Origin of the sequence: Lysinibacillus sp. A1 (assembly GCF_000801965.1) — a bacterium.
In the GTDB taxonomy this organism is placed as follows: domain Bacteria; phylum Bacillota; class Bacilli; order Bacillales_A; family Planococcaceae; genus Lysinibacillus; species Lysinibacillus fusiformis.
This window is the reverse complement of record NZ_JSZM01000023.1, coordinates 1-57,671: the sequence shown is the minus strand read 5'-3', so window position 1 is coordinate 57,671 and position 57,671 is coordinate 1. Positions and strand designations below refer to the sequence as shown.

The 57,671-nt window shown below is 38.7% G+C and carries 47 protein-coding genes, 1 rRNA gene and 2 riboswitches (1 of these 50 running past the window's edge); of the genes, 4 read left to right on the top strand and 44 right to left on the bottom strand.

Annotated elements, in window-relative coordinates:
- Positions 1 to 1,639, bottom strand: the 5' portion of a protein-coding gene (locus tag PI85_RS17845; RefSeq protein WP_036127370.1) for a PrkA family serine protein kinase. It extends 257 nt beyond the left edge of the window; the window shows 1,639 of its 1,896 coding nt (coding positions 1-1,639); its start codon is at positions 1,637 to 1,639; the stop codon falls past the left edge of the window.
- A gap of 215 nt (positions 1,640 to 1,854) precedes the next feature.
- Between PI85_RS17845 and PI85_RS17840 the strand changes: the two genes are divergently transcribed.
- Positions 1,855 to 2,850 carry a M23 family metallopeptidase gene (locus PI85_RS17840; RefSeq protein WP_036120633.1) on the top strand — a complete coding sequence of 332 codons (996 nt, stop codon included), beginning with the start codon at positions 1,855 to 1,857 and terminating at the stop codon, positions 2,848 to 2,850.
- 261 nt (positions 2,851 to 3,111) lie between these two features.
- Complete coding sequence (locus PI85_RS17835) at positions 3,112 to 4,806, top strand: methyl-accepting chemotaxis protein (RefSeq protein ID WP_036120636.1); 1,695 nt, start codon at positions 3,112 to 3,114, stop codon at positions 4,804 to 4,806.
- Between the two features lie 61 nt (positions 4,807 to 4,867).
- Here PI85_RS17835 and PI85_RS17830 read toward each other — a convergent pair whose 3' ends face one another.
- From PI85_RS17830 to PI85_RS17805, 6 genes are all read right to left on the bottom strand, one after another.
- Positions 4,868 to 5,548, bottom strand: coding sequence for a hypothetical protein (locus PI85_RS17830; protein ID WP_036120639.1), 681 nt, complete (start codon positions 5,546 to 5,548; stop codon positions 4,868 to 4,870).
- 143 nt (positions 5,549 to 5,691) lie between these two features.
- A complete protein-coding gene (locus tag PI85_RS17825) occupies positions 5,692 to 7,182 on the bottom strand; it encodes a sodium:solute symporter (protein ID WP_036120643.1) in 1,491 nt (496 codons plus the stop codon).
- A 21-nt stretch (positions 7,183 to 7,203) separates the two neighbouring features.
- On the bottom strand, positions 7,204 to 7,956 hold the full coding sequence (locus PI85_RS17820; RefSeq protein WP_036120645.1) for an SDR family NAD(P)-dependent oxidoreductase: 753 nt from the start codon (positions 7,954 to 7,956) through the stop codon (positions 7,204 to 7,206).
- Positions 7,946 to 9,697: a methyl-accepting chemotaxis protein gene (locus PI85_RS17815; RefSeq protein ID WP_036120648.1), complete on the bottom strand. Its 1,752-nt coding sequence runs from the start codon at positions 9,695 to 9,697 to the stop codon at positions 7,946 to 7,948. The genes PI85_RS17820 and PI85_RS17815 overlap by 11 nt, the downstream gene beginning before the upstream one ends.
- A 105-nt stretch (positions 9,698 to 9,802) precedes the next feature.
- A riboswitch (cyclic di-GMP riboswitch) is annotated at positions 9,803 to 9,888 on the bottom strand.
- A gap of 175 nt (positions 9,889 to 10,063) precedes the next feature.
- Complete coding sequence (locus PI85_RS17810; protein ID WP_036120651.1) at positions 10,064 to 10,258, bottom strand: hypothetical protein; 195 nt, start codon at positions 10,256 to 10,258, stop codon at positions 10,064 to 10,066.
- Positions 10,259 to 10,405: 147 nt separating this feature from the next.
- Entirely contained in the window at positions 10,406 to 10,900 is a 495-nt protein-coding gene (locus PI85_RS17805) for a DUF1456 family protein (protein ID WP_036120652.1), read from the bottom strand.
- Positions 10,901 to 11,087: 187 nt separating this feature from the next.
- On the opposite strand from PI85_RS17805, the gene PI85_RS17800 reads away from it, so the two are divergent.
- The gene (locus PI85_RS17800) at positions 11,088 to 11,291 is read left to right on the top strand and encodes an alpha/beta-type small acid-soluble spore protein (protein WP_008173624.1); all 204 of its coding nucleotides are present in this window, start codon (positions 11,088 to 11,090) and stop codon (positions 11,289 to 11,291) included.
- Between the two features lie 72 nt (positions 11,292 to 11,363).
- Here PI85_RS17800 and PI85_RS17795 read toward each other — a convergent pair whose 3' ends face one another.
- The 23 genes from PI85_RS17795 to PI85_RS17685 all read right to left on the bottom strand — a co-directional run bounded on the left by PI85_RS17795 (position 11,364) and on the right by PI85_RS17685 (position 42,498).
- Positions 11,364 to 12,560: an MFS transporter gene (locus PI85_RS17795; RefSeq protein WP_036120654.1), complete on the bottom strand. Its 1,197-nt coding sequence runs from the start codon at positions 12,558 to 12,560 to the stop codon at positions 11,364 to 11,366.
- Between the two features lie 313 nt (positions 12,561 to 12,873).
- Complete coding sequence (locus PI85_RS17790; protein WP_036120657.1) at positions 12,874 to 14,235, bottom strand: trypsin-like peptidase domain-containing protein; 1,362 nt, start codon at positions 14,233 to 14,235, stop codon at positions 12,874 to 12,876.
- 461 nt (positions 14,236 to 14,696) lie between these two features.
- A complete protein-coding gene (glpK, locus tag PI85_RS17785) occupies positions 14,697 to 16,193 on the bottom strand; it encodes a glycerol kinase GlpK (protein WP_036120660.1) in 1,497 nt (498 codons plus the stop codon).
- A 19-nt stretch (positions 16,194 to 16,212) separates the two neighbouring features.
- Entirely contained in the window at positions 16,213 to 17,016 is an 804-nt protein-coding gene (locus tag PI85_RS17780) for an MIP/aquaporin family protein (RefSeq protein ID WP_008173629.1), read from the bottom strand.
- A 162-nt stretch (positions 17,017 to 17,178) separates the two neighbouring features.
- Complete coding sequence (locus PI85_RS17775; protein WP_016992235.1) at positions 17,179 to 17,736, bottom strand: glycerol-3-phosphate responsive antiterminator; 558 nt, start codon at positions 17,734 to 17,736, stop codon at positions 17,179 to 17,181.
- 71 nt (positions 17,737 to 17,807) lie between these two features.
- Positions 17,808 to 19,451 (bottom strand): glycerol-3-phosphate dehydrogenase/oxidase, encoded by a 1,644-nt coding sequence (locus PI85_RS17770; RefSeq protein WP_036127372.1) that lies wholly within the window; start codon positions 19,449 to 19,451, stop codon positions 17,808 to 17,810.
- 207 nt (positions 19,452 to 19,658) lie between these two features.
- The gene (locus PI85_RS17765; protein ID WP_036127373.1) at positions 19,659 to 20,627 is read right to left on the bottom strand and encodes a tRNA-dihydrouridine synthase; all 969 of its coding nucleotides are present in this window, start codon (positions 20,625 to 20,627) and stop codon (positions 19,659 to 19,661) included.
- Positions 20,628 to 21,256: 629 nt separating this feature from the next.
- Entirely contained in the window at positions 21,257 to 23,242 is a 1,986-nt protein-coding gene (locus PI85_RS17760) for an AraC family transcriptional regulator (RefSeq protein WP_235318509.1), read from the bottom strand.
- A gap of 163 nt (positions 23,243 to 23,405) precedes the next feature.
- On the bottom strand, positions 23,406 to 24,770 hold the full coding sequence (gene rlmD, locus PI85_RS17755) for a 23S rRNA (uracil(1939)-C(5))-methyltransferase RlmD (RefSeq protein WP_036127377.1): 1,365 nt from the start codon (positions 24,768 to 24,770) through the stop codon (positions 23,406 to 23,408).
- 246 nt (positions 24,771 to 25,016) lie between these two features.
- A complete protein-coding gene (locus PI85_RS17750) occupies positions 25,017 to 26,042 on the bottom strand; it encodes a cytochrome d ubiquinol oxidase subunit II (protein WP_036120662.1) in 1,026 nt (341 codons plus the stop codon).
- Complete coding sequence (locus PI85_RS17745) at positions 26,039 to 27,385, bottom strand: cytochrome ubiquinol oxidase subunit I (RefSeq protein WP_036120665.1); 1,347 nt, start codon at positions 27,383 to 27,385, stop codon at positions 26,039 to 26,041. The genes PI85_RS17750 and PI85_RS17745 overlap by 4 nt, the downstream gene beginning before the upstream one ends.
- A 447-nt stretch (positions 27,386 to 27,832) precedes the next feature.
- Positions 27,833 to 28,747 (bottom strand): diacylglycerol kinase, encoded by a 915-nt coding sequence (locus PI85_RS17740; RefSeq protein WP_036120668.1) that lies wholly within the window; start codon positions 28,745 to 28,747, stop codon positions 27,833 to 27,835.
- A gap of 63 nt (positions 28,748 to 28,810) precedes the next feature.
- Positions 28,811 to 29,377 carry a thioredoxin family protein gene (locus tag PI85_RS17735; RefSeq protein WP_036120671.1) on the bottom strand — a complete coding sequence of 189 codons (567 nt, stop codon included), beginning with the start codon at positions 29,375 to 29,377 and terminating at the stop codon, positions 28,811 to 28,813.
- A 161-nt stretch (positions 29,378 to 29,538) separates the two neighbouring features.
- Positions 29,539 to 30,966, bottom strand: a complete 1,428-nt coding sequence (gatB, locus tag PI85_RS17730; RefSeq protein WP_036120675.1) for an Asp-tRNA(Asn)/Glu-tRNA(Gln) amidotransferase subunit GatB — start codon at positions 30,964 to 30,966, stop codon at positions 29,539 to 29,541.
- Between the two features lies 1 nt (position 30,967).
- Positions 30,968 to 32,431 (bottom strand): Asp-tRNA(Asn)/Glu-tRNA(Gln) amidotransferase subunit GatA, encoded by a 1,464-nt coding sequence (gene gatA / locus PI85_RS17725; protein ID WP_036120678.1) that lies wholly within the window; start codon positions 32,429 to 32,431, stop codon positions 30,968 to 30,970.
- A 24-nt stretch (positions 32,432 to 32,455) separates the two neighbouring features.
- On the bottom strand, positions 32,456 to 32,743 hold the full coding sequence (gatC, locus tag PI85_RS17720; RefSeq protein ID WP_008173651.1) for an Asp-tRNA(Asn)/Glu-tRNA(Gln) amidotransferase subunit GatC: 288 nt from the start codon (positions 32,741 to 32,743) through the stop codon (positions 32,456 to 32,458).
- A 234-nt stretch (positions 32,744 to 32,977) separates the two neighbouring features.
- Positions 32,978 to 34,117 (bottom strand): CamS family sex pheromone protein, encoded by a 1,140-nt coding sequence (locus tag PI85_RS17715; RefSeq protein ID WP_036120681.1) that lies wholly within the window; start codon positions 34,115 to 34,117, stop codon positions 32,978 to 32,980.
- Between the two features lie 106 nt (positions 34,118 to 34,223).
- Positions 34,224 to 36,227 (bottom strand): NAD-dependent DNA ligase LigA, encoded by a 2,004-nt coding sequence (ligA, locus tag PI85_RS17710; RefSeq protein ID WP_036120684.1) that lies wholly within the window; start codon positions 36,225 to 36,227, stop codon positions 34,224 to 34,226.
- Between the two features lie 14 nt (positions 36,228 to 36,241).
- The gene (gene pcrA, locus PI85_RS17705; protein WP_036120687.1) at positions 36,242 to 38,494 is read right to left on the bottom strand and encodes a DNA helicase PcrA; all 2,253 of its coding nucleotides are present in this window, start codon (positions 38,492 to 38,494) and stop codon (positions 36,242 to 36,244) included.
- Between the two features lie 32 nt (positions 38,495 to 38,526).
- Positions 38,527 to 39,216, bottom strand: a complete 690-nt coding sequence (locus PI85_RS17700) for a heptaprenylglyceryl phosphate synthase (protein WP_036120689.1) — start codon at positions 39,214 to 39,216, stop codon at positions 38,527 to 38,529.
- Between the two features lie 113 nt (positions 39,217 to 39,329).
- On the bottom strand, positions 39,330 to 39,647 hold the full coding sequence (locus PI85_RS17695; RefSeq protein ID WP_008173656.1) for a YerC/YecD family TrpR-related protein: 318 nt from the start codon (positions 39,645 to 39,647) through the stop codon (positions 39,330 to 39,332).
- Positions 39,648 to 39,662: 15 nt separating this feature from the next.
- Positions 39,663 to 40,718 carry a DUF3048 domain-containing protein gene (locus tag PI85_RS17690; protein ID WP_036120692.1) on the bottom strand — a complete coding sequence of 352 codons (1,056 nt, stop codon included), beginning with the start codon at positions 40,716 to 40,718 and terminating at the stop codon, positions 39,663 to 39,665.
- Between the two features lie 58 nt (positions 40,719 to 40,776).
- Complete coding sequence (locus PI85_RS17685; protein ID WP_036120695.1) at positions 40,777 to 42,498, bottom strand: adenine deaminase C-terminal domain-containing protein; 1,722 nt, start codon at positions 42,496 to 42,498, stop codon at positions 40,777 to 40,779.
- 199 nt (positions 42,499 to 42,697) lie between these two features.
- Here PI85_RS17685 and PI85_RS17680 point away from each other — a divergent pair, with 199 nt between their 5' ends.
- Entirely contained in the window at positions 42,698 to 43,123 is a 426-nt protein-coding gene (locus tag PI85_RS17680) for a YgaP-like transmembrane domain (RefSeq protein ID WP_052059900.1), read from the top strand.
- Positions 43,124 to 43,236: 113 nt separating this feature from the next.
- On the opposite strand, the gene purD is transcribed toward PI85_RS17680, so the two are convergent.
- From purD to rrf, 14 genes are all read right to left on the bottom strand, one after another.
- Positions 43,237 to 44,493 carry a phosphoribosylamine--glycine ligase gene (gene purD, locus PI85_RS17675; protein ID WP_036120698.1) on the bottom strand — a complete coding sequence of 419 codons (1,257 nt, stop codon included), beginning with the start codon at positions 44,491 to 44,493 and terminating at the stop codon, positions 43,237 to 43,239.
- Between the two features lie 73 nt (positions 44,494 to 44,566).
- Positions 44,567 to 46,093, bottom strand: coding sequence for a bifunctional phosphoribosylaminoimidazolecarboxamide formyltransferase/IMP cyclohydrolase (gene purH / locus PI85_RS17670; protein WP_036120701.1), 1,527 nt, complete (start codon positions 46,091 to 46,093; stop codon positions 44,567 to 44,569).
- Positions 46,094 to 46,207: 114 nt separating this feature from the next.
- Complete coding sequence (gene purN / locus PI85_RS17665; protein ID WP_036120704.1) at positions 46,208 to 46,777, bottom strand: phosphoribosylglycinamide formyltransferase; 570 nt, start codon at positions 46,775 to 46,777, stop codon at positions 46,208 to 46,210.
- Positions 46,777 to 47,832: a phosphoribosylformylglycinamidine cyclo-ligase gene (gene purM, locus PI85_RS17660; RefSeq protein WP_036120708.1), complete on the bottom strand. Its 1,056-nt coding sequence runs from the start codon at positions 47,830 to 47,832 to the stop codon at positions 46,777 to 46,779. The genes purN and purM overlap by 1 nt, the downstream gene beginning before the upstream one ends.
- 92 nt (positions 47,833 to 47,924) lie before the next feature.
- Positions 47,925 to 49,349, bottom strand: coding sequence for an amidophosphoribosyltransferase (purF, locus tag PI85_RS17655; RefSeq protein WP_008173665.1), 1,425 nt, complete (start codon positions 49,347 to 49,349; stop codon positions 47,925 to 47,927).
- Complete coding sequence (gene purL, locus PI85_RS17650) at positions 49,325 to 51,559, bottom strand: phosphoribosylformylglycinamidine synthase subunit PurL (RefSeq protein ID WP_036120711.1); 2,235 nt, start codon at positions 51,557 to 51,559, stop codon at positions 49,325 to 49,327. Before purL ends, purF begins: the two co-directional genes overlap by 25 nt.
- The gene (gene purQ / locus PI85_RS17645) at positions 51,546 to 52,229 is read right to left on the bottom strand and encodes a phosphoribosylformylglycinamidine synthase subunit PurQ (protein ID WP_025115757.1); all 684 of its coding nucleotides are present in this window, start codon (positions 52,227 to 52,229) and stop codon (positions 51,546 to 51,548) included. The genes purL and purQ overlap by 14 nt, the downstream gene beginning before the upstream one ends.
- A gap of 2 nt (positions 52,230 to 52,231) precedes the next feature.
- Entirely contained in the window at positions 52,232 to 52,480 is a 249-nt protein-coding gene (purS, locus tag PI85_RS17640) for a phosphoribosylformylglycinamidine synthase subunit PurS (protein WP_008173668.1), read from the bottom strand.
- 2 nt (positions 52,481 to 52,482) lie between these two features.
- Positions 52,483 to 53,193, bottom strand: coding sequence for a phosphoribosylaminoimidazolesuccinocarboxamide synthase (gene purC, locus PI85_RS17635; RefSeq protein ID WP_036120716.1), 711 nt, complete (start codon positions 53,191 to 53,193; stop codon positions 52,483 to 52,485).
- Between the two features lie 129 nt (positions 53,194 to 53,322).
- Complete coding sequence (gene purB / locus PI85_RS17630) at positions 53,323 to 54,618, bottom strand: adenylosuccinate lyase (protein WP_008173672.1); 1,296 nt, start codon at positions 54,616 to 54,618, stop codon at positions 53,323 to 53,325.
- 13 nt (positions 54,619 to 54,631) lie between these two features.
- Positions 54,632 to 55,756 (bottom strand): 5-(carboxyamino)imidazole ribonucleotide synthase, encoded by a 1,125-nt coding sequence (purK, locus tag PI85_RS17625; RefSeq protein WP_036120721.1) that lies wholly within the window; start codon positions 55,754 to 55,756, stop codon positions 54,632 to 54,634.
- Positions 55,753 to 56,241 carry a 5-(carboxyamino)imidazole ribonucleotide mutase gene (gene purE / locus PI85_RS17620; RefSeq protein WP_008173674.1) on the bottom strand — a complete coding sequence of 163 codons (489 nt, stop codon included), beginning with the start codon at positions 56,239 to 56,241 and terminating at the stop codon, positions 55,753 to 55,755. Before purE ends, purK begins: the two co-directional genes overlap by 4 nt.
- 205 nt (positions 56,242 to 56,446) lie before the next feature.
- Positions 56,447 to 56,545: riboswitch (purine riboswitch) on the bottom strand.
- 93 nt (positions 56,546 to 56,638) lie between these two features.
- A complete protein-coding gene (locus PI85_RS17615; RefSeq protein WP_025115753.1) occupies positions 56,639 to 56,833 on the bottom strand; it encodes an NETI motif-containing protein in 195 nt (64 codons plus the stop codon).
- A gap of 574 nt (positions 56,834 to 57,407) precedes the next feature.
- Positions 57,408 to 57,523: ribosomal RNA gene (rrf, locus tag PI85_RS17605) — 5S ribosomal RNA — on the bottom strand.
- Positions 57,524 to 57,671: the final 148 nt, after the last annotated feature.

Below are 57,671 nucleotides of genomic sequence, written 5' to 3'. Positions count from 1 at the left end.
TAAGAATCTCCTCACGAAATGCCTTTTTAGCATTTTCCGAAATGCCAATTTGCTCTTCAATTGAACGCATTAATTTTTCGTCTGGGTTCATTTCTTCCCCAGTAAGCGGATCAAATAATTTATTTTTATTACAAAATGCCTCTACATTATCAAGGTAATTATTCATTAATGTTTTTGCTGATTCTTCATAGGAGTACACAAAAGCCTTCTGTACTTCATTTTTCGCAATATCATCGTACTCTCTGCGGGCAACTGCAATATAGTTCATGTATTTCTCACGATCCTCTTGAGAAATGGAAGCATGCTGATCCAATCCATCCTTCAAAGCTCGTAAAACATCTAATGCATTAATAGATGGCACGTCTTTGCGGATAATAGCCGATGAAATACGATTAATAATATAGCGCGGATCAATACCGTTCATGCCTTCATTAGGAAACTCTTTTTTCAGTTCCTCTAAGTCAACGGAATTAAATCCCTCCACATTTTCTCCGTCGTACAAGCGCATTTTCTTAATTAGATCCACACCTTGTTTTTTCGGCACTTCCAATCTTGTAAGAACCGAAAAGATTGCTGCTGCCTTTAAAGCATGCGGCGCAATATGAACATGGGACATATCACTCTCTTTAATCATCTTTTCATAAATATGCTCTTCTTGACTCATCTTTAGGTTATACGGAATAGGCATAACAATAATACGGGAATGTAATGCCTCATTCTTTTTATTAGAAATAAAGGATCGATATTCGGTTTCGTTTGTATGAGCTACAATTAACTCATCCGCACTAATTAATGCAAATCTTCCTGCTTTGAAATTGCCCTCTTGTGTTAAAGATAATAAATTCCACAAGAATTTTTCATCCAGCTTCAGCATCTCTTGGAACTCCATCATTCCTCGATTGGCTTTATTGAGCTCCCCATCAAAGCGATATGCACGGGGATCTGATTCAGAACCAAATTCACCGATAGTGGAGAAATCAATACTTCCTGTTAAATCGGCAATATCCTGCGATTTCGGATCAGAAGGTGTAAATGTTCCTATCCCTACTCGTTTATCTTCTGAAAAAGAAATTCGTTCGATCATCACATTTTCAATACGTCCATCGTATTCCTTTTCAAGACGCATTGTATTTAAAGGCGATAAACTTCCTTCAATTCTTATGCCATACTCCTCAAAGAATTCATTACGCAAATGATGTGGAATTAAGTGCAATGGGTCCTCATGCATTGGACATCCCTTAATTGCGTAGACCGCACCCTCGTCTGTTCGAGAATATTGCTCTAACCCTCTTTTCAATAAAGTAACAATTGTTGATTTACCACCACTAACTGGTCCCATTAATAATAAAATACGCTTTCTAACATCTAACCTGCGTGCTGCTGGATGGAAATATTCCTCCACCAGTCTTTCAATTGCTGTTTCAAGCCCAAAAATTTCATGTCCGAAAAATTTGTACATTTTTTGCCCATCGCGTTCCTCTACACCAGCACTTTTTATCATATTGTAGACGCGTGAATGGGCTGTTTGTGCAACTTCAGGTCTTTCCCTAATGATGTTTAAATAATCTGCAAATGTGCCTTCCCACTTCAGCCTATTTTCTTCTTCGCGATAGCTTTTCACCTTATCTAAAATGTTAATAGCCTTCCCTCCATTCAGGGCTTGATTTATAACATAGTATGAAGCAAATGACATGATGATACCGATTACTTTTTCTTTAGAGAAGTTTCTTCTTATTATGGATTTTTTTATTGCCAAAAAAACCGGGAAAACATTGTCTAAATCGTCAGGAAAAAGCTTTCTGGAATGAAGATAAAAATTTCGGTTATTCTAAACTTTAGAAAGGAGGTCCATCATTGCGTCGTCATTTTACATTTCTTTTAACTTTCATCCTTTTAGGAATTACACTCTACCCTCCTGCCTCGTTTGCAAAGGAGGCAGAGACGGAAGAAGAAATTATGCAGCAGCGTATGTCTTATTATGTACAATTTGATGAATTGCTCATTCCTTGGCATTTTTTAGCTGCTATTGATCAATATGAGAGAAATTTACAATCCGTTCGAAAAGATATTCCAAAGCGAGATGGCTATTTGTCCATTCAATTTTCTGATGAGTATTGGTCTGGCGCATTAAATCCTGTAAAGGAAGACAGCAAACCCGAAACCATTAGCTATTTTGGAGGAATGGGCCTAGACGGTAATAATGATGGCATTGCTAGCCCTAAGGACGATGAGGATGTCATCTTCTCAATGGCCAGTTACTTAGCTAAATATGGAACAACTGATGAGGATTTTAAATTAGCCTTATGGGAGTACTACGGCAGTGAAGAAGCAGTCAATCAAATTTTTACCATTTCTACTTTATACAGACATTATAAAACCATCGAGCTTGATGCTCATACCTTCCCACTTAATATCCGCTCTACTTACAGCTATCGAGGAACATGGGGCGCCAATAGAGGTTGGGGTGGACGTCGTATACATGAGGGAACCGATATTTTTGCCAATTATGGAACACCTGTATTATCTACCTCCTATGGGGTGGTCGAAGTAAAAGGTTGGAACCAATTTGGCGGCTGGCGTATCGGCATTCGTGATAATCATAACTCTTATCACTATTATGCCCACCTTGGAAGTTATCATAAGGATATTGAAGTAGGCACAATTGTGGAACCTGGCACTGTGCTCGGCTATGTCGGAAGCTCTGGTTACGGCAAAGAAGGTACATCTGGAAAATTCCCACCTCATCTTCATTATGGCATCTATAAATTTAATGGAAGAACTGAATGGGCATTTGATCCTTATCCTTCTTTACTACAGTGGGAGCGACAGGCAAAAAGTAAAAAACAATAAATATATGATTCAAGGCACTTGAGGCATTTTGCATCAGGTGTTTTTTCTTTGCCATTAGGAAATTTCGCATAATTATTATAATCAACCATCCGTCAGCTATACATATTTTACTATTCATAAAAGAAAAATAATTATACTGTTGAACTAAAAAACTATTTTTAATTATTTTTACCAAATGGCTTATTAATCTATCTAAATAGTTATAAAATAAAAGTTGTTATTCAAAATACTCTATATGGAGTTAGGTAAAGGGATGGGGAAATGAAAGGCATTTATCAGTTTAAAACACTTAAAGCAAAAATTTTAAGTGCATTTATACTTTTGTTAGTTTTAGTCGTTAGCTTTACAGGTTACACTTACACTTCCAATACAGCTATGGAGAAACAAGCAAAAGCTTTAGTGAAGGAAGATTTAGTAGTACTCAATGCAAGTAACAATTTAGCACTCTCTATGAGTGTCCGATTGTCGGCAGCCTTAAACTATGTGTTAACCGGCGATGAAAAATATAAGGAAACGTTTAATGAGTATCGTCAAATAGCTGAGGATAATAATGCGCTTCTAGACAAATATGATACATCCGAGGAACGCACTAAAACTGTAGAACTTGCACGTGATTGGAGCCAAATTGTGAAGACAGAGGTATTCGATGTCTATCAAAAGGGCAATAAGGAACTAGCTTTAGAAAATTTAATGGATACACAAAATCTCGTGTCGAACGTACGTAATGGCTATGAACAGCTAGCTAATGACCGTGAAGAAGCTATTACAGCTGTTGGTAATGATGTTGTAACAACGAGCTCTACCAATCGTACGATCGGTATTATTTTCAGCTCTATCTTAACGATTATTGGTATTCTAATCGCCATTGTTACAGCTAGTACGATTTCCAAGCCCATTAAGGTAGTAGCAAATCGTATGAAAGAACTAGCAGATGGAAATTTACAGCTTGACCCATTAACTGTAAAAACACGCGATGAAATTGGAACGTTAATGTCTTCAGCAAACGAGATGAATGTTCAATTAAAGCAAACCATTCAATCCATCTATACGGTTTCTGAAACTGTAGCAGCAAGTAGCGAGGAGCTAGCGCAATCTTCCAATGAAGTACAGGCAGGTACTGAACAAATTACAGTGACTATGCAGGAACTAGCTTCTGGCACAGAAACGCAAGCCTCTACAACAGGTGATTTAGCAGAAACGATGACAGCGTTCAAACGTAGTATTCAAGAAACAACACAAGAAGGTACTGAGCTAAAAGAGCATTCTAGCCAGGTTCAAGATTTAACGATTAGTGGCAAAAACTTAATGATTCAATCTACACAACAAATGGCCGCTATTAATGAAATCATGTTAGATTCTGTGAAAAAGGTTGAAAATTTAAATGATCAGTCTGCTGAAATCTCCAAACTGGTTTCTGTGATAGATGATATTTCCAACCAAACCAATTTACTTGCTTTAAATGCAGCTATTGAAGCGGCACGAGCAGGGGAGCATGGGAAGGGCTTCGCCGTTGTAGCAGATGAGGTCCGCAAGCTTGCCGAACAAGTACAATTCTCAGTGACTGATATTTCAACAATCGTCAACCGTATTCAAGGTGAGACAGGTACTGTCACTACTGCCTTACAGACAGGCTATGAGGAAGTCAAAAGAGGAACAGCACAGCTTGACCAAACAAGTGAAACATTTGAACAAATATCGAGTGCTGTAGAGGATATGATTGATAATATTACTACGATCTCCGATAATTTAAATCTACTAGCCGATGGTTCAGAATCGATCAATGCTTCTATTGATGAAATGGCCTCCATTTCACAGGAATCCGCTGCTGGCGTTGAACAAACGACAGCGACTGTGGAGGAAACGGCCGCTACTATGGATGAAATAGCTCGAAGCGCTAATCAGCTCGCTGGATTAGCAGAGGAATTAAATGGACAATTAAAACAGTTTAAAATTTAAAAGAACAATGTTAAAAGCTATCTCAATTATTTCTAGCTTTGAGATAGCTTTTATCTTTTCATTATTGCCAATGTCTAATCGGCACTCTTTCCAGCTCATGGCGCTTAATAATAACACTTATCTTTTGAAACCATTTCTCACATAATTCCATTGCTTCTTCATATTCTTCCTCATCTCTCGCTATAGGATGTTCCCCCTGATCCATAAATATATACTCTAAAATAGGCTCTGATAAATGATCAACTACAAACTTTAATGATAGTTGTGAAACCGTGTCATCCTCTTCATCTTCCTCTTCTTCTGCTAAATCTTCCTCTTCCCCTAACAACGAGCCGCTCATTAAGTAATTTTTAGTTCGGAGTACGAACATTTCATCCTCCATCATAGCTACTTCATAGATTTTACTAAATGGAATTTCTATTATTTTAAGTTCTTCCTCTAATTCTTCCCTTTGAGCAAAGATAAGCATATTTGTATGTTCATTTAGCAATAACCCCTTTAAAGCGTCCTCTGATAATAGGCATTGAGTGTGAGGGATCGCCTTCATCTCCTCCTCACTAGCTTCCTTCATTTGTGCATACTTTTGTGATTCCACATAACGCTCTTTTATATACCGAATAATTCCTATACTCACTAAAGCTAAACCGATTAAAAAAAAGAGCTGCTTAATAATGGCTAGTTCAATCGCATTTGCTAGAAAAAGATAGATGATCCCTAATAAAATGAAGAAAATAATTTTCATTCATATCCCGCCTTTATGAAGATAATCGCTAGAGAAATAGTTTAATGTACTAGCAATCTATTCATGAATCTATCTTTTCATACTTATTTCTCCAACATAAAAAACATGAGATCGATGAATGTACAAGGATCTCATGTTCTCTATTAGCGACCGACTAATTCCTCTTTACTGCTTACGTCGTCTAGTGTTTTATCTTTTTCTATTTTGTGCATCTCAAGAACATGCTGTGATGGTGGCACGAGTAGACTTACGACTACAATAGTAATCCCCGTAATAACAACGCCCGAAAATACGGGTGCCTGCCATAATTCATTTAATAGACCAAGGAATCCTTCTGATTGGATGGTCAAACTAGGAACAAACGTCAATGAAGTCACAATGTAATAGATTAGGCCAACGGATATACTTGCCCATACAGCAGGTGTACTCACACGTTTCCAAAAAGGTCCTAAAACGATTGGCCAGAATATCGTTACAAAAATAACATCCCATGCTAAATACGCTAAATCAATCACCTTTTGAAAGCTGATCGCTAACACTAGCCCAAGTAAAGCGCTTGATAGAATAACAGCACGTGAAAATCTTAGCAGTTTTTTAGGATCAGGGTTACGATTAATAAAATCTAAATAAATGTTCTTTGTAACAATCCCCGAAGTCGCTACATAGCATGCAGCTACCGTGGACATCCCCATAGCGGCCATGGCCGTTAAAAAAATGGCTGCCAAAAGCGGTGGGAAATAACCCTGTGCAAAGGTAAGCATTAATGTTTCTGGGTTAGTACTATTAGGATAAATTGATTTGAAAGCTTCACCCAACATTCCTGGAATCCAACTGATCGCAATAACTATAGTCCCCGCAATGATCATACTGCGCTGAGCTACTCTTGGACTTTTCGCCGCTGCTACCCTTTGACCAAGATCAACTGCTGGAATGTCCCCAAGTGCTAAGACAAGATATAGCGTCCAAAACTCAGCTCCTGCTTTCTCAAACAATGTATGAATATTCCACCACTCAGGATTAAAGGTCGCATCTGGATAGTAAAATAATATAAAGATAGTAATTCCTAGAATCCCTGCTACGGCAAGTGCCCCTTGTACAATTTCAGTATAAGCAACTGCCCATAAACCACCTATAACCGAATAGATAGCTGTTAACGATACAAATAGAAGTGCTGCAGGAATGAAGTCAATTTGTAATAGCTGCTGAATAATATATGTACCACCGACTGTTAATGCTGCTGCATTAAATACACCAAAGGCAATGGCCATTACAACTCCTGTATAGGCACCTAGCTTTTTACTACCATAGCGCAAGCCATAGTAATCTGCTAATGTCCAGCCCTTTAAACGACGTAGTGGCTTTGTCCAAATGAGTGCACCAAGAATCATACAAGTTCCTAAGCCACCCATTGTTGCTGATCCTTCAAAGCCTCCACTCGTATAGCCTGAGCCCACTGCTGCAAAAAAGAATGGAGCAGCTAATAATGCCGCGACTAAACTTCCTGTGACAACAGAAAGAGGCATACTCCATCCAGCAACAATTAAATCCTCTGCTGTGTTGACACGCTTGTACCCTTTATAGCCAATATAATAAATAAATAGTAAGTATAAGCTAAAGATGATTATATTTAACATGCACGTACTCCTTAGTTTCCATTATCCGTTCATTACAACGCCACCATTAGGTGTTAATATTTGACCTGTATAGAAATTAGCATGCTGAGAGGCTAAAAATAACACACTTTTGGCGATTTCTTCTGGCTGTGCTAAACGTTTTAATGGGTATTTTGCCGATTCTTCCTCCACATAGTTGTCCCCAAACTCTTTTAAAATGTCCGTAAACGTACCACTTGGAGCTACTGCATTAACAAGTATAGATGGTGCTAATTCTCTAGCTAATGCTTTTGTAAAGGCATTAATAGCACCTTTAGCGGCAGAATAATGCGTAAATTCTTCACAGCCTAAGCTCCCAATATCAGAAGAAATATTAATGATTTTCCCTGTATCACGGTCTTTCATTCTTTTAGCAGCTTCACGGCAATTATAGAAGCATCCATATAGATGAACCTTAATCATTTTGTCCCATTGCTCATCCGTCAAATCAGTAATGCTGGATGCCTGTGCAAACCCAGCATTATTCACAAGAATATCAATTTCTCCTAAATACTTGTCCATATATTGATACATGTCTTGCACTTCCTGAGATTTAGAAACATCTGCATGGAAGGTCAATGCTTTAACACCAAACTCTTCAGCCTCCATACGAACTGCCTCTGCCTCATGCTCATCCCCAATATAATTGATTAAAATATTAGCCCCATGTTGGGCAAAGCCTAATGCAATGGCTTTGCCAATCCCTTTACTAGAGCCAGTAATTAAAACATTTTTGCCTGTAAAATTAATGTTCATCTTGATCATTCTCCAATTTGAATTTTGTCACAAGTGCTTGAAGCTCTTCTGCTGTTTGCCCAAGAGCTGAGGAAGCATCTTTCACTTCCAGCATTGTCGTTAACTGCTCTTGTGTAGATTTGGAAACATTAGCAGAAAAATCAGCCGATAATTCTGCAGATTGTTTAATGTTGTTAACAGATGCAGCCACTTCCTCCGAGGAGGCAGAGATTTGCTGAGAGGCTGCCGAAATTTCACGTATTTGATTTGCCACTTCTTCTGAGGAAGTAAGAATTTCCTTAAAGATTTCTCCCACCTCATTAGTAAATGTCATACCTACTTTTACATCTTCTTTTCCTTTTTCCATAACAGTAAGAGAGGCATTGGAATCTGACTGAATCGAACTAATTAAATTATATATTTCAGTTGCTGACTGTGAGGATTGCTCAGCTAGTCTTCTCACCTCATCAGCTACAACAGCGAAGCCCTTCCCATGTTCCCCTGCTCGTGCCGCTTCAATGGCTGCGTTCAATGCTAAAAGATTTGTTTGGTCCGCAATAGCCGTAATTAAGCTGACAATGTCACTAATTTTTTTAGTATTAACATGTAAGCCGTTAATCGTCGTGCCAATTTGCTCAACTGAATCATTGATTAATTCCATTTGTGCAATAACTTGATGCACAACTTGATTGCCTCGTTCAGATGCTTGTGATGCCGAAATAGAAGATTCTGCCGCTGTATTAGCCGAGTCAGCAATTTGTTGGATACCAGTTGCAGTCTCCTCCATAGCAGCAGCTGTTTCCTCTGTCATTGTCATAGAAGCTTCTGCATTTTGGGTAATTTGCTTTACATCATTGGCAATATTAGTAGAGCTGTTATAAGTCTCACCAGCATTGACCGTTAATTGAGTCGCTGCTGAAGATACATGATTCGAAGTATTTCTGATGTTTAAAATAATATGTTGTAAATTGGCAACCATTGTTTGAATAGATGCTGATAAATTGCCGATTTCATCTTTAGTAATATCTAAATCAACATTTATTAGCTCCCCATTTGCTACTTGGTTTGCTACATTTACCACCTTTTGAAGTGGCTTTAATAAACGATCTATAATTATGTAAACTAGTATTAATAAAATTAAAATTCCGATAATTGCAATGACAATTTGCTTAATAACACTGGCTTTAATAATGGTATTGATATAGTCCGCAGAGTAGTCAATTCCTAATAGCGCTATCAATTGCCCATTATCATCGTGAATGGGGCTGAAAACTGTTCTCCAGGAACCAAAAGGATCTTCGAATATATCTGTTACTTCCGTACTGTTATTTTGAATAGCTAATTTTGCTGTTTCTACATGCTCATTCGCTAAATCGGTAAAAATTTCTCCCGCTTCATAGACCTCATTCAAATTAGATGTATAGCCAATCGGGTTGACCCCACCTTCATCCTGTACATCCCAAATATAACTCCAACTCATAATACCTTGTTGTTCTTGAATCATATCGAGTTGCTTTTGTACCTTCGTAAATTTGGCGTTCGTTTCTCCTTTTTCAGACAATAAATCCTTCACTTCATTACTATCTAAATTCATCGATGTTAACAAACCAACGCTTTTTAATTCTTGTTCCAAATCAACAGTCATTCGATTGTTTAATTCTTTAATACTTTGAGTAGTGATGACGGCTATAAGCAATAACACAACAATGGAAACCGTCAATAAAAGTTTGTTTTTTAATGAGATGTTTTTCCATAACTTCATGACTTTTTTCCTCCTTATACGTTTTTTTGCAAATAAAAAGCCTATTCCGAAAGAAATAGGCATAAAAGAACTAAAACTAGAATTTAATGGATACAACTAGCACTCTTTTGCAACCTAGCCATCTAAGTACTTATTTCCTTAGACCTGTAGCTTTGCATCTTTACTTTTCAGTAAATTTGCCTATCTTTTCCCTCCCAAAATTAACACAATGGGAAAAAGTAGTCAATGCTACCAATTTAAAATATACATATTTTATACTACTTCATTACTAGTTATTCGAATTTATTAGCAAAATAAAAACAGCTACAACATGGATTCATGTCACAGCTGCATATTTTTCCACTTACCCCTAAGTGTTTGAAAAATTTATACGTTTTGTGTAATCAGTAATACAGATGGTATAAAGGATAGAGCAAACATAGCCACATACCATAATGAAGTACGTCTTAATGAAAAACGAACTTTTTTTCGTTCTGCATAAAAAATATCTAGCATAACTGCAACAATAAAAGGCATTGTAACACATGCAATAGCTACTAATAAGATGTCAAAATAAATCATACAAGCACCCCTTTGTTTGTGAACATTTTTCATCTTTTTTGTGAACATTTTGTGATAATTTGATTGTACACAATTTCGTCACAAATTGTCAACTAATTTAAAAGAAAAAAATGGTACTTTATGATTGATTCTCGCTATATTAGCGCATTATTCTCTATATTTATATGTTAAGCCTCTTAAGAAATTACGAACAAATGAATCGCCACATTCTTTATAATTACGATGACCTGGGTTTCTTAAAATCGCACCTAATTCACCTTTTGTTACTTTAATCCCCCCATCATATAATATTTCAAGCATGTCCTCCGTTGTTAAAGCTAAGGCAATTTTCACTTTCTTTAAAAGCATATTATTTGGGCTTTCTTTCCCCGAGACAGGTAATGGACCTTCTGGCTGACCTTCCTTTGGCTTTTGGGGACCTCGTTTAAAAGTAATGAATCCATTCAAAAAGGCTTCTACCATTTTATTATTACATTTGATGTATTGTTCTGGTGCTTCTTCCTCATCATTAACCTTAAGAAGCATGTTTAATATTTCTTCCTTCGTATAAACCATGCCACCTAGCTTAAATATTTCCACCATATCTACATTTTTTATATCTAACGCGTAGCGTAAACGAATGAGAATATCATTATTCGTCATTGATAAATTCCTCCTTTTAATCAACCTTCTTTAGCAAAGAGCCAGGCTTTATTATAACAGACAGTTTGCTCATTTTAGCTTGATTTCCACAAGTTGTTGCTGTTAGCAATTAGCGTGTGCGTTTCCTTCTTTTAAAATGTATGAAAAATATGTAGGCAACCATTCTATATGCAAGGAGGTGAGAATAATGGCTAATAATAATCGTAGCTCAAATAAACTTCTAGTACCTGGTGTACAAGAAGCCGTGAATCAAATGAAATATGAAATTGCACAAGAGTTTGGCGTTCAGCTTGGGCCAGAAGCATCTTCTCGCGCTAATGGTTCCGTTGGAGGAGAAATTACAAAACGCCTCGTGGAAATTGCTGAGAAACGTTCAAAAGGTTTATTATAATTAAAAACTAACAAGAAAAGAACGAATCCCTCTCTTTTTGAAGTGGAATTCGTTCTTTTGTAATAGTTAGGATTAAGCTGTTTGCAAGTCCTCAGTAGAGCCTTTTAGCGTTAGCATGACCATAAAGGAAATGCCATATAGCGCTGCTAAGTAAATCATAACGACAGTCATATCATAGCTTTGTAAAATATAGCCGACAAAGATTGGTGAAAATCCACCTATTGCTCGACCAAAGTTAAAAATTGTATTTGTTGCTGTACTACGAATTTGCACTGGATAGAAGCTACTAATTAATGCACCGTAGCCAGCAAACATCCCATTAGAGAAGAAACCTACAATTGCACCGCCCATTAATATAGCTACAGCTCCTGTCGCAAAGGAGTATAGAAATACGGCACATGCAGAAGCCAATAAAAAGATACCAAATGCACGTTTCGCACCAAAACGATCCATAAATCTTCCGAAAGTGAGCATGCCGATAATCATGCCGACTGCAGTACTAATTGTCCACAATGCTGAGCTTGAAACAGATAAGCCTTGCGATTTTTGGAGCATCGATGGTAGCCAGATCATCAGGCCATTATAGCCTGCAATTTGAACAGTTGCCATTAATATTAAGGTTAAGGTCGTCATAGTGACACGAGGTGTTGCAAATAACTGTGCCAATTTCCCTTTTTTCTCTTTGTTACGTTGATTGTTTTGTGACGCCAGCCATTCTGGTGATTCATGAAGATTTTTCCGTACGATAAAGGCAAAGATTACAGGTAATACGCCAACAAAGAATAGTGCTCTCCATCCTAGTGTCGGTAAAATAATAGCGCTTAATAAAGCTGCTAAGATGACTCCATATTGTGCACCTACACTCACATATGAAGAGGCTCTTCCTTGTTTATTTTTTGGCCAAGCCTCGGCGACAAGCGCCATTCCGATACCGTACTCCCCACCAGCACCTAGTCCAGCGATAAATCTATATACATAAACTTGTTCAATACTTGTTGCTACTCCTGTTAAGGCAGTACCGATTGCAAACAATATGATGGTATATGTGAACACTTTTACCCGACCATACTTATCTGCAAGCACACCAAAAATAATCCCACCTAAAAGCATACCAATATTCGTGATAGATGAAATTAATCCACCCGTTGCCAGATCAATGTTAAATTCTGCAATAATCATTGTCATCGCAAAAGAAATAAACATAATGTCCATTCCTTCTAGCGTTAACCCGGCCACTGAAGCGACCACGGTTTTTTTTCGATAATCCATTCTTTCTAACCTCCAGATTTTTGTTGTCTCTCTCTTTTAGCGTTCGAGTGAATGGATTATAGTTGTTTTGTCCATTCTCTTTTGAAGCCTCACAGGACTTCCTTTAAAAGAGGTGTATTTGAACAAAAATAAAAGCCCTTTAGTCAGAGAAGACAAAAGGGCATGCCAAAGCAAAGATATTATAAGCCTAAAAATATCATGTAGCCCTTTTCAGCCTCTCTGGACCGTATTAAAGGTGATTTATTTCGTTCATTTATACCGTTCTACATTCTATAAGATTACGCATAAAAAAGCAATGGTTGAATAGTGGAAACTAACTAGGTAACTCAATAAAGTTTTGAGCAAATTGATAGATGACATGAGCCGGTACAGCTAAATTAAGATTCTGACCATCATTAAAACCAGCTGTAATTAAACCGACCAACCTCCCTTGCATATCCAATAAAGCACCACCGGAACTTCCGTTTGAAATAGCAGCTGTAAATTGAACCATAGACATTTTTTGTATATCTCTAAATCCCGCAACAATTCCATCAGAGACCGAATTAAATAAACCGAGAGGACTGCCAATCGCTACAATCTTTTGTCCTCTGACTAAATGACTATCCATTTTAACAGGTAAAGGTTGGCCTGTTCTGTCCACTTTCAAAATAGCCAAATCATGTATATCATGATATTTCACAAATTGATGCGTAGTATATTCGTTTGGATCATTTTCATATAGCACAGAATAATATTTCCCACCACCTACTACATGCAAGTTCGTCAAAATATAGCCATCGCGATGGAGAACAACTCCGGAGCCAAAACATAACAACTCACCATCCTCGGCAAATGTCTTTATCATGACAACAGATGTCGCTAAAGAAGCCAACTGTTCATAACTACACTCTTCTGAAGTAACCGTGCTAGAACTAGCGGTTGGAAGAATCGTCGGTTGTTGTGGTGGTATGCTTTTCATCGAAAGCATTTTAGGGATTATGAATTCTTTTTCATAGCAATCAGGACAACTCTGTAAATTAGAGGATGCTGCTATGATAGGATACAAATTTGTGATATCCCCTTTAGGATTCATATAGCATATATCGCAGCCAAGTGTCGATAAGAAATATAAGAATAATGATTCATGCTGCGTAATGTCCCCTATAAAAACAATTTTAGAGGATGCTTGATTTTCCTTAGAAAAAATTTGTGGTAAATAATAATCCATCCAATATAAAAATTTAACTGCAAAGTTTTTTAATAAAGTGTCATTCGCATGTGGCTGTTGTTCTTTAAAAAGATGGAGAATATTTTTAAAGCTAAGCTTTTTTGTCCATTCAAGTTGATCATTCGCTAATTTACCGCATAAAGATTTCTCATACAGTAATTGCATACTATCAGCAGCAACCTGCCAATCCTCCCAAAGCTCCGACAGTCTATCTGCATCTTTTTTATTATTGATGACCTCAAGCCTATGTAGTCGTAAATAAAATACGCTTTGCTTTGTGAAATACTCATCCATTTTTAAAATATCTTCTTTATAAAGATCTACAGAATCAGGTATACCAATATACCGTAGAAAGACTACTTCCTTCGTAAGGGCATTATTGTTAGGACTAACCTGCATAAACTCCTGAAAAGGATTAGCTAACTTTTTATATTTAATTTTTAACGGTCTCGTTGTCACAACCATTTTCATACAACTCCTATAAGCACGTCATTACATATAATGGTACTTATATACAATTCTCTGACATCTCTCTAAATCCTCTATTCCTAACGACAAAAATGCACAATTCTATAAAGAATTGGACGCTTTCTTCACCTTTTTCAAATAAAAATATCAGAAGTATGACGAATGGTAGGGCTTGTATAAATAAAAAGCCGTGCATACCAACAAGAACCCCGCCATCAGCATCTGTAGCTAGAGCACCAATAGCTAATGCAAATGGCAAAACAGACTGATTGAAAAGTCAAACCAGCTATACGATGGACTGTTTGAAAAAGAATTCATGCCAGAAGAAAAATTGGACATCAGTGAAGATCTATCTGGAGACAACATAAAAAAATAGAGAAATCCAAATTTGAATGTATTCGAATTCGGATTTCTCATTAATTGAAGCTAGCTATGCCCCAACCTCTCAAATGTTTGGCTTACTTAAATACTTGCGCTGCAGCAACAGCCTTTTTCCATCCTCCATAAATTTTATCACGATGGTCATTACTCATATTAGGTGTAAATTGACGTTCTAAATTCCAATATTTGCTGATTTCCTCTGTCGAATGCCAATAGCCAACTGCTAAGCCAGCTAAATACGCTGCACCTAAAGCGGTTGTTTCATTAATAATTGGACGATCAACAGGAACATCCAATAAATCTGCCTGGAATTGCATTAAGAAATCATTGGCTACAGCTCCGCCATCTACACGTAATTTGGCTAACGGAATATTAGCATCTGCCTCCATCGCTGCTAATACATCCTTTGTTTGATACGCTAATGATTCTAGCGTAGCACGTACAAAATGCTCCTTCGCAGTTCCTCTTGTTAAGCCAAAGATAGCTCCGCGCACATCAGAATCCCAGTACGGTGTTCCTAAGCCAACAAATGCTGGGACAACATAAACACCATCAGTTGACTCTACACGTGTTGCATATTGCTCTGATTCACTTGCATTACGGAACATACGTAAACCGTCACGTAACCATTGAATCGCAGAACCTGCTACAAAAATACTGCCCTCTAAAGCATATGTTACTTTGCCATCTAAGCCCCAAGCTAATGTAGTCAATAGGCCATTATCTGATTTCACTGCCTTTTCACCAGTATTCATTAACATAAAGCAACCTGTGCCATATGTGTTTTTAACCATACCTTCCTCAAAGCATGCCTGACCAAATAGGGCTGCTTGTTGGTCGCCTGCAGCTCCGGCAATTGGAACAGCAGAGCCAAAGAATAATGCCTCCTCTGTATAGCCATAAACTTCAGAAGAAGGACGTACTTCTGGTAGCATAGAGGCTGGAACTGTTAAAATTTCTAATAGTTCTTCATCCCACTTTAAATCATGGATATTATACATCAATGTACGAGAGGCATTTGAATAGTCTGTTACATGTACTTTTCCACCGGATAGCTTCCAAATTAGCCAAGTATCAATTGTGCCGAATAGCAACTCTCCTGCCTCGGCTTTTTCACGAGCTCCCTCAACATGATCTAAGATCCACTTCACTTTTGTACCTGAGAAGTAAGCATCTATTAATAAACCTGTTTTATCACGGAATAAATCATTGTAACCGCTTTCCTTTAATTGCTCACAAATTTCATTCGTTTGACGTGATTGCCAAACAATTGCATTATATACAGGCTTGCCAGTATGTTTATCCCATACTACGGTTGTTTCACGTTGATTGGTAATCCCAATCCCTGCAATTTGATTTGAACTCACACCTTTTTCTGATAACACTGTTGCAATACAAGATAGAATAGATGACCAAATTTCCTCTGCATGATGCTCTACCCAGCCTGCTTGTGGAAAATGTTGTTGGAATTCTTGTTGTGCTGTGTGTACGATTTTACCCGTTTCATCAAAAAGAATAGCTCTTGAGCTTGTAGTTCCTTGGTCTAACGCTAAAATATATTTTTTTTCTGACATAGAAATCCCTCCAAATAAATTAGTCTTCTACTTGAACATTCTTAACCGTTAATTGTGCTCCTATGAAAATAGCAATCACAATTACTGCAACAATCCAAAACGCAATACTATTTTTCCCTTCAAATATTTGTTGGAAAAACAATGCACCAAATGTACCTCCAATAATAGGTCCTACAACTGGTACCCATGCATAGCTCCAGCCAGAATCACCTTTGCCTGCAATCGGTAAAATAAAATGCGCAATACGTGGACCTAAATCACGAGCTGGGTTTATGGCATAACCTGTTGGGCCCCCTAAAGCCATCCCAATTACAATAATTAACATACCAACTAAAAATGGATTTAAACCATCTGTAATAGTATTTGTACCTAAAGCTAAAATTCCTAAAACTAAAATAAATGTTCCTATCATTTCTGATAATAGATTTGATAAAGGATGCTTAATAGCTGGCATTGTGGAAAATGGCGCTAATTTTACATCGGCATCTGCTGTTGCCTGCCAATGTGGTAAATACATAAAGTAAACAAGTGTAGCCCCTAAAAATGCACCAATCATTTGTGCAGCAATATAGGCTGGCACATCTGCCCAAGGAAAGTTTCCGATCGTGGCAAGGGCAATTGTTAATGCAGGATTTAGGTGTGCACCACTGATTCCACCTACCGCATAAGCTGCCATTGCAACCCCAAGCCCCCATGCAAAGGTAATGACGATCCATCCTCCACCAAAGCCTTTTGATTTGTTTAACACGGCACCTGCTACTACGCCGCCACCAAATAAAATAAGAATCATTGTGCCGACCAGCTCAGCTGTAAACGTAGACATAGTTTAATCCCCCTTTGTGATAATAGCCCATAGAAAACAAAAAGGAACCCACATCCAATCAAACTACATTAATACATGTAGATGAACAAATGTGGGTTCCTTTTCCTAACCACGTGCGTATGAACTTATGTCCATTTTAGAGAAAAAAACATACAGAGTCAACTATTTTTTGAAATTTTCCCATAATTGTCTATTAGAGGTTGTAACGGCGATAGCACCACCAGCTAATGCTTCCTCAATATTGTCCACTGTACGCACTAAGCCACCTGTAATAACAGGGATTTGAGTACGCTCATGGATTTCCTGAATCATCGAAGGAATAATGCCAGGTAATAGCTCAATATAATCAGGCTGCGCTGTTTCAATCATCGAATAACTTTTTTCAAGAGCAATCGTATCAATCAAAAACACACGTTGAATAGCCATAATTCCACGAGCTTTGGCTTTCATTAGCATATTGGAACGCGTTGAAATAATGCCAGCTGGACGAATATCATTACATAAAAAGTCCGCTGCAAAATTATCTGTTTTTAAACCATGAATTAAATCCGCATGAATAATTAATTTTTTTCCATGTCGATGTGCCTCACGCTTTAAAGACATTAATAAGCTAATGTGCACCTCCAATAGCACAATATAATCGAATGGACTTGCTATTATCTCGTCAAATTGCTTGACGGTACGCGCAGCAGGAATCACCTGTTGATTATCAAAATGCATTCCATTCTCTCCTTCCCTTATAATACAGTGTGAACGCTCACCCTTATATTATGTTGAGAGTAACTACATCATTATAGCGCAGTTGTCGCTCGTTTTATTTCTTTCTTTACATCTTCTTCATATTGTGTCCGTTGCTGTGCTGTCCAGTTGAGTTGCTTAGCCATTTCATCTAGAATTGCCTCTTCATATTGTTGAACAATTGCCATTTGAAAGAACATATACCCTGTCCGGCGAACCATAAAGTCATTTGGATGAACGACCATTTCATGATGAATACCATACATTAATTGCGCATACAGCCATGATGGTAAGATTGGGTGTCCTTCCTTTACATAATTAAAAACAATTTCTACATTGCTACCATAATGCTGTGTTAAAAATTTGGCCTCTTCCTCAGATAAGCCTATTTTCTTGCCTACTCTTGTATAGTCATATAAGAAGGCATAAAATTTACTTGAGCCGCCAATATGGCCACCAGAAATCGGAATATTTTTTGTTGTACATGGAGAGGATTTAATACCAAATTGTTGCTCTAGCTCTTGTGTAATCGTATTTAATACGGTTTCAGCCATTTTACGATAGCCGGTTAATTTCCCACCAGCAATTGTTACAAGCCCCGATGGCGAAATCCACACTTCATCCTTACGAGAAATTTCAGATGGATTTTTTCCGTCCTCATGAATCAATGGACGAACGCCTGCCCAACTTGATTCAATATCCGCATCGGTCACCTTCACACTTGGGAACATATAACGAATAGCGTTCATTATATAATCGCGATCCTCTTGATAAATATCCATATTGCGAGCATCGCCTTCATAAAATGTATCTGTTGTCCCTACATATGTTTTTCCTTGTCGAGGGATCGCAAATACCATGCGGCCATCAGGTGTATCAAAATAAACAGCTTGTTTTAATGGGAATTTGGATTCATCAAAAACAATATGCACACCTTTCGATAAAATTAAATGCTTCCCTGCTTGCTTTCCTTCAATTGTGCGCACATCGTCCACCCATGGACCAGCAGCATTAACGACAGCCTTTGCACGAATTTCGATTGGATGATTTGTTAATAAATCCGTTGCAACAATACCACTTATTTTTTGCTGTTCATTATATAAAAAGTTTTCGGCTTTTATATAATTCAATAATGTTGCCCCTCTTTCAATGGCTGCCTTTGCTACTTCAATGGTTAAACGAGCATCATCAGTACGATACTCTACATACATACCACCGCCAAGTAATCCCTTAGTTTTCACTAATGGCTCCTTCTCAATGGTTTGACCTGTACTTAACATATAACGGCGTTCTGCACGTTTGACTCCTGCTAAAAAATCATAGACACGCAAGCCGAGATTTGTAGAGTATTTTCCAAATGTCCCTCCCTTATGAAAAGGTAATAACATCCAAACAGGTGTTGTCACATGTGGACCATTTTCATAAACAATGGCACGTTCCTTCCCTAACTCTGCTACCTCTTTTATTTCAAATTGCTTTAAATAACGTAAACCGCCATGTACTAATTTTGTCGAACGGCTAGAAGTCCCTGCTGCAAAATCCTGCATTTCCACTAATGCTACAGACAGACCGCGAGCAATAGCATCCAGTGCAATACCACACCCTGTAATACCGCCACCAATTACTAATAAATCGTACTCCCTATCTTGAAGCTCCTCTATTGTTTGTTGTCGTTGTAACGCAGAAGCTGTACTCATCATTTATTTCCTCCCTTATCATTTTAACGATAAAAAAAGACCATCAAAAGCATATGTACGCTAGGCACATATGTTTTCAATGGTCTCTCAGTTACTCAAACCTGCTATTAACTTACTTTTTATTGTAATATGCACATTCCAAAAAGGCAAGTTTCTGTTTAGTGACAGAATACTGCTTACCTCACCCTAATAAAGTAGGATTCTTTGTTATTCAACATAATTTACTTCAAAGCGATCAAGCAATGCACGCACTTCATCTGTTGATTTCGTGTTCATCAATTGGCTTCTTAACTCACCGGCACCTCGGAATCCTTTGACATATATTTTGAAAAAGCGATGAAGTCCTGTGATAGAGCGTGGGAGTACTTCCTCATATTGATCTTGAAGATCGAGCTGCAGTCTTAAAAGGTCAAGATACTCTTTACTGCTATGCTCCTTTGGTTCTTTTTCAAAAGCAAAGGGATTTTTAAAAATACCTCGTCCAATCATTACGCCATCAATCCCATATTTTTCGGCAAGCTCTAGCCCTGTTTGTCGATCAGGGATGTCTCCATTGATCGTTAATAGCGTATTAGGTGCGATACGATCGCGTAATTTTTTGATTTCAGGAATGAGCTCCCAATGTGCATCAACTTGGCTCATTTCCTTTCTTGTGCGTAAATGAATCGACAGGTTCGCAATATCTTGTTTGAAAATATGCGTTAACCATTCCTCCCATTCCTCTACATCCTTATAGCCAAGTCGTGTTTTCACACTGACAGGCAGTCCACCCGCTTTGGCAGCTTGAATCAATTCTGCCGCCACATCAGGACGTAAAATAAGGCCACTCCCTTTTCCCCTCGATGCCACATTTGGCACAGGACAGCCCATATTAATATCGATACCTTTAAACCCTAGCTCTGCCATGCCTCTACTCATTTGACGGAAATACTCAGGATTATCCCCCCAAATATGTGCCACCATCGGCTGTTCATCTTCTGTAAAAATCAAACGACCCCGCACACTTTTCTGTCCCTCTGGATGACAATAGCTATCCGAATTCGTAAACTCTGTGAAAAATACGTCCGGTCTTCCGGCTTCACTGACTACTTGACGGAAAACAACATCTGTGACATCTTCCATCGGTGCCAGTACAAAAAATGGACGCGGCAAATCACGCCAAAAATTATCTATCATGTTCATTCCAAATCCTCTCACTATGGATAAAACTCTATACTCTCAGTTCAAAAATTATAAAGTCAAATGTTACACTTATATCATGCTTATTAACCTATTGTTCACTACATATATCACTTGTGAAAAACTATTATGAAAATGGACACTATTTATTTTAACGAAAATCAGTTCAAAATGGTATTTTAAATACAAAAAAGTAGCTGGTATAGGCTTTTGGGACTTACCTTTTGTTGTAGCCAATGCCATTATATAAAACCTGTTTCATTGATAAACCGCTGTCCGCATTTCAATGTCTTTCACTTTTTTTCATATGGATAACTCACACTTTTACGCAAAGAAAAAGCACCTCCTAATTGAAGTTTAAGTATCTAAACCTGAATTCAATCGAAGATGCTTTTGTATTTTTCTAACTATTGAGGTCAGTGCCGGTCATATCAATGTCTTTTCTATTATACAAACTCCAACCACGCGACCCACAATTTTAATATTTTCAAATCACTAGATTAAGCTTTGTTCAGCGTAAGTTCAGTACTTTTCATAGTTAATTTTAGAGCCTAACAAACATTCTATTCATGATTAAACTGTAGGCAGAAATTTTTCCGATTATGAATACAGACATTATATTTCACTCATCGGAGTTCCTCTGATTCCACAGAGCTTAGCAAGCTATCCACGACAAAGTCAAGCTGCTTATCTAGCGAGAAGATATCATTGTAGAAGAACAAGCCAAAGCTCATATCTATTAACCGGCCATCCTTCACGGCTGGAATGTTATTCCAAATTTGGTTGTCTGATAAATCTTCCATTCCTTCAAAGGCAGAGCGGAATACATAGTCACCAGCATACTGAGTCAACACTTCGTAGGAGACATCCATGCTGGTCGCATCATTCTTGGAGGTTTCTATTTTTTGTTGCACGATCTCAGGTGCTTTCATTCCCAAATATTGATAAATAATCTGTGATCCTCGTCCGTAACCCATCCCCACCATTACTGCCATAGAACCTTTGTTGCTTTCCATAACTGTGACTGTTTTGTCCAAAATACCAGCTTGCTGCAGCTTTTGCTTGCTTAGTTCCACCTTATTATAAAAATTGTCCAAAAGTTCTTTAGCTTGATCTTCTTTACCAAATGCTTTCCCCAGAATGTCCATACGTTCTTCCACTGGTAAGTCATATGGTATATAAAGAGTAGGGGCAATTTTATGAAGTTTGTCGTAAATTTCATCTGTTGTAACAATAATAAGATCTGGATTAAGGGCGAGCACCGCTTCTGGGCTCGGTTGCCCATCTCCTAAAGTGGTGATACCATCCAATTCGCTAGCGATTGCCGCATCGCCTTCCCCAACTAGAGTGGAAATACCAACAGGCTTTATTCCTAGAGCAAGCAGGTCACCCATTAAATACAGGACAACGACCCGCTGCGGGTTAACGGGTACTTCCACATCTCCTTTTAGTGTGTTCACAATTCTCGTTTGCGGCATCCCCTTAGCTTCAGCATTTGATGTAGTCTGTGTTTGCGTCTCTGACTGGCTCCCCGTCGCTCCCTTATTCACAGGCGCATTTGATGTACATCCCGATAACAACAGCATCAAGCTCAAGGCTGCTGCAAAAATTATTTCCTTGTTTCTTGTCTTCCCTAACATCAACAATTCCTCATTTCCCTTAGATTTGACTAATTTATATAGTTCTCTCTCATTGTATTGAGGTTGATAATCATTATCAATATCATTAATGTCCTTATCAGTTATCATTTTTATCCTGTACTCACTCGGTGTCATATGGTTATATTTTTTAAACATTCGGATTAAATTTAGTCCATCCACAAAACCGCACCCAACAGCAATTTCTTGAATAGTTGCATTTGTGTATTGCAAATGCCACTTAGCCGAATCCAACCTTTTCTCATTCAAGAGCTCCTGAGGACTTTTATGCTCGCGTTTTTTAAAAAGCCTAATTAACTGGCTCCTACTAATGGGTAGCATTTCAATAAGTTGTTGAATGGAAACAGACTCGCTATAGTGTTGTTCCAGATATTGCTTGACTATTACCACATAATCAGGCTGGCAATAAAGTATATCTCCCTTTTCTAACTCATTGTAAATCTCATAGACAATCTGATACAGTATAATCTTTGAATAAAATTGATTTAACACAGATTCTCGATTCCAATGGTTTTTCATATTCAAAAACTTCTCCATAAAAAAAGTGGGATTCCCTGGTGAGAATCCATACGTTTGTATAAACGGATTTATCTGTTCTAACAAGCGATAAATTTCTCTTTTGTAAAATGGCGGAGTTTCTGCTCTATATAGCACCATGTAAGTCTCGACACTGCTGCTTACAGGATGAATTGATATTTCCGTTCCTTTTCCTCCATGAAAAATACCAAAACGTTCCGATTGATATAGTGTTTGATCCAATTTTACATTAGCCGTTCCACCACAGGTATACACCAGCATACTAGTCGGCATTCGGTAACTTTGGATTGGTTTGTCCGGATGAATCAACTTGTAACGAACATCTATTAGTGAAATGGATGAGCGCGTCCATAGCCGAACAGCCTTATCGATCATTTCCTTTGTAAAGTTATTAGTTGAATCCATATCATTCGACATTCACCTTCACTCCTTCGATCCACATCATATTTGTATGGTAATATAAATGATAATGATTATCAACCTCATTGTAATTTCATAGTTTGACTTCTAAAATACACAAAAGCACGAGCTATGAATATGCTCGTGCTTTATCAAGTTAGTAAATGCCGTTCGTAATATGCTACTTTCTCACAAGCCACGCAACCGCTTCACAATGTGTGGAGTGCGGGAACATATCTACTGGTTGAATTTCTTGTGTTTGGTAGCCGCCATCCTCCAAAATTCGAAGGTCGCGTGCTAGTGTAGCTGGGTTGCAGGAGACATAGACCACTCGCTTTGGTCGTTGCTCTAAAATGGTTTTTAAAAGTGCTTCATCACAGCCTTTACGTGGTGGATCAACTACCAGTACGTCTGCTTCCTTTCCTTCCTTATACCATCTTGGTATAACTTCCTCAGCTGGGCCGGCCTCAAAATAAGTATTTGTAAAACCATTTAGGACCGCGTTACGTTTGGCATCTTCTATCGCTTGTGGGACAATTTCAACGCCCATGACTGCCTTTGCCTTTTGTGCAAGGAACAAGGAGATCGTTCCAATCCCACAATACGCATCAATCACTCGTTCATCCCCTTGCAAGTTTGCATAATCAAGTGCTTGTTTATAGAGGACCTCCGTTTGCTCTGGGTTGACCTGATAGAAGGAGCGAGCGGAAATTTCAAAGCGTACGTCGCCAATTGTGTCAATAATGACGTCCTTGCCCCAAAGGTTCAGTGTGTCATCACCAAAAATCACATTCGTTTTCTCATGATTCACATTTTGCATAATTGAAGTGACGTTCGGAACAAGCTTTTGAATTACTGCAATGGCTGCTTCTTTTTGTGGAAATTTTTTCTTTTTCGTCACAAGGACAACCATGACCTCACCTGTTGCCCGTGCTTTACGAATGACAACATGGCGCAACATGCCTTCGTGGGAAAGTTCATTGTATGGGCGCATGCCTATCGCTACTAATTCCTTTTTCAAGCCTGCTAAAATTGCATCTGCTTCTCCTGTTTGAATCAAGCAACGCTCCATATCCACAATGCTATGCGTCTTTGTTTTATAGAAACCAGCAATAGCTTGTCCTGCTTCATTTTCAGAGAAAGGAATTTGCGCTTTATTACGATAATGCCAAGGCTCTTTCATTCCTTTTACAGGCAGAACAGGCGCATCAATTTTACCAATGCGTTGCATCACATTGCGCACCATATTTTCTTTCCATTTGAGCTGGCCCTCATAGGATAAATGCTGTAATTGACAGCCCCCGCATTGCTTAAAGTAATCGCATGGAGCTTCTACTCGATCGGGTGATGGCTTAATAATATCTACAACTTTTGCAAAGCCATAATTTTTTAAAGTTTTCATCACATGGATTTCGGCTGTTTCGTTCGGAAGTGCGCCTTGTATAAATAATGGATAGCCATCCACCTTAGCGACACCATTGCCATCATGTGTTAAGTCTTCTATATAAACTGAAAGTCGTTCATTCTTTTTCACGGGTGCTGACATTCGTACATCCTCCATTTCAATCTCCTTATTGTAGCATGTGTTGGCGAATGAAAAAAGAACAAGACCTGCCCGTTATACGGTTCTTCTAGCTAACTTGAAAAAAGAGCCGCTATTCGCGACTCTTTCCTTGCTCTTTTGTTATATGATAATCCCTTGGTGCCCACCAAAATGCACACAAGATTCCAAGAATGACGACAATAAAAGGCGCATAAAAAATTAAAAAACTTTGCATATACTAATTTCCTCCTATGCGTGATTGTCTTCTTTTCCGGTCACATAGTTTTTATTGAACAAGAATAATTTCATCAATAAATAAAGTGATGGAAGTAGGAGACACAGTCCTAAAATAAAGGCAATGATTAAAGCAATTGCCATTTGTGTACTTGTGAAGCCATCATAAATCGTTAAATATGGATACAGTAAATATGGATATTGCGCAATACCATAAGCGAAAAATGCTACCGCAAATTGAGCAATCAGAAGTGCAACTGCAAGCCCATATTTTTTACGCATGGCAATGAGGAACACTGTAATCATAAATAATATGGCTGATATTGCAAACATCCACCATAAATTCACCATGTGACTATAACTTTCAGGGTTAATGGACTTCATCTCATACATGATGCCTAATGCGCTGATCATCAAAGGAGCTGCCCATAAAAGTGCATATTTTCTCATTAGCTTCGTTGCTTCCTTGTCATTCGCTTTATGAGCATACCAAGTTAAGAATACTGCAGAAATGTAAAGTACAGCGGCAATACTCAATACGACAATGCTCCAAGCAAATGGACTTGTATATAAAGTCCAATAGTTTAAAACAGGCTGCCCGTTAATGAGATCCACATACCCTCCACCAGCAATGGCAAAAACAACAGACAACGATGCAGGAATTAATAAACCTGCTACACCATAGGTCAGCGTGTACCCAATATGTCCTCTTGTACCATACGATTCAAAGGCATAATAGGAACCTCGAATGGCTAATAGTACAAGGGAAATGCTGACGGGTATAAGTAAAATGGTTCCGTAGTAAAAAGCAGTTTGCGGGAAAAATCCTACGATCCCTACAAAGAAGAATACCAAAAAGACATTGGTTACTTCCCAAACAGGCGATAAATATCGTTTAATAATATTCGTTAAAATATGATTCTTCCCAATCAGTAGGCTATAGGCGTTAAAGAAACCGGCACCGAAATCAATCGATGCGACAATGACATAGCCAAATAGAAAAATCCACAATACTGAAATACCTAGAATCTCTAATGTCATAGGATGTCACCGCCTTTTTCAGAGTGACGATCTTCAATCTCACGCTCAATAGGATTCTTTTTAAACATTCGCACCAAGACGACAACACTTCCTACCGCTAATACTGCATATACACCTGCAAACAACAATAGCATTAAATCCACATGGTCACTCGTTGTGGCCCCTTCTGGAGTTCGCATCAAGCCATAAAGAATCCAAGGTTGACGTCCAACCTCAGCAAGCCACCAGCCCGCTTCAATAGCAATGATAGAAAGCGGCCCCCCCGCCACAATGATCCATCGATACCAGCGTGAATGAATAAACTGCCAGCCCCGTGCTTTCCCTACAACATACAGTAATGAAACTAGCACCATAAACATACCTATGGACACCATAATATCAAAGAGATAATGAATATAGAGTGGTGGTAGATCCTCTTCCTCGAATTGATCTAATCCAATTACCTCTGCATTAGGATTAAAATGTGCAAGAATGCTTAAAGCATACGGAATTTTGATGGCATATTTCACTTCTTCTCCATCTAGCACGCCAAATAAAACAAGAGAAGCCTTTCCTTCCGTTTCAAAATGCCATTCCGCTGCAGCTAATTTTTCTGGTTGATATTCCGCTAAGTATTTTCCTGAGAAATCTCCAATCACAGCTGCTGCAATGGAGAAAATTAAACCAATTTTCATCAGTAACAGTAATGCTTTTTTATGGTATACATGTTTCGATCCTTTAAGCATTCGGTATCCTGCTATAGCGGCTAAAACAAATGCAGATGTCATATACGCTGTTACGAGTACATGCGCCACCTTTGTTGGCATAGCAGGGTTAAACATCGCTAAGAAGGGTTGAATATTAACAAGGTTCCCGTCAACAATATCGAAGCCTCTCGGGGCATTCATAAAGGCATTTACGATTGTAATAAATACAGCCGACATCGATGCACCTACTGCAACTGGAATTAACAATAGCATATGCTTTTTCTGACTATCGAAGCGGTCCCAAGTATATAAATAAATGCCCAAAAATATAGCTTCAAAGAAAAATGCAAACGTTTCCAAAAAAAGTGGTAATGCAATGGTTTGACCAGCTAGTTGCATAAAGTTAGGCCATAATAATGATAGTTGTAAACCAATTGCCGTTCCCGTCACAACACCCACCGCGACCGTAATGACGAAGCCACGTGCCCAACGTCTGGCCATTAAAATATAATGCTCATCATTCTTTTTATACCCAGTCCATTGAGCAATCATGATCATTAACGGGACACCGACCCCTATCGTTGCATAAATGATGTGGAACGATAAAGTTAACTCAGTTAATGCACGACTCCAATAGACTGCTGATTCGTTTATCATCTCATTGCCCCCTAGCTCCCAAATATTCTTCCAAGAATGGAAAGTAGCATAATGATTGCAACACCAAAGCTTAGCCAAATAAGCTTCTTCTCCTGTGACTTATACAAAAGCAACACTTCCTTTCCCTTATCCATACCCCATTTTCCACTATTACAACGAAAAAAACCTTTATAATGGACCGATATTTCAGCCTATTAATAAGGTTTCAAATTTTGTTCAAGTAATATACGCACATTTGCCAAACATTTTTCTTAATTCATTCACAATTCCTAATTCTAAAGGTTAGACTTACTACATATTCAATTTTTCGCTGCGGGCTATTTGCTTTACTCTATTATCTTTTTGGTCGTTTGATACGAAAGCTTAGGTGGAGTTTTTCAAGAGTACGCTGAATCCTTTATACTAAAAAGCTCATCCTCGTTAAAACGAAGATGAGTTTTTCATGTATTATATACGGTCCTCTTCGCGAATATCTGCAAGAGGGACAAAAATTTCGATATGACGCTTTAAATTTTCAAAGGTAGCTGGAGCGTCTCCGCCATATTCACCATCTAGATTAAGATGTACTTCGTTTTCAGTAGTGACTTTGACAACACTCGCTTTTTTGTAAATGACACGGTCATCATTTAAATGTTCGCCTCTTAATGCCATAGCCGCTAGTTGAATAAACTCAGGTAGGCTAACCTTCTTTAACACTAATAATGTAAAGAATCCATCATTGATACTTGCATCTGGTGCAAGTTTTTCAAAGCCTCCTACAGAGTTGGTTAAACCACATAAGAACATCATGGCATCCCCGTCAAACACTTCCCCATCATATTCTATACGCATATGAGAGGCTTTGATGGATGGAATCATTTCTACTGCCTTTAAATAGTAGGCTAACTGCCCAAGCATTGTTTTCATTTTACTTGGTACTTCATATGTTAGCTCCGTAATCCGTCCGCCAGCAGCAATATTGATGAAATAGCGTTCGCCATTTAATAGACCGACATCCACTGGCAATGTATCACCTTGTATAATAATGTCTACCGCTTCATCAATATTTCGCGGGATATGCACGGCACGGGCAAAATCATTTGTAGTGCCCATTGGAATTAGACCAACTTTCGGACGGTTTTCAAATGGACTTACACCTGAAACAACTTCATTTAAAGTGCCATCTCCACCAACTGCGATGATTATATCAAAGCCACGGTCTACTGCATCTTTTGCTGCAAGTGTTGCATCGCCTTCACCGGTTGTTGCGTGACAGGATGTTTCATAGCCTGCTACTTCTAATTTTTCCAACACCTCTGGTAGATGCTTCTTAAACGCTTCGCGTCCAGATGTAGGATTATAAATGATTCTTGCTCGTTTCATAACATACCTTCCTGCTTCATAAGATTCTATTTCATTCAACGATTTACTCGCTAAAATGTTGCTTTACTTTTGTAACGCGTTTGTCACCTGTTTTTTAAAGTCTTCATAGACATACGTCCAATATGCTTGGTTCGTTATATTTTCCTCACGAATCTCCGCATAAAGGGCCTTTTGAGCTTCTTCAAATGTTGGATCTTCTTTATCTGGTAAGCTTGCACGCTTCGTTACAACAAGCTCTTGTAATTCAGGTGCACGTGGACCCCATTTTCCAATCACCTCACCAGTACTGCTATCTAATAGCAAGTAAATTGGAATAGCACGACCTCCATTTGTTAAATAACGATCAATTAGATCTGTATCCGCATCACGGAACACTGTACGCATGTCCAATCCAGCTGCTTCAGCAACACGACGAACGATTGGATTGTTTAACATAGCATCTCCGCACCAATCTTCCGTAATCGTTAAAATTTTTGGTTGCTTGTCTTTTAATAATTCAATAAAGCCATCGTTTGTTGGCACTGCAAAGTCGTCATAAATGCGGAAGCTCTCTTCTTTAAGAGTCGTCATATTGTCCATATATTGTTGAATCGAAATAGCTTCATTAAAATATTGTTGTTCTGTTTTCATTGGTTCTCGTCCCCCTTATAATTATCTATTCTATATTTTGCTATGAAAACTCCTTTTAAACAACTATTAAGTGTTACAAATTTCAATTTTGTTACATTTATGAAAAATAATAGCCGAGAAAGCGATTAAGCTCTCTCGGCTACTATGTTTACAACGATTAATTATCGTTTGGCAATTTCTTGTTGCAATAATTTATTGACCATAGGTGGGTTCGCTTGACCTTTAGTAGCTTTCATAATTTGACCAACTAAGAAGCCAATAGCACGATCCTTACCATTTTTGAAATCCTCGATAGACTGTGCATTGTTATCTAAAACTTCTGTAACAATGGCTAGTAAAGCACCTTCATCAGAAATTTGAACTAAGCCTTTTGCTTTTACAATTTCTTGTGCAGAACCGCCATTTTCAACTAATTCAGCAAACACTTTTTTACCGATCTTAGAAGAAATAGTACCATCCGTGATTAATTTCACCATTTCAGCAAGGTTTTCAGGTGTTAATGCCGTATCCTTTAAGTCTTTTTGTTCTGCGTTTAAATAAGCAGAAACATCCCCCATCAACCAGTTAGCAGAAAGTTTTGCATCTGCACCGTTGACGATCATGGACTCGAAGAAGTCAGAAATTTCCTTAGAAATAACAAGAACCCCTGCATCATATGGTGTTAGTCCTAGCTCTTCAACATAACGTTTTTTACGAGCATCTGGAAGCTCTGGAATTTCTGATTTTACTCGCTCTAGCCATGCATCATCAATAGAAAGACGAACTAAGTCTGGCTCTGGGAAGTAACGGTAATCATCTGTTCCTTCCTTCACACGCATTAAAATAGTTTTACCCGTTTTTTCATCGAAACGACGAGTTTCTTGGTCGATAACGCCACCTGATAATAATACATCTGCTTGACGTAATTCCTCATGCTCTAACCCACGACGAACATAGTTGAAGGAGTTCAGGTTTTTAAGCTCTGTTTTTGTACCAAACTCTTCTTGACCATAAGGACGAATAGAGATGTTGGCATCACAACGAAGTGAACCTTCTTCCATTTTACAGTCAGACACATCTGTATATTGGATAATTGATTTTAATTTTTCTAAGTAAGCATACGCTTCATTTGGCGTACGAATATCCGGCTCAGATACGATTTCAACAAGCGGAGTACCTTGACGGTTAAAGTCTACTAGTGAGTGATCCCCAGCATGTGAAAGTTTACCTGCATCTTCTTCCATATGAAGACGAGTAATACCGATACGCTTTGTATAGCCATCTACTTCAATATCAATCCAGCCGTTTTTACCGATTGGTTTATCAAATTGTGAAATTTGATAAGCTTTCGGATTATCAGGGTAGAAGTAGTTTTTACGGTCAAATTTTGTTTCTTGTTCAATTTCCATATTTAATGCAAGAGCTGCACGCATAGCGAAATCTACCACATTTTTATTAAGAACTGGTAGGACACCAGGATAACCTAAATCGATTACTGTTGTATTTGTATTTGGTTCAGCACCAAAGTGAGCAGGTGCTGGTGAGAAGATTTTTGAGTTTGTTTTTAACTCAACGTGTACTTCTAAACCAATGACTGTTTCAAAGTTCATGTTATTTTCCCTCCCACATTTGAGGAACTTGTTTATGGAACTCCGTTGCTTGTTCAAAAGCATGAGCTACACGGTAAATAGTTGCTTCATCGAAGTATTTACCAATAATTTGTAAACCTAATGGTAGTCCGTTGTCCAAACCACATGGAATGGAAATAGCAGGTACACCCGCTAGGTTCATCGGAATTGTTAAAATATCATTTGCATACATTGTCATCGGATCATCCACATTTTCACCAATTTTGAAAGCTGGTGTTGGTGATGTAGGTCCAATGATGACATCGAAGTCTTCAAATACTTTGTCATAGTCTGCTTTAATCAGTGTACGTGCTTGTTGTGCTTTTTTGTAATACGCATCATACGTACCTGCGCTTAATGAATAAGTTCCAAGCATGATACGACGTTTTACTTCATCCCCAAAACCTTGTGCACGTGTTTCTTTATAAAGGTCCATTAAATTTGTCACGTTGTCTGCACGGAAACCATAACGGATACCATCGAAACGAGATAAGTTAGAAGACGCTTCAGATGAAGAAAGAATGTAGTACGCTGCAAGCGCATATTTCGAATGAGGAAGTGATACTTCTTCTACAGTCGCACCTAAGCCTTTTAATACCTCTAATGCCTCAAGCACTGATTGACGTGCTGCTTCGCCAACACCTTCACCAAGGAATTCCTTTGGTACTGCGATACGTAAGCCTTTAATATCACCAGTAAGGGCTGCAGCATAGTTTGGCACCTCTACGTCAGCAGAAGTAGAATCATTTGGATCTAAGCCTGCAATAGCCTCAAGTAATAACGCATTATCTTCAACATTGCGTGTAATGGGTCCAATTTGATCTAAAGAAGAGGCGAATGCCACTAGACCAAAACGAGACACACGACCATATGTAGGTTTCATCCCTACAACTCCACAGTAAGCTGCTGGTTGACGGATTGAACCACCTGTATCGGAACCAAGAGAGAATGGAACTTCTCCTGCTGCTACAGAAGCTGCAGATGCACCTGAAGATCCTCCTGGCACGTGATTTAGATTCCATGGATTTTTTGTTGTTTTATAGTATGAGTTTTCATTAGATGAACCCATTGCAAACTCGTCCATGTTTAGTTTACCGACTGTAATCATACCAGCTTCACGTAGCTTGTTGACAACAGTTGCATCATAAATTGGCATAAAGCCTTCCAAAATTTTTGAGGCACAAGTTGTTTCTAAGCCTTCTGTTACGATATTGTCTTTCACACCAATCGGAAGACCAAATAGCGGTCCACGCTCTTCAAATGGTACTTTATCCATTTCAGCTGCTTGTGCAGTTGCTTTTTCTTCGTTTGAAGCAAGGAATGCTTGTACATCGCCATCAAGCTTTGCAATGCGCTCGTATGCTTCTTTCGTTAAGTCAGCGATTGATAAGTTACCTGCTTTAATTTCCGCTTGTAACTCCTTAGCTGAACGTTCAAATAACGTCATGAGGAATCCTCCTATGTTTTAGTATTACATGATAGCTGGTACTTTTACTTGACCATCTTCTTGTTCTTTTACGTTTAACATCATTACTTCACGGTCTAGACCTTTCACTGCAACATCTTCACGCATTACATTGACTAATGGTAAAACATGCGTTGTAGGTTCAACATTTGCTGTATCTAGTTCGTTTAATTGCTCTGCAAAGTCAGTAATTTTACCAAGCTGTTCAGCAAACTTCTCAGCTTCCTCTTCAGTAATTGCAAGACGTGCTAAATTTGCCACGTGCTTTACTTCTTCTTTTGTTAATTTAGCCATTTTTTACACCTCCGAATACTTGCTCCATTTATTGTTTTTATTGATAACAATTGGGTTGGATAAAGTTTTAACCATGCCAATAATCATAACATTTTTCCTATTAAAAATCACAACTTTCACCAAAAATATAGAAACTTTCACTACTATAACGAAGTGTTGTTAATCTATACCAGTTGTTTTCCTTTAAGTATCTCTATCTACATAAAAAAATAGTCAGCACAAAGGCTGACTATTTTATTCATAGACATGTACATAAGGATCCGTATCATTGGCCTTTTTATTGATTAATGCCTCTGGACCATTGACAGAAGTGATACTCACCTCAACATGAATATTATTAAATCGATTGATTAAAATACCTGTCAAATATTGTGTAAATCCAATGATTTCTGCTTTACCGAAAAATTGAATAGGAATTTCGATCGTCAGTTTTTGAATTTCTTTATTGCGATAGAAACCTGTACCAATAACACTTGTATAATTTGAGAAATATTTATCAACATCTTGCTTAAAGATTTTGAAGTTTTTACTCACGTCTCGATAAACATCCTGCGAATCATCTGTTGGGAATAATACATAATTTTCATCTATCCCTTCCCAATCAGCAATGTTGTTCTGCCCAGCTTTTGCTACACCATAGCTGAAATAGGCGCCAGGAATAATCTGATTGCGGGCTTGTTGCTTAAACAAGCCAACAACAATTGGGATATCCTTTAGCTCATCACGTGTACGTAAACGTGAAACAATCTCAGCAGCCATTTTTTTGCCTTGTTCAACAAGCTCAGACTCTGATATTGGTTCCTCGTAATATTCGCCATACTGTTCTTTTTGATAATAATAAATAGAGTTAAGCGCAAGTCCTATTGAAATTCCACCTAATTTCACTTTATTATCTTTAGTTTTTGTTAAGTAATTTTGCTCAACAATATGAGATAAGTAAATAGGCGCCTTTTTTGCTCGCTCTTCGGGGGTCATTGTATCAGTTGTCGGTGGATTTAATCCATCTTCTGTCTGAGAGCTTCGAGCCAGCCAAGAGCTCACTGTACTTTCAGCTAAATATTGACCCTCTTGGAAGTAATAGTTTTCAGTGTCAAACTCATGGTGAGAGAGACGCATTAAACCTGCTTCTACTTCCTTCATATCATATTTCGTATAAATATTAGATACAACTAGACCTCTACTGGCACTCTCTTTATAAGGAATAAGTGTCTTATAATAAGATTCATCAATTTGTATGCTGGGGATAATAGTTGTTTCAGTTTTTTCATCTTGTTGTGTTTCCTGCGTAAGCTCTGTTCCCCCTTCATTAGAAGGTACACAGCCGACTAACATTGCAGCTGCTACAAGTGCTGGAATGAGTCGAAAAGACTTCATTTTATTTAGTGCTCCTTTACTCATATTCAATTTGGTTCGACGAATCACTGATAATAATCATTAGCATAATTCATACCTTTCTTGGGGTATGTCATCAGTGTATTTATTAGATGAGGTTAAGTTGTTCAATTAAGTTTTCTTCATTCCAAACTTCAATACCTAATTGCTCAGCCTTTGCTAGCTTAGAGCCTGCATCCTCGCCTGCGATAACAAGGTCCGTTTTTTTGCTGACACTGCCTGTGACAGTCCCACCTAACTCTTCTATTTTCGCCTTTGCTTCGTTACGTGTCAATTGCTCAAGTTTACCAGTTAAAACAATTGTTTTTCCTGCAAAAGGATTATCGCCTACCACTACTTCTACTTTTTTTCCTTTAAAGGTCATATTCACGCCTACCTCAGCAAGACGTTCAATGACTGCACGTGCGTCATCGTTTGAGAAATATTCAACCAATGAAGATGCCATTTTATCACCAATCTCATAAATAGCCACAAGTTGTTCCTCTGTTGCTGCCATGACAGCTTCCATCGAACCAAATTGCTCTGATACGATTTTTGCAGCCTTTTCACCAACATGACGAATTCCTAGACCAATCAATAAACGCTCCATCGAGTTTTCCTTCGAGGCTTGAATCGCATTGACTAAATTGGTGGCAGATTTTTCGCCCATCCGTTCTAGTTCAACCAATTGCTCTATTGTTAAATGATATAAATCAGAAACATCATGTATGAAGTCTGCACGTAATAACTGCTCAACTACTTTATCTCCAAGGCCATCAATATTCATAGCATTACGAGATACAAAATATTTAATGCTTTCTGCAATTTGAGCAAAGCATGCAGGATTTACACAGCGTAAAGCAACTTCACCCTCAATACGAATCAATTCGCTATCACATACCGGACAATTTTGGGGCATCTCAAACGGCACAGAGTTTTCAGGACGCTGCTCGATTAGCACACCGACCACTTGTGGAATAATATCACCAGCTTTTCGAATAATGACTGTATCCCCGAGGCGTATATCTTTCTCTCGAATCAGGTCTTCATTGTGTAATGAAGCTCGTTGCACTGTTGTCCCCGCTACTTGAACTGGCGTTAAAATAGCTGTTGGTGTGACAACCCCTGTACGTCCCACTGTTAAATCAATATCTAGTAATGTCGTGACAACTTCCTCTGCTGGGAATTTATAAGCAATGGCCCAGCGTGGACTTTTTGCCGTATAGCCCAGCTCATCCTGTTGAGCATAGCGGTCGACTTTTATAACGATCCCATCAATTTCATAGGCTAAATGTGGACGGTTTTCTGTCCAATGCTCAATAAAGGCCATTACTTCTTCGATTGTAGAGCAGCGCTGCCGCTCTTTATTGGAAGGGAAGCCTAGATCCTCTAAATAATCAAGCATTTCTGCATGTCCGTCGATACCATAAACCTCACCATCACCACCAATGGCATAGATGAAAGTCGATAGTTGGCGACTTGCTGCAATTTTAGGGTCTAACTGCCTCAAAGAGCCTGCAGCAGCATTACGTGGATTAGCAAATAATTCTTCACCATTGTCAGCACGTTGGGCATTTAATTTTTCAAATGATTTTTTTGGCATGTACGCTTCACCGCGTACTTCTATTGTAATCGGTTCTTTTAAACGGAGTGGTATCGCATGAATGGTCTTTAAATTGGCTGTAATTTCTTCCCCTACAACACCATCTCCTCTTGTTGCGCCTTGGACAAACACGCCATTTTCATATTTTAACGAAATGGCAAGACCATCTATTTTCAGCTCACATACATAAGAGAAATGATCCCCAATAGCCTGTCGAACCTTACGATCAAATTCTTGTAAATCTGCTTCGTTAAAAGCGTTTGATAGACTTAGCATCGGGTAATCATGTGTCACCTTTTTAAAGCCTTCTACAACTGTTCCTCCAACACGCTGAGTAGGTGAATCGGGAAAAATAAGTGATGGATTGGCCTCTTCTAAGGCAATCAATTCATGCAATAATTGATCATAAACACTGTCAGCAACGACCGGTTTATCTAGTACATAATAGGCATAACCATATTCATGTAATAATTTATTTAACTCCGCTATTCGTTGTTCTATTTCGTTCATTTACGTTCCTCCGCTTACGCTTTTTCAATCGGTGCAAATTGTGCCAGTAATCGCTTAATACCAATTGGTTGTGGAAAAGCAATATCAAGCTCAGTACTATCACCTTCGCCTTTTACACTTACAACCATACCTGTGCCCCACTTTTTATGGACGGCTTTATCTCCAGCCTTCCAGCCATACTGATCTCCGCCTGTTGATTGTAAGCGAGCTGTGGCAGGCTGAGTTTGTTGAACGGACCCAAGTGTACGTTTTTGATAACCACCTGTTGAACGATTGCTAGTAGCAAACGGTACATTCGTTTTAGCACCAGCTTTGGAAATAGACTCGGTAATATCTTCAGAAATCTCACCTAAAAATCGGGAAGAATTATTAAAGCTTGAACGGCCAAAAATTGTACGGCTTTGTGCACATGTTAAATATAGACGTTCCTCTGCACGCGTCACACCAACATACATAAGGCGGCGTTCCTCTTCCATTTCATCTTGATCATCAAGGGAGCGTGAATGAGGGAAAATGTTTTCTTCCATACCGATAATAAAAACAATAGGAAACTCCAAGCCCTTAGCAGCATGCATCGTCATTAAAATAATATTTCCCTTGGATGCATCCTCTTTATCAAGAGCATCGATATCAGCTATTAATGCTAAATCCGTTAAAAACGCTATGAGACTTTTATCATCACTGCGCTCCTCAAATGCTTTTGTGACAGATAAAAATTCTTCAATATTTTCTAAACGACTTTCAGCTTCTATTGTCTTTTCATTTTGTAGCATTGTGCGGTAGCCAGATTTATCAATGACTTGCTCAACTAGTTCTGTGACCGATAAATATTCTTGCATTTCTGTAAAGCCTTTAATCATTGCATAAAATTGTTCTGCTGAGTTCGCTGCTTTCCCAGACAGACCCATGAAAATGAGATCATTCATAGCATCAAAAATGGAGCGATCCTGCTCGATAGCATAGCGGGCCATTTTCTCAAAAGATGTGGCACCAATACTACGCTTTGGTTCATTAATAATACGTGCAAGTGATAAATCATCGTCATTATTAGCAATTAGGCGCAAATAAGCAAGTAAGTCTTTAATTTCTTTTCGATCATAGAACTTTGTCCCGCCAACAATTTGATAAACCATATTAGATTTAACTAGCACTTCCTCCATCACACGAGACTGAGCATTCGTACGATATAATATGGCAAAATCATCAAATGTACGATTTTCCTTTTCCATCAACTGTTGGATGGTTTGTACAACAAATTGTGCTTCTTCCTGCTCATTATAAGCTTTGTATAACGCAATTTTTTCACCCTCTGCATTTTCTGTGCGCAGTTCTTTTGGATAACGTGTTGTATTATTTTGAATGACGTCATTTGCTGCTTGTAGGATGCGTTTAGTCGAACGATAATTTTGTTCAAGCATAATCACTTTAGCATTCGGATAATCCTTTTCAAAGGAAAGGATATTACCAATATCTGCACCACGCCAGCGATATATTGATTGATCAGAATCCCCTACAACACAAATATTTTTAAATTTCTTAGCTAATAATTGCACAAGTAAGTATTGGGATTTGTTAGTATCCTGATATTCATCTACATGAATATATTGAAATTTATTTTGATAGTATTCCAGCACTTCTGGTACACGCTTGAACAACGTAATAGTTGTCATAATTAAATCATCAAAATCAAGGGATTGGTTGCGACGTAATCTTTTTTCATAACCTTTATAAACACGTGCAACGGTTTGTTCATAAGGGTTTTTATCATTCATTTGACCCGCGTAATCATCTGCTGTAATGCACTCATTTTTGGCTGCACTAATAGCATTTAAAATTGCTCGTGGCTCAAACCGCTTCGGATCGATATTCTCATCCTTCATTACATTTTTGATCACCGAAAGTTGATCCGTAGAATCTAGAATCGAAAAATTACGAGATATGCCTAGTTGATCAACATTGCGACGTAAAATTCTCACACACATGGAGTGGAAAGTTGATACCCACATACTATCGCCAGTCCCATTGCCTAGAATACCGTCAATACGCTCTCGCATTTCTCGAGCAGCTTTATTAGTAAATGTAATGGCTAAAACTTTGGATGGATATACTTCCTTTTCTATGATTAAGTAAGCAATACGATGTGTTAATACTCGTGTTTTTCCTGATCCAGCACCAGCCATGATCAGTAGTGGTCCCTCAGTGGTTTTGACTGCTCTTTCTTGTTCAGGATTCATCCCTGCTAGTAAATTTTTTGTTAACTGTTCCATTTCGCACCGCCTTACAAACATTTGTTCTAAAATTATAACGTATTTTTAACAGCCTTAACAGTCGCAAGTGCCACTTTTAAATCATCATAAATAATATTTCCAACTACAACCGTATCTGCGAACCGGGCCATTTCCTCTGCCTGCTTGGCTGATGTAATTCCCCCACCATAAAAGAGCTTAGTATGCTTCAATTCATTTTTCACAGCACTTACTATCTCTGGATTTCCGTAAATTCCACTGTACTCTAAATAAAATACGGGAAGTTTAAAGAAATTTTCTGCCATACGTGCATAGGCTACGATATCGTCAATTGATAAATTGGTTGTAGCACCTGTTACTTGTGCCACTTTACAATCAGGATTTAAAATACAATAACCTTCTGCAACTAATTCATCCCACACCATGATATCTCCAAATTCTTTAATAGCTGCATGATGCAAATTTTTAATCCATTTTGGATCATCGCTATTTAATACCGTCGGAATGAAGTAATAGTCATAGCCCGGTGTAATCGCATCAATCGTGGAAATTTCTAAAGCTATCGGGACTTCGAACCTTCTAACACGAACAAGTAAATCTAATACCCCATCCAATGTCACATTATCTGTGCCACCGACTAAAATAACATCAGTTCCAGATTCACAAATTTTTTCTAAGTCTTCATCTGAAATGTCCTTTGCAGGATCTAACTTGAACACATGTCTCCATTCTAAATAATCCATTTATTTTACCACCTATCGTTTTCTATCTATTCGTTTACAAGTATAGCTTATGATGAACGACAAAAAAATGAAAAAGACTGAGTAGAACTTCTACCCAGTCTCATTTTCAACTATTATTTTGGTGCTTGAAACGGTTTCTCATCAGGATACAAACGACCTAGCATTTCATCATATGTATCGTTTCCATAATCAAAGCAACGACGAACACGTGAAATCGTTGCAGTACTTGCACCCGTTTCCTTTTTAATGGATTCATAGGTTTTCTTTAAACGCAATAAATGTGCAACCTCAAAGCGTTGTGCCAACGATTGAATTTCACTAATCGTACATAAATCATCAAAAAACTTATAGCATTCTTCGATGTCTTTCAGCTCTAACACTGCTTTAAATAATTGATCTGTTTGATGCCCTCGAATTTTTTCGATTTGCATGCAATTTTCCTCCCTTTAAGGCTGCGTTTTCACCATTGCTTGTAACCCTGGTGAAGATGGTACAAAATGGACCCAAGACTTTCCTGGTACTAGCTTTACAGGCTCCCCTGATTGCTCCACAGCCGTTGGTATTCCATTCACATTAGCCCATTTGACTTCCCTCAAATAGCCATTTTGAAATACATACGCATTTCCACCAGAAGTTAAATCAATTGTTTGGCGACCAATATCATCCACTATTTGGTGATCCATTTCAAAAAATAGAACATTTGCCAATGATAATGCTTCGCCGGTTAACATATCTTTTGTGTCCACGCCAGCCGATTGTCGTTCATAGTGATTACTTTGATGATCATACACATACGAATTGTGGAAATCTTCATTATTTCCGTAGTAAATGTCAACTTGACTTGTTTCAATGCCTATTTTACCACGTTCATCGGGTTCATAAAAAGCCTGAAGTACTTTTTCACTGTAATTCATTGAAGCGCCTACCATTTCAGCACCCTTTAGTATCTTTTCTGATGTAATATATGAATTGTGTGGTGCAATTCGTTCGCTTGATCGTTTAAAAAGAATACCATCATAAGCCATTCCATTGATATTATCGACTACACGATTATCTAGCATCGTTTTCGCCTCTGGACTATAGCCATGAGCTACATAAAAGGCATCGAAACCTTTTGCCATATCGATAAAATAGGAGCGTGCACTACGAACAGGTCCTATATTTTCAGGCAGCTCGCTTTGATACACTGCTAAAAAGCGAGTCACATTACCTTCTGCCAGCATCTCATAAATGATATCAGCTGCAGCTAACCCTGATTGCGGGCGTGCGGCTGGATGATTATTAATCGTCACGATAATAGGCCGCTGAGTTATTTCTTCTTGTACTGCTTCTCCTGTAAGTGGGGCTACGAATGCTGGTTGCTGCACATGGTCATCAACTACGGTTTCTTCCTGTGCTACAGTCTCATCTTCTTCTTTGACCTTTGGAATATCCTTCGAGCATCCTCCGATCACTAAAGCGCTAAATGCCATAGCCATTAATAACTTCCTTGATTTGAACACAAGCATTACTCTCCTTTGAACATTTACATATGAAAGTAACTGTTTACACTTTCATACATTAGCGCATAACAGCAGGTAATAATAACTTATTCTTCATTACATCGAAAATCCCTTTTGGTGTGATACGAATATATGGTAAATGGGTGGACTGTAAAAATAATAATGTGTAAATAGCATCCCCTAATTGATACCCACGATCTGCTAAAGCTTGCTTTAAAGCTTTTTCTTTCTCTGTTAGCGTCAATACATCCCCATCATATAAAAGCCCACCAATGGATAATGGTATATCTGCAATGACTTCCCCTTTTTCTACAAGGACAATGCCACCATTCATGGCCTTCATTTCTTCAAACGCTTTGATCATATCTTCTTTATTTTTTCCGATTAATAAAATATCGCCTGTGTTTGAGTAGGACGATGCAAAGCCTTGAACACCTGTTGCAAATCCTTTAATCATTGTATTTACATGCCAGTGACCTTGTCGGTTTATTAACATTAAATAGCACTCATCGTGATTAGCCAGTTGCCCTTCTCTAGTAATTAATGAATTATAAGGTTTTGTAATGACATCATTCACAAGCTCAATTCCAAAAGGCATTGAAAACTGGAAATCTTGTGAGTCTAAGGAAAAATCTAAATTGAACGCAGGGATAGCAGAATAATCGATGGCTGCCAGTCTATGAACACGTTCTCCATCACGTTTTAGCCAAACACCTTTTGATAGGACACTTTCTGGTACAGGATGATATTCATCTTGTAAAATATTAAGTGAGGCAAAGCGACCTGTCGCGATAAAACCATGTAAATTGGACATATTATAATAGCGTGCTACATTATACGAAGCCATTTGGTAGGCATCAATTGGAGAAACTCCTGCATCTAAGGCTACTTGAATACATTTATCCATCACGCCATCTTCATGGAACGAAGGTGGTGAACCATCTGTTGTCATCATTAAATGATCAAAAATCGGAAGCTCTTTTTCTACGATTCCTTTTAGTAGATGCGGTAAATCTGGTCGAATGGATGAATGACGTAATGTAACAGCATAGCCTTGCATGATACGACGTTCCACTTCTTCCACTGTCATCGCTTCATGATCGCCATCTGCACCAAGAAGTTTCATACGAGCTAAAGTTCTCTCGGAGGCACCAGGGAAATGACCTTCGATTTTTTTACCTAGTCCCTTTGCCATTTGCATGCGATACAGCATTTGATCGTCCCCATGTAACAGCTTAGGCCAGCCTGTCAACTCTCCACCAAGCAAAACATCACTTCGCTCTAACCATTCTAATATAGATGTGTTAGAGAATACCTCTTCCTCCTGCTCCAATTCGGTTTGCGAATCAAAGCGAGTCCACCAATAAAAAGAAAACGGTAACTTTTTCAAATGATCTAAAATTGAAAACGCTTTCTTATTTTCTAAATTTAAAACAAAACTTAAATTATCGGAAATAAAAGTCGTCGTCCCTAGCTGACCACAAAAATCTGCAAAGGATTGTGGATGATACAGCTGGAAAGGATGTACATGTGGCTCAATATAGCCTGGTACAATAGTTTTCCCTGTACAATCCACCACTTCTGTTCCTTCTATTAAAGGAGGCATTCTGTCACCAGCATAGACAATGCGGTCCCCTAAAATCCAAATGTTTCCTACTATCCACTGTTTCAGCATACTATGCAAATACCTTGCATTTTTCAACACAATATCAGGTGCCTTTTTTCCATCAATTACTGCTAATTGCTGACGTATTTTTGTTATTTTCCATACTGGATCCATGCTATTCGCTCCTTCCTAAAATTACGTAATTTTTCATTGTGTAAAACCAATTTGGAATCACATACTACTATTGCATATCGCATACTTTCATAAAATTTATGCTTTATGCAATCATCTTGTTTCAATCGTAACACAGCACTTTCATAAAGCAAAGTGCACCTCGCCTATTTTTTCCACAATGACTAAAGGAGGAAGTATTATGATGCAGCAAGCAAATTTAAGCGAAAAAAATGCATTTTGTCGTTTTGCCATGGGTACAAGTTTGACAGCATTTGGTATCGCTAAAGTTTCAAGAAATCCTAATTGTACAAAGGGTCGATTGATGATTGCATTAGGAGCCATGAAAATGGCAGAAGGACTCTTTAAATATTGTCCAACCAAGGCTCTCATGAGCACTAATATGCAAAATGCCATGAATACCTCTATGCAAAGTATGTTCAGTGGGCAAAATTCTATGTCCTCTGAGCAAATCGATAAGCTCATGAAGGATTTCTCTTCTGCAATAGCTGGCAATTCTTCAGGTTCACAAGCAACTGCTTCAAAGGAATCTGATACCAGCGCTTCAACCCAAAATTCCTCAACAAGGAGCAATTCTACATCGAATAATGCTCAAAACCCTTCTTAGTCAAAGGAGCCGTCCCAATCTAATTTGGAGACGGCTCTTACCTCTTACGTTTGAAACTTTAAGAGGTTTCATCAGAGGAGTAAAAATATTTTAAATTTTAGTGAAAATAATGATTATTTGAATGTACGCCAGCCAATATCTTGGCGGAAGAAAAAGTGATCCCAGGTTTCTTTAGCAATGCCAGCATATACTTTTTGCTGTGCTTCTTGTAAAGTAGGCGCTTTAGCCCCAACTAACAGGACACGACCACCATTCCCAACAAATTGACCATCTACTAATTTTGTACCTGCATGGAATACAGCATATGACTTAGATAGTTCCTCTAAATTTGGTAATGCTTTGCCTTTTTCAACATCGCCTGGATATCCTTCAGCTGCAATAACAACACCTAGCATAGCATCTTCCGACCATTGCAAATCAAATGGCTGCTCGTTCATTAATGCCATCATAAATGCCCCAAAGTCGGAAACCATTCGAGGTAAAACTACTTGTGTTTCTGGATCACCAAAACGAGCATTAAACTCAATAACCTGAGGGCCTTTCTTCGTTAAAATTAAGCCTGCATATAAAATACCTGTAAAGGAAGCGCCATCCGCCTCCATCCCTTTAACAGTTGGCTCAACAATCGTTTGGTAAGCAATATCTATAACTTCTTGTGATATTTGTGGTACTGGAGAGTAAGCACCCATCCCACCTGTATTAGGTCCTTTATCACCGTCATACGCTCGTTTATGGTCCTGTGCAATCACCATAGGATAAATTTGTCCTTTATGCACAAAAGACATAAAGGAGAATTCTTCCCCGTCTAAAAATTCTTCGATGACTACGCGAGAAGATGATTCACCAAAGCGTTGATTGCCAATCATATCTTGTACAGCTTCAATAGCTTCTTTCTCTGTCATCGCCACAACAACACCCTTACCAGCTGCTAAGCCATCCGCTTTAATAACAATGGGTGCGCCTTGTTCTTTAATATAAGCAATAGCTTGTTCTGCTTCAGTCAATGTTTTATGGGCTGCTGTTGGTATATTGTATTTATTCATCACTTCTTTTGCATACGACTTACTACTTTCTATTTGAGCTGCCGTCTTTGTCGGACCAAAAATACATAATCCACGAGCTGTAAAGAAATCGACAATGCCTTCAGCAAGCGGTTGTTCTGGGCCGACAAAGGTTAAAGCAATATCATTTTCCTTGGCAAATTGGGCAAGTCCTGCAAAATCCATTGTGTCAATACTAACAACCTCTACCTCGCCTCGCATTCCGTCATTTCCAGGTGCTACAAATACTTGGTTAACGGATGGAGAAATGCTAAATTGTCTAGCGATTGCATGCTCACGACCGCCACTTCCGATTACTAATACATTCATTTTAGAGAATCCTCCTCTTTGTAAGTAAGACCGAGATGAACCCACATCTCGGTCTGTTTAATGTCATTATTAATTAATGTTTAAAATGGCGTACGCCTGTAAATACCATAGTAATGCCGTATTCATTCGCTTTATCGATTGAATCTTGATCTTTAATAGATCCACCTGGCTGAATAATAGCTGTAATACCAGCTGCAGCTGCAGCCTCAACAGTATCACTCATTGGGAAGAATGCATCTGATGCCAATGCAGCACCTTTTGCTTTTTCACCAGCTTGCTCAAAGGCAATTTTCGCAGCACCAACGCGGTTCATTTGACCAGCGCCTACACCAAGTGTCATTTGAGAATCCGTTACAACGATCGCGTTTGATTTAACATGCTTAACAACAGACCAACCAAGTTGCAATGCTTCCCATTCTTGTTTTGTTGGTTCACGATCTGTTACTACCTTTATATCTGCATTGGCAAAACCATAGCGATCCGGTTCCTGTACAAGAAGACCGCCCTCTACAGATACTACATTAAATTGATCTTGCTTCGCTTGCTCGAACGGAATTATTAATAAGCGAATATTTTTCTTTTTCGTTAAAATATCGAGTGCCTCTTGTGAGAAAGCAGGAGCAATAATAATTTCTAGGAAAATATGACTTAGCTTCTCAGCAGTTGCTGCATCCACTTCCATATTCAGAGCGATAATTCCACCAAAAATAGATGTTGGATCTGCTTCATACGCTTTATCAAATGCTTCCTCTAGTGTGACACCTGTTCCAACTCCACAAGGATTCATATGCTTTACAGCAACTGCAGCTGGCATTTCAAACTCTTTCACGATTTGCAAAGCTGCATTCCCATCTTGAATATTGTTATAGGATAACTCTTTACCATGTAATTGTGTTGCATAAGCTAATGAGAAATCAGAGCCAAGACGTTTTTGGTAAAATGCCGCTTTTTGGTGCGGATTTTCACCATAGCGTAAGTTCTGCTTTAATTCATACGTCATTGTTAAGCTCTCTGGGAACTCTTCTTCTGTCAAATAGTTCGAGATATACGAATCATAGGCGGCTGTGTGACGGAAAACCTTTGCAGCCAATTTACGACGTGTCTCAATTGTTGTGGCACCACCAGCTTTTAGTTCCTCTAATACTGTTGCATAGTCATTGCTGTCTACGATGACTGTTACATATTGATGGTTTTTTGCAGCGGATCGTAACATTGTAGGGCCACCGATATCAATGTTTTCAATTGCATCATCCCATGTTACATTAGGCTTTGAAATTGTTTCAACGAAAGGATAAAGATTGACACAAACAATTTCTATTGGCTCAATTCCATGCTCATTCATTTGTGCCTGATGAGAGTCATCATCAAATTTCCCTAATAAACCACCGTGAATCATTGGATTTAATGTTTTAACACGGCCATCTAAAATTTCTGGAAACTTCGTTACTTCATCTACTGCTGTTACAGCTACTGCATTGTCCTGTAGCATTTTTTTAGTACCGCCAGTTGATAAAATTTCATAACCTAATGCTACTAATTCCTTTGCAAATTCTAAAATACCATCTTTATTGGAAACACTGATTAATGCACGTTTTGTCACAACAATATCCTCCTAATTTTTATCGTGCTCTTGCACGAACTAACTTGCTGTCAAAGATTCATAGAGTTAGGTGTTGAGTGTTGAGTAAGGTTCTCGACCTAACTCCTCCTTCAGTTATTGTAATAATTGCTGTAAAGCCTTTGTATATAATAAATGCTCTTGCTTATGGATAGCAGCTTCTGTTGCCTCTCGATTTCCTTCAATAACAGGTACAGCAGCCTGTGCGATAATTGGGCCAGTATCCATTCCTTCATCAACAAAATGCACCGTTACACCCGTTATTTTCACCCCATGATTCAATGCTTGTCCGATAGCATCCTTCCCAGGAAAGGCTGGTAATAAGGAAGGATGAATATTAACAATTCTCTGTGGAAAGGCTGCTAATAATACATCACTAATTAAACGCATATATCCTGCAAGGACAATCCATTTCACATCGCACTCATGTAGAGCATCGACAATTGCTGACTCGTAAGCGGCTTTCGAGGGAAAATCTTTCGGGTTCAAGGCTAACACTGGAATTTCAAAGTGTTCAGCACGTGTCACTACATATGCACCGGGCTTATCTGTCACTACTAGCTCAACCTTTGCATGCAGTTCCCCACGTTTAATAGCCTCCTGAATGGCTTGAAAATTACTACCGCTTCCTGATGCGAACACGGCAATTTTTGTTGGTGCAGTCATTACACTAAACTCCCATCATGTGTCCCATTAAACACTACTCCGTCTCCTTGAATGACACGACCGATTGTATAAGCCTTTTCACCATTTGCTTCTACCGCTGCCATAACTCTATCAGCTTCTGCTGCTGGAACAGCTATGACAAAACCGATCCCCATATTAAACACATTATATAAATCCTTATCCTCTAATTGACCTTTATCCTTTAGGAATTCAAAGATACGTAATACAGGCCATGAACCTAAGTCAATTTCTGTTGCTAATCCTTCAGGCATCATACGTGGTAAATTTTCATAGAAACCTCCACCAGTAACGTGGGCACAGCCGTGAACATCTGCTGCTTTTAAAGCCGCTAATACAGGCTTAGCATAAAGCTTTGTTGGGACTAATAGCGCCTCACCGATTGGACCTAAATCTTCATAGTTTTCTACAATGGCATCCACCGCATATTGATGATCTGCAAAGACAATTTTACGTACTAAAGAATAACCGTTTGAATGCACACCACTCGAAGCAATACCAATAAGTACATCGCCCTCGACAATTTTTTCTCCTGTCACAATGGCAGACTTTTCACAAGCCCCCACCGCAAAGCCAGCTAAATCATATTCATCTTCTTCATATAGACCTGGCATTTCTGCTGTTTCGCCACCAATTAGAGCTGCACCAGATTGCACACAGCCATCCGCTACCCCTTTAACAATTTGCTCAATTTTTGCAGGCTCTGCTTTCCCAAGTGCTACGTAATCTAAAAAGTATAGCGGCTCCGCTCCTTGTGCAACGATATCATTCACGCACATTGCTACACAATCCACACCAATAGTATCGTGCTTGTCTACCATGAATGCTAGCTTTAGCTTTGTCCCTACACCATCAGTTCCTGAAATAAGAACAGGTTCTTTTAGATTTAGTTCTGACAAGTCAAACATACCACCAAAGCCACCAAACGTTCCCATGACACCTAGCCGGTTCGTACGTTCTACATGAGATTTCATTCGTTTTACAGCTTCATAGCCCGCTTCAATATTTACACCTGCTTGTTCATATGCCTTTGACACGCAGAGTTCCTCCTTATCATCTAAATCGCCTACGAGTACCCTAGAATTTTTTATAATCTTCTAGAAGACACTCATTCATTGCGATGTATTTCTTAACGTAATAGTTCCTTTTCATGTGGTAAGATGGTATCCGGGAAAATCTCAGTTGGATATTTACCTGTAAAGCATGCAAGGCATAGTCCACGGTTTTCATCTTCATATGGACGTGCAATGGTCTCAACCATGCCTTCAACAGAAAGGAAAGTCAGAGAATCTGCACCAATTACTTCACGAATTTCATCTACTTTATGACTAGATGCAATAAGTTCCTCATGTGTTGACGTATCAATGCCATAATAACAAGGATTTGTCATAGGTGGGGACGAAATAACCACGTGAACCTCTGCTGCACCAGCATCTTTTAACATTTTGACAATTCGACGTGAAGTTGTTCCGCGTACAATAGAATCGTCCACCATAACTACGCGTTTACCTTTGACAACTTGAACAACTGGTGAAAGCTTCATTTTCACACCACGTTCGCGTAATTCCTGTGTCGGTTGAATAAAAGTACGCCCTACATAACGATTTTTAATCAGACCAAGTTCATAAGGTATACCACTTTCTTCTGCAAAACCGATGGCAGCTGAAATACTAGAATCTGGTACCCCAGTTACAACATCAGCCTCAATATGTGCACATTCACGAGCAAGCTGTTTCCCCATACGTTTACGTGCCATATGGACATTAATACCATCAATATCCGAATCAGGACGTGCTAGATATACATATTCCATCGCACACATAGAACGCTTTTCCATATCAGCAAAGCGGTCTGACTTAACGCCCTCATCGTTAATAATTAATAATTCACCTGGTTCTACAGAACGAACGAATTCTGCTCCTATTAAATCAAATGCACAAGTTTCAGAAGCTACTACCCAGCCTTCTCCTAACTTTCCAAGAGAGAGCGGGCGTAAACCATGTGGATCACGTGCAACAAGCATTTCATCCTTTGTCATAATTAAGCAAGAATACGCACCCTTTAATAATGAAAGGGCATTTTTCACCTTAGCTCTAAATGGTGAATGCGAACTTTTCTTAATAAGATGCGCCAGCACTTCTGTATCAGAGCTAGAATGAAAAATACTACCTTGTCGCTCTAAATACTGTTTCAGATGTGTCGCATTGACTAAGTTACCGTTATGGGCAATGGAAAGGCTGCCAGTTGAGGAATGGAATAATAATGGCTGTACATTTTCAATACCGCCACCACCAGCAGTTGTATAACGAACATGGGCAATTGCTGCTTTGCCGTTCACTGCCTTTAATTTATCTTCGTTGAAAACATCATTAACTAGTCCTTCGCCTTTCACCGCGCGAAGGTGCTGACCATCAGAAACGACGATACCTGCGCCTTCTTGACCACGGTGTTGAAGAGCATGAAGCCCGTAATAACTAAGGTGTGCTGGATTTGGGTTACCCCAAATGCCAAACACCCCACATTCTTCGTTTAAGCCTCTGAGTTCAGCAAGCATGGGATTGCTCCTTTCCAATTAGAACGGAATTCCTCCACTGTACCTTCTACAAGCACACCTTTGTCCCCGTTGATTTTAACAAGTGCATCGTTTGTTACGACACCAATTTTATGAGCATCTTTGATGATTTCGACAAATGCAGCTGCATGTTCTTCTTTAACTGTGACAACAAAACGTGATTGACTTTCACTGAATAACGCAGTTGTAGCAGAACCCGTTAATGCAACGTCAACACCAAGTCCATTTGCACTGAAAGTTTTTTCTGCGATAGCCACTGCAAGTCCACCTTCAGCCACATCATGTGCAGACTGCACAAGACCAGCTTTTATAGCTTTTAATAAAGCCTGCTGACGTGCTGCTTCCATCTCTAGATCGATAGCTGGTGCCTTCCCAGAAATAACGCCATTATTTAATAATTTTTGAAGCTCTGAACCACCGAACTCAGTCGTTGTTTCCCCAATGACAAATACGATATCTCCTGCGGCTTTTACTTCCTGTGTTGTAACATGGGCTAGGTCTTCAATTAGACCTACCATACCAATTGTTGGTGTTGGATAAACGGCTTCACCTGAACGCTCATTATAAAGCGATACGTTACCGCCAATTACCGGTGCATTCAATGCTGTACATGCAGCCGAAATACCATCAGCAGATTTTTCAATTTGCCAGAAGATTTCTGGCTTCTCTGGATTACCAAAGTTTAAACAGTCTGTAATTGCAAGGGGTGTACCACCAGAAGCAACAATATTACGAGCTGCTTCAGCCACTGCAATAGCGCCGCCTATCTCAGGATCTAAATAAATATAGCGAGAGTTGCAGTCTGTTGTCATGGCTAAACCTTTATTTGTACCACGTACACGAATAACTGCAGCATCTGAGCCTGGTTTAACAACAGTTGACGTACGAACCTGATAATCGTACTGATCGTAAACCCATTCTTTCGAAGCAATTGTCGGTGCTTTTAATAAAGCATTTAATGTTTCTTTATAATCCGTAACAGCTGGCTCTGTATTTTCAATTGCTTGGAACTGAGCATAGTAAGCAGGTTCAGCAGATGGTTTATGGTAAACTGGTGCATCCTCGGCTAACGCATCAGCAGGTACTTCTGCCACTACTTGTCCATCGTGTAAAAGACGAAGCATTTTATCATCTGTAACACGGCCTATTGCTACCGCATCTAAATCATATTTATCAAAAATCGCCTTAATTTCATCCTCGCGACCCTTTTTCACGACTAATAGCATACGTTCTTGAGATTCAGATAGCATCATTTCGTATGCTGTCATACCTGTCTCACGTTGAGGTACTAAATCTAAATTCATTTCTACACCAGAACCAGCCTTTGAAGCCATTTCTGCTGAAGAGGAAGTAAGACCAGCTGCGCCCATATCTTGAATCCCAACTAGAGCATCAGATTTTACAACTTCTAAACATGCTTCAAGTAAAAGTTTCTCCATGAATGGGTCCCCTACTTGTACTGCTGGACGTTGATTTTCTGATTCCTCTGTTAATTCTTCTGAAGCAAATGTTGCACCATGAATTCCGTCCCGTCCTGTTTTCGCACCCACGTACATAACTGTATTTCCAACGCCTGCTGCAATACCTCGTTGAATATCTTTATGATCAATTAAGCCTACACACATGGCATTAACAAGTGGATTCCCTTCATAGCAAGGATCAAATTGAATTTCGCCACCTACTGTAGGGATACCGATACAGTTACCATATCCAGCTATCCCAGCTACGACTTCTTCAAATAGATATTTACCGCGGGCTGATTTTAATTCACCAAAGCGTAATGAGTTCAGCATGGCGATAGGACGTGCCCCCATAGAGAAAACATCACGGATAATACCGCCCACACCAGTGGCAGCCCCTTGGTATGGCTCAATTGCAGATGGATGGTTATGAGACTCCATTTTAAACACTACGGCTTGCTCGTCACCGATATCAACAATACCTGCACCTTCCCCAGGTCCTTGTAAAACTTGTGGCCCCTTTGTAGGGAATTTACGTAATACTGGCTTTGAATTTTTGTATGAGCAGTGCTCAGACCACATTACTGAGAAAAGACCTGTCTCTGTCCAATTAGGTAGACGTTTTAAAATATCTTCTACCAATTCAAATTCTTCGTCTGACATCCCCATACCAGCGTATAGCTTTTCATCTTTAATTTGCTGTGCTGTTGGCTCAAACTTAGTTGTTGACATGATTTTCCCTCCACTGCTTCACAATTGATTTAAATACTGCTAAACCGTCTGCGCCACCCACCAGTGCATCAACAGCTCGTTCTGGGTGAGGCATCATCCCTAATACATTGCCGCGCTCGTTTATAATCCCTGCGATATCTTCTAAAGAACCGTTTGGATTGTCACCTGAGTATGTGAATACGATTTGATTATTATCTTTTAGTGATTGTAAAGTCTCCTCATCACAGTAGTAATTCCCTTCACCATGTGCGATTGGGATATGAATAATTTGACCTTGCTCGTATTGGTTTGTGAATAATGTATTGTTGTTCTCTACTTTTAGCTGCACTGTACGGCACATAAACTTCAAGTTTTTATTGCGTAATAAAGCACCTGGCAATAGCCCTGCTTCTGTTAGAATTTGGAATCCATTACATACACCTAGTACAGGTTTACCAGCGTCTGCTGCTTTCTTAACTTCTGCCATAATGTTAGATTGATTAGCCATTGCACCACAACGAAGGTAATCTCCATATGAAAATCCTCCAGGTACTAATACGCCATCAAAGCCACTTAGATCTGTTGCTGTATGCCATACATATTCTACTTCTTCACCTAGCTCGTCTTTAATCGCATGATACATATCGATATCACAGTTTGACCCAGGGAATACGAGTACTGCGAATTTCATGATTAGTTAGCCTCCTCGACTTCATAACGGTAGTCCTCAATTACAACGTTCGTTAAAACCTTTTCACACATTTCTTTTACTAGAGTATCAATGTCACGCTCTGAATCTTTAATTGAAAGTTCAAGATATTTACCGATACGTAAATCCTCTACTTCACCGTAGCCCATTTTAGCTAAAGAACCCTGTACTGCAGAGCCTTGTGGATCAAGAATACTCTCACGTAATGTTACATAGATTTTTACTTTTTTCATTGTTATTTGCCTCCGAGTCTAGAAAGTATAATAGTATAAACTTCAGTTAAATTACCAAGGTCTCTACGAAAAACATCTTTGTCTAACTTTTGCTTCGTTGTTGCATCCCAAAGTCGACATGTATCTGGTGAAATTTCATCTGCCAATAATACATGGCCATCTGCATCACGGCCAAACTCTAATTTAAAATCAATTAGTGTCACATTGACATCAGCAAAGATTGGCTGTAGAACTTTGTTAATAGCTAGTGCCTTATCGTAAATAGACGATACTTCATCAGACGTTGCAAGCTCCAGAACATCTATATGCTCAGTTGTAATGAATGGATCACCTAACTCATCGTCTTTATAGTAAAACTCAACGATTGGTCGTTTTAAAGGTGTGCCCTCTTCAAGACCAATACGTTTTGCTAAACTTCCTGCAACTATATTACGAACGACTACTTCAATCGGAATAATATCTACTTTTCTTACAAGTTGTTGCGTATCGGATAATTGTTTTACGAAATGTGACGCAATTCCGTTTCCTTGTAATTTTTCGAAAATTAATGAAGTAATGCGATTATTTAAAATGCCCTTACCTTCTATTTCCTCTTTCTTTTCACCATTGAATGCAGTCGCACTATCCTTGTACTCAACAAGCAGCACATTCGGCTCCTCCGTTGTATACAATTTTTTTGCTTTACCTTCATACAAAAGTTGACCTTTAGTCATTCGTTTTTCCCCCTGATATTATGAGATACGCTTTTATGAATGATCAGAATCGAACCGTGTTCTCCACGGTTCAATTCTGAAGCATTTACTGGTGGCTCTAACATTTATTTTTTATTGGCGAAATAAATATTAGTTAAGTCCTAAACGTTCAAAAATCATATCCACATGCTGTAAGTGGTAATTGTAATCAAAGCACTCATCAAGCTCTTCTTTTGTTAAATAAGATGTGATTTTTTCACTTGCATCGACTAATGTGCGGAACTGTACCTGCTCGTCCCATGCTTGCATAGCTAAAGGCTGTACAGTATCATAAGCTTCCTCACGTACTAATCCTTTATCAATTAATGCTAACAAAATGCGCTGAGAGTAAATAAGACCATATGTGCGAGTCATATTACGTTTCATGTTTTCAGGGAATACTGTTAAGTTTTTCACTATATTACCGAAGCGACTTAACATATAGTTAAGAGTAATTGTTGCATCCGGTAAAATAACGCGTTCTGCAGAAGAATGAGAAATATCACGTTCATGCCATAAAGCGACATTTTCATAAGCTGTCACCATGTATCCACGCATTAAACGAGACATTCCAACCATGTTTTCAGAACCGATTGGATTACGTTTATGTGGCATTGCTGATGATCCTTTTTGACCTTTTGCAAAAGCTTCTTCCACTTCACGCGTTTCAGATTTCTGTAAACCGCGAATTTCTGTTGCAAATTTTTCAATGGAAGTAGCAATTAAAGCTAATGCTCCTAAATATTGCGCATGACGATCACGCTGTAAAGTTTGTGTTGAAATTGGTGATGCAGCCAGACCAAGTTGATCACAAACATATTGCTCAACGCGAGGATCGATATTGGCATATGTTCCAACAGCGCCAGACATTTTCCCTGTTTCAATAACTTTAGCGGCTGCTTCAAAACGTTCCAGGTTACGCTTCATTTCCTCATACCATAAACCAAGCTTTAAACCGAAAGTTGTTGGCTCTGCATGAACGCCATGTGTGCGGCCCATCATCACTGTATGTTTATGTTCTTTTGCCTTTGCAGCAATAATATCAATGAAATTCACGATATCTTTACGTAAAATATCATTTGCTTGTTTGATTAAATAAGAAAGTGCTGTGTCAACTACGTCTGTAGAAGTTAAACCATAATGTACCCATTTACGTTCCTCACCAAGTGTTTCCGAAACGGCACGTGTAAAGGCTACTACGTCATGACGAGTTTCTTGTTCAATTTCTAAAATACGGTTCACATCAAATGAAGCATTTTCACGAATTTTAGCAACATCCTCTTTCGGAATATCACCTATTTCTGCCCACGCCTCACAAGCTAGGATTTCTACTTCTAGCCAAGCTTGATATTTATTTTGTTCTGTCCATATTGCGCCCATTTCGGGTCTTGTGTAACGTTCAATCATTGCGTATCTCCTTCTATTCTGACCAAATGCCAGAACTCTCGATTTGTTGTAATGTTTCTTCTAAGTTTTTTGTCATAATCGTTACATGGCCCATCTTACGGTTGACCTTAGCTTCAGCTTTCCCATAAAGATGGATAGACCATTCAGGATATTTAGCAATGGAGTTACTCAATGGCACGACATGCTGCCCTAATACATTGATCATAATGGATGGTGCCCAAAGTTCTGGCTTACGTAATGGCCAACCACAAACAGCTCGTATATGCTGATGGAATTGTGAAACATTACACGCCTCTATTGAATAGTGACCTGAATTATGAGGTCTTGGTGCTAATTCATTAATAACAATGCCACCATCTTCTAGCACGAACATTTCTACCGCTAACGTTCCTACTAAATGTAAGTAATCAGCAATTTTTAAAGCTTCTCGTTCCGCAGCCTGAGCTGTGCTTTCTGTTATGCGAGCAGGCACAATTGTTTCATGCAGAATATGATGAACATGAATGTTCTCTCCAACTGGCTGACAATACGATTCACCACTACCATTTCTTTGAACAATGACCGATACCTCTTTTACGAAGGGTACGAATCCTTCTGCAATACATGAAGAATGCGTGAAGAGTTCTTTCGCTAATGGAAGATCTTCAGTTGATTTTAATAGCTGCTGTCCCTTGCCATCATAACCACCTCTTGCTGTTTTGACTATACAAGGATAACCAATCGAATCAATATTGGCTACTAATTCTTCATAAGTTTTTGCAACAATATATGGTGCTACTGGGCAACCAGCTTTCACAATAGCTTCTTTTTCGGTTATACGGTTTTGTGTAATGCGTACCAACTCGGCCCCCTGAGGAACATAAGCCATTTGTGATAAACGTTTTAAGCCTTCATAATCAATATTTTCAAATTCATATGTGATAACATCACTGACTTCTGCAAGTTCTTCTAAAGCAGATTCATCATCATATGGAGCTACAATGCGAACATCTGCCACTTGCCCACAAGGTGAGTCCATTGCTGGTTCAAGTACAGCAATTTTAAAACCAGACTCCTTTGCAGCAAGAGCCATCATTCGACCAAGCTGTCCCCCACCTATAATACCTATCGTTTGTCCAGGATAAATAATTTTTGTCACACTAAGTCACCTGTGCTTTCTAATACTTGCTGCTTTGTAGCTTCACGTCGAGCATCTAATGCTTCAGCAAGTTCTGCATCTGTCGTTGACAAAATTTGAGCAGCTAGTAAACCAGCGTTTGTTGCTCCCGCTTTCCCAATAGCTACAGTTGCTACAGGCACACCACCAGGCATTTGAACGATGGATAACAGTGAATCAAGCCCATTCAGCGCACGTGATTGAACTGGTACACCGATTACAGGTAAAGTGGTTTTAGCTGCTACCATTCCAGGTAAATGTGCGGCTCCACCTGCCCCAGCTATAATTACTTGTATTCCCCGTTTGCGTGCTGTTTCGGCATATTCAAACATTAAATCTGGTGTTCGATGTGCAGATACAACCTTCTTTTCGTACGGTACTTGTAATTCGTCTAAAATATCACATGCATGTTTCATTGTTTCCCAGTCACTTGAACTACCCATAATGACACCGATTTTCGGATTCATAAATTGTCGCTCCTTTTAAACGATAGAAAAATGATCAATTATTGTGCAAGCCTCTATATGAATAGCTCTGCAATTTTTACCTTTTTACAAAGAAAATCCTCAAATAAACTACTCTCTACCTTTACGCGTGAAAGCAGCTTACTTGAGGACTTATTAGGGCAAGAATTTGTCAATGTACAAACCGTACATTAATCTTCTCATAAAAGCCAAAAGTGCTTTCCCGCATAGTCCAGCATTTACGGTGCCGGGTAGAGACACTAGAGCCAATCCTCTAGCATATATGTGGGATTTATTTGTTTTTCCTTATCACATTTTAACAAGGGATTGTATTATCGTCAATGCAAAAATGCGAACATTTTTTATAAGCTCAAAAAAAATGTTCGGATTTTAGTCAAAATCATTCCATATCTTGAGTAGGTATAGCTTTAAATTGAATTTTTTGACGTAATAACGTGGGTTCTCCATCGACTAAGTGAAAAAGGGGCTCTTCTTTTCGACCAATAGCCATGTACCCATCGTGTCGCATTCTTTCTAAACATTCTTCAATGGACTCGTTTTCTTGTACTTCATACCAAATTTGCTTCTTTCCCAACTGTTTCTCCCTTTCAATACATTAATTTATTTCCTAGCACTTGTTCCTTCATTATACCTTGAGATGCCTTAGGAAGTGAGCAAGAACTTATTAATTGTTTAGTAAATATAAAAAAACTGCGGATGGATACCGCAGTTTAGATTACCGTTCAGCTAAATCCATACAAAGCTTTAATATAGATGCCTAGAAATAGTAGCAATAAAAATGAATGTAGGACAACAAGAATGAAACGATACTCTCCTTTAATACCTAAAAGGGCACTAACAATACCTATTCCACCTAATATAAATGGCATTAATACACTGATATCATAAAGGAATTTAAAAAAACTCCCATACCATTTCGTAGAATCATAACCAAACAGTAAGAGTGTGAGGAGTAGGCAAAAAATCGAAAGAGACGAAAAAATAGTATACCTCATTTTCATTCCTCCGTTATTCTGTTCAAGTATAAGTAGGAAATGCTATCTATGTTAGTTACCTTTTCATCTGTATAAATTTAATATGTAGTGTACCACGATTTTTTTAGTTGATAAAATAAAAAAGCCATGGAAGATATCCATGACTTCATAAGTGCCTAGCGACGTCCTACTCTCACAGGGGGAAGCCCCCAACTACCATCGGCGCTAAAGAGCTTAACTTCCGTGTTCGGTATGGGAACGGGTGTGACCTCTTTGCCATCATCACTAGACTATTTTTGGTTTCCAATATACATCGCATTTCTTCGTCAGCTTCTGTCGTTCAGTCAGTCACGTACTTGAGTACGCTCCTTCCCTCTCTCCATTGCTTTCTCGAACTACTCGTATCTTGAAACCCTTTATAAAAGAAATTATTCTTTC

Excerpts from the sequence above, each read along its gene's own strand:
- PI85_RS17835 (WP_036120636.1), top strand. The coding sequence starts at position 3,112 with ATGAAAGGCATTTATCAGTTTAAAACACTTAAAGCAAAAATTTTAAGT.
- PI85_RS17830 (WP_036120639.1), bottom strand. The coding sequence starts at position 5,548 with ATGAAAATTATTTTCTTCATTTTATTAGGGATCATCTATCTTTTTCTA.
- PI85_RS17825 (WP_036120643.1), bottom strand. The coding sequence starts at position 7,182 with ATGTTAAATATAATCATCTTTAGCTTATACTTACTATTTATTTATTAT.
- PI85_RS17820 (WP_036120645.1), bottom strand. The coding sequence starts at position 7,956 with ATGAACATTAATTTTACAGGCAAAAATGTTTTAATTACTGGCTCTAGT.
- PI85_RS17815 (WP_036120648.1), bottom strand. The coding sequence starts at position 9,697 with ATGAAGTTATGGAAAAACATCTCATTAAAAAACAAACTTTTATTGACG.
- PI85_RS17810 (WP_036120651.1), bottom strand. The coding sequence starts at position 10,258 with ATGATTTATTTTGACATCTTATTAGTAGCTATTGCATGTGTTACAATG.
- PI85_RS17805 (WP_036120652.1), bottom strand. The coding sequence starts at position 10,900 with ATGACGAATAATGATATTCTCATTCGTTTACGCTACGCGTTAGATATA.
- PI85_RS17800 (WP_008173624.1), top strand. The coding sequence starts at position 11,088 with ATGGCTAATAATAATCGTAGCTCAAATAAACTTCTAGTACCTGGTGTA.
- PI85_RS17795 (WP_036120654.1), bottom strand. The coding sequence starts at position 12,560 with ATGGATTATCGAAAAAAAACCGTGGTCGCTTCAGTGGCCGGGTTAACG.
- PI85_RS17790 (WP_036120657.1), bottom strand. The coding sequence starts at position 14,235 with ATGGTTGTGACAACGAGACCGTTAAAAATTAAATATAAAAAGTTAGCT.
- glpK (WP_036120660.1), bottom strand. The coding sequence starts at position 16,193 with ATGTCAGAAAAAAAATATATTTTAGCGTTAGACCAAGGAACTACAAGC.
- PI85_RS17780 (WP_008173629.1), bottom strand. The coding sequence starts at position 17,016 with ATGTCTACGTTTACAGCTGAGCTGGTCGGCACAATGATTCTTATTTTA.
- PI85_RS17775 (WP_016992235.1), bottom strand. The coding sequence starts at position 17,736 with ATGCATTTTGATAATCAACAGGTGATTCCTGCTGCGCGTACCGTCAAG.
- PI85_RS17770 (WP_036127372.1), bottom strand. The coding sequence starts at position 19,451 with ATGAGTACAGCTTCTGCGTTACAACGACAACAAACAATAGAGGAGCTT.
- PI85_RS17765 (WP_036127373.1), bottom strand. The coding sequence starts at position 20,627 with ATGATAGATAATTTTTGGCGTGATTTGCCGCGTCCATTTTTTGTACTG.
- PI85_RS17760 (WP_235318509.1), bottom strand. The coding sequence starts at position 23,242 with ATGTCGAATGATATGGATTCAACTAATAACTTTACAAAGGAAATGATC.
- rlmD (WP_036127377.1), bottom strand. The coding sequence starts at position 24,770 with ATGTCAGCACCCGTGAAAAAGAATGAACGACTTTCAGTTTATATAGAA.
- PI85_RS17750 (WP_036120662.1), bottom strand. The coding sequence starts at position 26,042 with ATGACATTAGAGATTCTAGGTATTTCAGTATTGTGGATTTTTCTATTT.
- PI85_RS17745 (WP_036120665.1), bottom strand. The coding sequence starts at position 27,385 with ATGATAAACGAATCAGCAGTCTATTGGAGTCGTGCATTAACTGAGTTA.
- PI85_RS17740 (WP_036120668.1), bottom strand. The coding sequence starts at position 28,747 with ATGAAACGAGCAAGAATCATTTATAATCCTACATCTGGACGCGAAGCG.
- PI85_RS17735 (WP_036120671.1), bottom strand. The coding sequence starts at position 29,377 with ATGAAAACAGAACAACAATATTTTAATGAAGCTATTTCGATTCAACAA.
- gatB (WP_036120675.1), bottom strand. The coding sequence starts at position 30,966 with ATGAACTTTGAAACAGTCATTGGTTTAGAAGTACACGTTGAGTTAAAA.
- gatA (WP_036120678.1), bottom strand. The coding sequence starts at position 32,431 with ATGACGTTATTTGAACGTTCAGCTAAGGAGTTACAAGCGGAAATTAAA.
- gatC (WP_008173651.1), bottom strand. The coding sequence starts at position 32,743 with ATGGCTAAATTAACAAAAGAAGAAGTAAAGCACGTGGCAAATTTAGCA.
- PI85_RS17715 (WP_036120681.1), bottom strand. The coding sequence starts at position 34,117 with ATGAAGTCTTTTCGACTCATTCCAGCACTTGTAGCAGCTGCAATGTTA.
- ligA (WP_036120684.1), bottom strand. The coding sequence starts at position 36,227 with ATGAACGAAATAGAACAACGAATAGCGGAGTTAAATAAATTATTACAT.
- pcrA (WP_036120687.1), bottom strand. The coding sequence starts at position 38,494 with ATGGAACAGTTAACAAAAAATTTACTAGCAGGGATGAATCCTGAACAA.
- PI85_RS17700 (WP_036120689.1), bottom strand. The coding sequence starts at position 39,216 with ATGGATTATTTAGAATGGAGACATGTGTTCAAGTTAGATCCTGCAAAG.
- PI85_RS17695 (WP_008173656.1), bottom strand. The coding sequence starts at position 39,647 with ATGCAAATCGAAAAAATTCGAGGGCATCAAACAGATCAATTATTTAAA.
- PI85_RS17685 (WP_036120695.1), bottom strand. The coding sequence starts at position 42,498 with ATGGATCCAGTATGGAAAATAACAAAAATACGTCAGCAATTAGCAGTA.
- PI85_RS17680 (WP_052059900.1), top strand. The coding sequence starts at position 42,698 with ATGATGCAGCAAGCAAATTTAAGCGAAAAAAATGCATTTTGTCGTTTT.
- purD (WP_036120698.1), bottom strand. The coding sequence starts at position 44,493 with ATGAATGTATTAGTAATCGGAAGTGGCGGTCGTGAGCATGCAATCGCT.
- purN (WP_036120704.1), bottom strand. The coding sequence starts at position 46,777 with ATGACTGCACCAACAAAAATTGCCGTGTTCGCATCAGGAAGCGGTAGT.
- purF (WP_008173665.1), bottom strand. The coding sequence starts at position 49,349 with ATGCTTGCTGAACTCAGAGGCTTAAACGAAGAATGTGGGGTGTTTGGC.
- purL (WP_036120711.1), bottom strand. The coding sequence starts at position 51,559 with ATGTCAACAACTAAGTTTGAGCCAACAGCACAGCAAATTAAAGATGAA.
- purQ (WP_025115757.1), bottom strand. The coding sequence starts at position 52,229 with ATGAAATTCGCAGTACTCGTATTCCCTGGGTCAAACTGTGATATCGAT.
- purS (WP_008173668.1), bottom strand. The coding sequence starts at position 52,480 with ATGAAAAAAGTAAAAATCTATGTAACATTACGTGAGAGTATTCTTGAT.
- purC (WP_036120716.1), bottom strand. The coding sequence starts at position 53,193 with ATGACTAAAGGTCAACTTTTGTATGAAGGTAAAGCAAAAAAATTGTAT.
- purB (WP_008173672.1), bottom strand. The coding sequence starts at position 54,618 with ATGATTGAACGTTACACAAGACCCGAAATGGGCGCAATATGGACAGAA.
- purE (WP_008173674.1), bottom strand. The coding sequence starts at position 56,241 with ATGAATCCGAAAATCGGTGTCATTATGGGTAGTTCAAGTGACTGGGAA.